Below are 57,671 nucleotides of genomic sequence, written 5' to 3' on the forward strand. Positions count from 1 at the left end.
TCCTGCACCATGCTTGCCGCGCAGGCATCCGGTTCGGAAGTCCTTACGATCGAGGGGCTTTCCGACGGTGCGGAGCTGCATCCGGTCCAGGCGGCGTTCAAGGAGCACCACGGCCTCCAATGCGGCTTCTGCACGCCAGGCATGATCATGGCCGCCACCGATATGATCCGGCGCCATCCCGAAGGCCTCGACGAGAAGACGGTGCGAGCGGAGCTCGAAGGCAACATCTGCCGCTGCACGGGCTACCACAACATCGTCAAAGCCATTCTTGCCGCATCGGAAGCGATGGCGGGCAGGGCGAAGGCTGCTTAGGGGAGTGAGGCAACAGGGCAATAAGGCGTTGGGAAGGAAGACATCGGGCGAAGGAAAAGGAACTGCTTTTTCATTCCCCCCTGTTGCCCCACTGCCCTATTGCCCTGAAATTCGGGAGGAATTTCATCATGGGTATCGAAGGCATCGGCGCGCGGGTGGCGCGCAAGGAAGACAAGCGTTTCATCACGGGTCTCGGCCGATATGTGGACGACATGGTCGTGCCGGGCATGAAACATGCCGCATTCGTCCGCAGTCCCCACGCCCACGCAAGGATCAGGTCCATCAATGTCGATGCGGCGGGCGGCATGCCGGGCGTGATCGGGGTGTTGACCGGTAAAGAGCTGCAGGGCGACGGCATCGGCAACCTCATCTGCGGCTGGATGGTCCATTCCAAGGACGGCAGCCCCATGAAGATGGGCGCCTGGTCGGCGCTGGCCACCGAGAAGGTGCGCTATGTCGGCGATGCCGTCGCAATCGTCGTGGCCGACACCAGGGGCCAGGCGCGCGACGCGGCCGAGGCGGTCGAGATAGACTACGAGGAACTTCCAGCCGTTACCGATGCCGTGAAGGCATTGGAAAAGGGCGCCCCTCAACTTCATCCGGAAGCCGAAGGCAACCTGATCTACGACTGGGAAATCGGCGATGGCGCGGCGACCGACAGCGCGCTTGCCGGCGCCGCCCATGTCACCCGCATGAAGATCGTCAACAACCGCCTCGTGCCCAACGCCATGGAGCCGCGCGCCGCCCTTGGCCATTACGACAAGGCGGAAGATCACTACACCTGCTGGACGACCAGCCAAAACCCGCATGTCGCCCGACTGGTGATGAGCGCGTTCTACAACGTGGCGCCCGAGAACAAGCTGCGGGTGATTGCGCCGGATGTCGGCGGCGGCTTCGGCTCAAAGATATTCATCTACCCCGAGGAGATCGTCTGCCTGTGGGCTTCCAAACGCACCGGCGTGCCGGTCAAATGGGTGGCCGACCGCACCGAGAGCTTCCTCACCGATGCGCATGGCCGCGACCATGTGACGGAAGTCCAGATGGCTTTCGACGCTGACAACAGGATCACCGGCCTGAAGGTCGACACGATCGCCAATTTTGGCGCCTACATGTCGCTCTTCTCCTCGTCGGTGCCGACCTATCTCTATGCCACGCTGCTGTCGGGCCAGTACGACATTCCGGCGATCCACGCCAATGTGCGCGCGGTCTACACCAACACGGCGCCTGTCGATGCCTATCGCGGCGCAGGACGGCCCGAGGCCACCTATGTGGTCGAGCGCGTGGTGGAAACGGCGGCGCGGGAGCTTGGCGTCTCGCCGGCCGAATTGCGCCGCAAGAATTTCATTCGGGAGTTTCCCCATCAGACGCCGGTGATCATGAACTACGACGCCGGCGACTACGACGCTTCCCTCGACGCGGCCATGCGCGAGGCCGACTATGACGGCTTCCCCGCCCGCCGGGCGGAGGCCGAGAAGCGGGGCAGGAAGCGCGGCATCGGCATGAGCTGCTATATCGAGGCCTGCGGCATCGCGCCGTCCGCCGCCGTCGGTTCCCTGGGCGCGGGCGTCGGCCTTTGGGAATCGGCCGAAGTGCGGGTGAATGCGGCCGGCACCATCGAGGTGCTTACGGGGTCGCACAGCCACGGTCAGGGCCACGAAACGACGTTCTCGCAGCTCGTGGCGGAACGTTTCGGCGTTCCCATCGAGCAGGTCTCCATCGTCCATGGCGATACCGACAAGGTGCAGATGGGCATGGGCACCTATGGCTCGCGCTCGGGCGCGGTCGGCATGTCGGCCATAGTCAAGGCGCTGGACAAGGTAGAGGCCAAGGCCAAGAAGATCGCCGCGCATCTGCTGGAAGCCGACGAGAGCGACATCGTGATCGAAAACGGTGAGGCCAAGGTGGCCGGCACCGACAGGACGGTGCCCTGGTTCCAGGTGGCGCTCGCTGCCTATACCGCGCACAATTTGCCGGAGGGCATGGAGCCGGGGCTGAAGGAAGGCGCGTTCTACGACCCGACCAACTTCACCTTCCCCGCGGGCTGCTATATCTGCGAGGTCGAGGTCGATCCGGAAACCGGCCATACCGACATCGTGCAATTCGTGGCGGCGGACGATTTCGGCAACGTCATCAATCCGATGATCGTCGAGGGGCAGGTGCATGGCGGGCTGGCGCAGGGCATCGGACAGGCGCTGCTGGAGGGCTGCCACTATGACCCGGCCACCGGCCAGCTCATCACGGCGTCCTATATGGATTACACCATGCCGCGCGCGGACGACCTGCCGTCCTTCCGCGTATCGACAACCAACACCCCGTGCCCCGGCAATCCGCTCGGGATCAAGGGTTGCGGCGAGGCCGGCGCGATCGGTTCGCCGCCAGCGCTTATCAACGCGATCACCGACGCTATTGGAAACAATGACCTGACCATGCCCGCCACGCCCCAGAAGGTGTGGGCGGCGATGCAGTGAGGAGACCATAAGATGTACAACGCGAGCTACCACCGTGCCTCCTCCGTCGATGAGGCGGTCAAGCTTTTGTCCGATGCGGAGGATGGCAAATTCGTCGCCGGCGGCCAGACGCTCATCCCCACCATGAAGGCACGGCTGGCCGCGCCCACCGACCTTGTCGACCTGCGCCATATTCCCGACCTGATGGGGATCAGCGTCTCCGGCGACAGCGTGAAGATCGGCGCAGGCACGACCCATGCCGAGGTTGCGTCCAATGCTGCTCTCGCCAAGGCCTGCCCGGCATTGTGCCATATGGCCGGCCATATCGGCGATCCGCATGTCCGCCACATGGGCACGCTTGGCGGCTCCATAGCCAACAACGATCCCGCGGCGGATTACCCGGCCGCGCTTCTGGCGCTGTCGGCGACCATCCACACCAGCAAGCGCGAGATTCCGGCCGACGATTTCTTCACCGGCCTGTTTGAGACGGCGCTGGAGGAAGACGAGATCATCACCGCGGTTTCATTCGCTCTGCCGGAAAAGGCCGGCTATGCGAAATTTCCCAACCCCGCCTCCCGCTACGCGCTAACCGGCGTGTTTGTGGCAAAGCGTCCCGACGGCGTCCGTGTCGCCGTCACCGGAGCGGGCGAGGAAGGCGTGTTCCGCGCCGGCGAACTGGAAACCGCGCTCGCAGCGTCTTTCGATGCCGCCGCGCTGGACGGCGTGAAAGTTTCGGCCGACGGGCTGATGTCGGACATCCATGCCTCGGCCGAATATCGCGCCAACCTGGTGGTCGTCATGGCCAAAAGGGCGGTCCAGGCAGCGCTTGCGTAGCGGCGCTCAGACGTTCAGCGCTTCCACCAATCGTGCCGCGCCCTGGCGGAAGGGATCGACAGCGGGGAGTCTCATCCGCGCCTCGACCTCCCGCAGGCATTGCACCGCCTCGTCCTCGCCGAGCGCCGCCGTGTTGACGGAGATGCCGGTCACTTTGACATCCGGATTGACGATCCGCGCGGTGGCAAGCGTGAGCTCGCGCAATTCCTCAAGGCTGGGCAGGCCGTAGTGCGGCAGGCCGCGCATATGGGTGCGGGTCGGCTCGTGGCATAGAACCAGCGCGTCGGGCTGCCCGCCGTGGATAAGGGCCAGCGTGACGCCGGAGAAGGAGGGGTGGAACAGGCTGCCCTGGCCTTCGATCAGGTCCCAGTGGTCGGGCTCGTTTTCGGGCGACAGCCATTCGATGCTGCCCGCCATGAAGTCGGCCACCACCGCGTCGAGCGGCACGCCCGATCCGGTGATCAGGATGCCGGTCTGGCCGGTGGCGCGGAACGTGGCTTTCATGCCGGCCTCGCGCATCGCCTTCTCCATGGCAAGGGCGGTGTACATCTTGCCGACCGAGCAGTCGGTGCCGACGGCAAGGCAGCGTTTGCCGGCACGGCGTTTCCCGTCGCCGATCGGGTAGTCGTGCTGGGGAACGCGCACGTCGAAGAGCTCCGTGCCGCTGCGCTTTGCCGCCGCCACCAGATCGGGCAGGGAGGTGAGCCTGTTGTGGAGGCCGGAGGCGATGTCCATACCTGCCTCGGCCGCTTCGACCAGCGTCGCCAGCCACTTCTGTGAAATGACGCCGCCCCGGTTGGCGGCGCCCACCACCAATGTCTGCGCGCCCCTGGCGCGTGCCTCGGCCACGCTGAAATCGGGCAGGCCGAGGTCAGCCTTGCAGCCTTCAAGCCGGAGCTGGCCAAGGCAATGTTCGGGCCGCCAGTCCTTGATGCCCTGCGCAACCTTCGCCGCAAGCGGATCGGGGGCGTCGCCGAGGAACAGGAGGTAGGGCGTTTTCAGCATGATCAGGCTCCGTGGAATGAGGGTTTTATTGCTGCGGGCAGCACGCGCCGCTGTCAAGAAGGGGGCTATTGGTCCAGTCGATTGGCACGGCTTTTCATGCGGACTCATTCAGCGCGATTGATTGAGCGGGCGCATAGGGTTAACGATTGCAGCGGCAAACCGGGGGAATGCGCTTGGAAGCGGTCAGAACGGCAATCAGAAGAGCCTTTGAAAAGGGCGATCCGGGCGACCGCGCCTTCAGGGAGAAGGTGTACCGGCAGGTCTTCGCCGCTTTCGAGCGGTCGCTGGCCGCGCATCGCGACCTCTCCGCCGAGGAGATGCGGCTGCGCCGCGACCGGCTGAAATCCGTCATCACCGAGGTAGAGAGCGAATTCGTGCCGGCCCGGGAGCCGCAGGCGCCCGCCGCCGCCCCGCCATACGCTCCCGAAGCGGCCTTCCCGCCGCCCCAAGAGGCGCAGGACGCATTTCCGCGCGTCGAGCGCGATGACCGGTTCATGGAGGCCGGCGAAACCGAGCCGGAACCGGCCTATGACGAGCGCATCCCCATGGCTGGGCCCGTCCCGCGCCGCCGTTCCTTTGCCATGCTGTTTCTCATCTCGACGCTGGCCGCCGCCATCGGCATCGGCGCATGGTGGACCATCGACAGCGGCATCCTGATGACCGAGGCCGAACGGGACACTTCCGTCCCCAACCCGCCAGCCGGCACGGAGGAGGAATCCTTTGATCCCGAAGCCTCTGCGCCGGCACGGACGGCCGTTGGTCCCGCCGAACCCACCGGCGACTGGGTCACGGTCTTCACGCCGAGCGACCCTACCACGGCGGCGGCTGCCGCCGGCGCGCAGGCCGAAGTGGTGGAGGGCGATGAGCCGGCGCTGCGGGTGAGCTCGCCCGGAGCGGACACGGCCATCCAGTTCGACGTGGGCCAAGGCATTCTGGAACGCTTGGCCGGCCGCCGCGCCGTCTTCAGCCTGACTGCATCGGCGGAGGAAGGCGAGGAAACGCAGATCTCCATCTCCTGCAGTTTCGGCGATCTCGGCGATTGCGGCCGCATCCGCTACGTGGTCGGCGCGGCGCCCGGCGAGTATCTGTTCGAAACCCGCTTTCCCGATCGGTCGCCGGGCACCGGCGGAACCATCGCCGTGGTGCCGGACATCGACGGCCTCGGACGCCGCCTCTACATCCACTCGATCAGGGTTTCGCCGGCTGGCTGAGCCGCTTCTCGTCCAGCATGTCCTCCAGCGTTTCCAGCCGGTCGGCTTCATGGGAGGGCTTGTCCCAGCGCAGCCGGGAGATGCGGGGAAAGCGCATCGCGACACCGGATTTGTGCCTCGTCGAGCGGTTCAGCCCCTCGAAGGCCACTTCCAGGACCAGTCCGTGGTCGCGGTCGGCACGGACCGAGCGGACCGGCCCGAAGCGTTCGATCGTGTTGTCGCGCACATATTTGTCGATCTGCTTCAACTCCTCGTCCGTGAAGCCGAAATAGGCCTTGCCGACCGGCACCAGGGATGGGTCGTCGAGGGGCCCGGTCCAGACGCCGAACGTATAGTCGGAGTAGAAGCTGGAGCGCTTTCCGTGGCCGCGCTGCGCATACATCAGCACCGCATCGACGGTGAACGGGTCGCGTTTCCACTTGAACCAAGGACCCTTTGGCCGGCCCGGCAGATAGGCGCTGTCCTTCCGTTTCAGCATCACCCCCTCGATCACCGGATGAGGCGGATTGCGGCGCTTTTCGTCCAACTCGTCCCAACTATCGAATGGAACTTCCGGCGACAGGTCGAAACGGTCGGAGGGCAGGCTGGCGACGAGCGCGGCCAGAGCGGCCCGGCGTTCGGGATAGGGGAGACTGCGCAGGTTCCGCGTACCCAGTGCCAGGAGGTCGTAGCAGCGCAGGAAAACCGGATACTGCGACAGCATTCTGGCCGAGACGGTCTTGCGGTTGAGCCTCTGCTGCAGGTCGGAAAAAGTGCCAGTGCGCTCGCGCGGATCGCCCACCAGCAACTCGCCGTCGATGGCAGCATCGAACTCCATGGCATCGGCCAGATCGGGAAAGGCGGAGGAAACGTCGTCGCCTGTGCGGGAGTAGAGTTTTCGAACGCCTGCCTCCGCGCTTGCCTGTACGCGGATGCCATCCCACTTCCATTCGGCCGCGTAGTCGGCCGGATCCAGGGCCCGGTCGGCTTCTGTAAAGGCGTGCGCCAGCATGACCGGGCGAAACGGCGCCCTAGCTGCGCTCTCCGGCTTCGGCGCCCGCGCCTCCAGCCAGGCGAACAGTTCCTCGTAGGGCGGCTTCAGCCCGTGCCACAACTCCTCGATCTCGCCCACGTCGACGCCGCCGAACTGCGCCAGCGCCTGCTTGGCAAGCCGCGCCGATACGCCGATGCGCAATCCGCCGGTGGCCAGCTTGATCACCGCGAAACGGCCGGAGGGATCGAGCCGGTCGAGGAGATCGGCCATCAGCGTCGGCGCATCGGAGCGGCTGGCTGCCCTGAGCCGCTCCACGACCTCGCGCAGGGGCGGGGCAGCATTTCCGGAAGGTTCGGCGGGCCAGATCAGCGAGATCGTTTCGGCAAGGTCTCCGACATAATCGTAGGAATAGGCGAACAGGAGCTCGTCGACGCGCTCGCTCACGAGCCCGCGAAGCATGGCTGGCTTGACGGCAGGAAAGTCCAGCCCGCCGGTGATCCCCGCCAGCCCGTAGCCGCGATCGGGATCCGGCGTATCGGCAAAATAGTCAGTCAAAAGCTTCAGCTTTCCGTTGCGCGATGGCGTGAGCACCAGGCGGTCCAGCAATTCCGCGAATGCCTGCATCACTCCGCCTCGTCTTCGTAGCCGGTCAGGTGCAGCGGCCGGGCGACGATGCCGTTGAGCTCGCACCAGCGCACCAGCGCCTCTTCCCGGCCGTGCGTCACCCAGACTTCCTCCGCGCCGGTGTCGATGATGGTGCGCGTCAGTTCGGTCCAGTCGGCATGGTCGGAAATGATCAGCGGCAGTTCCACGCCTCGTTGCCTGGCGCGCTGGCGAATGCGCATCCAACCCGAGGCGAACGCGGCCACCGGGTCGGCGAAGCGGCGCGACCAGCGGTCGGAAATCGCCGAAGGCGGGGCGATCACGATGGCGCCCGCCCGTGGCGCGGCAGCGGTATCGTCGGTGGTTGCCGGCTCGAGAGGTCCGAGGTCGAGCCCACGCGCTTGATAATACTCGCAAAGCCTCTGCACGGCCCCGTGGATCGGGATGGGAGCGGAATAGCCGCTCTCCCGAAGATGCGCGATCACCCGCTGCGCCTTGCCCAGCCCGTAAGCGCCGACGATGTGCGTGCGCTCGGGAAACTGGTCGCGCGATTTCAGAAGCCGCCCGATCTCGTCTGCCGCCGGCGGGTGGACGAAAACCGGCAGGGCGAAGGTTGCCTCCGTGACGAAGACATCGCACCGGATCGGCTCGAAGGGCAGGCACGTGGGATCTCGGCTGCGTTTGTAGTCGCCGGAAGCCACGATCCTCAGGCCGCCGTGCTCCACGCATATCTGGGCTGAGCCCAGCACATGGCCCGCCGGATGGAAGGTCACCTCGACTCCGTCGAGCCTGACGGTCTGGCCAAGCTGAGCTTCCTGCCGGCTGCCTGCAAATTCCGCGCCGTAGCGGATCTCCATGATGTCGAGCGTCTCGCGCGTCGCCATCACCGCACTATGGCCGGCGCGGGCGTGATCGGCATGGCCGTGGGTGATGAGAGCACGCGCCACGGGCCGCACCGGATCGATGAAGAAATCGCCCTTGGGGCAATAAAGGCCCTCTGGCCGGGAATGGAGCAGGTCGCGCGGGTTCATGCAGGGCAAAGATAGGCATTTTGCCGGGCGAAGAAAGCAGCTTGCCTAAATGTCCCTTTCCGCGCATAAGCCGCCGTCCTTCAACATTTGCCGCCACGCCTCCATGAACCCGCTCCGATTTTCGTCCGGCAGCCTGATTGCCGACCGCCGCGCCGACTATGCCGAAATGCTCCTGGCTGCGGGCGACATCCGGGCCGCCGCCGATCTGATGGCCGATGCGGTCGCGCTCGTGCCGGATTGGGTCGGAGGGCACTACCGGCTGGGCGAGATGCGCGCGGAGGCTGGCGACGTGGCCGGCGCCCACGATGCCTGGCGCGAATGTCTGCGGCTGGACGCTGCAGACCGGCTGGGCGCAAGCCTCAAGCTGGAGCTTCATGGAGCCGTCAGCGGACTGGACACCGCTCCGAGCGCTTTCGTGGAAACCTTGTTCGACCAGTACGCCGAGACCTTCGATGAGGCACTGGTGGAGAAGCTTGAATACCGCGTGCCCGAACTTCTGGAAAAGGCCGTGCAGGCAGCGGCCGCAGGACGGACCGGGTTTGCCCACGTCGTCGATCTTGGCTGCGGCACGGGGCTCATGGGCGAGCGCCTGCGGCGCATGGCAAGCTTCATCGAAGGCTTCGACCTGTCGGCTGAGATGCTCAGAAAGGCCGAGGGCAAGGGCCTCTACGACCGGCTCCGGCAGGCGGATCTGCAGACCCTGCAGTCGCTTCCGCGCCAAGCCGATCTGGTGACGGCAGCCGACGTCTTCATGTATCTGGGCGCTCTCGACCGCATATTCGCGATGGTCGCCGCGCATCTTTCCCCAGGGGCGTTGTTTGCCTTTTCGGTTGAAAAGCACGATGGTCCCGGCGATCTGCAGCTCCGCCCGTCCCGCCGCTATGCGCACGCACCGGCTTACATCGCCCGCGTAGCCGCGGCTGCGGGCTTCGATCTCGTGTCGCAGGAAGACGCCGTTATCCGGATGGATCGTGGGGAGCCCGTCGTGGGGCTGATTGTCGTTGCGCGCAAAGGTGTGGCGACGGACGGCGTGGCCGAAAGGGCACCCGGAACGGCGGCGGATCAAAGGCCGCCCGCGCACTGATCTGAGCCCGCCTATCTTTCGCGCACCGGGCAGAAATCGCCTTGGCGCGGAGCCTGTTCTGCTTTAGTTCTATCTTACCTTGACCCGCCAGTCTTCGATTTCGAGCGGCACTGCCGCGCCATTACTGCCAGCACCGTTCGGCGAATGGTTCGCTACGCGCGGCTGGACGCCGCGCGCGCACCAGATCGAGCTGCTCGCCAAAACCCAAGCGGGGAACTCGGCGCTCCTGATCGCGCCTACGGGAGCGGGAAAGACGCTGGCCGGATTCCTGCCGGCGCTGACGGATTTGGCTGCGCGACCAAGGCAAAAGCCGGGCATGGCGCGGCGCGGCGTCCACACGCTCTACATCTCGCCGCTCAAGGCGCTTGCCGTCGACATTGAGCGCAACCTGGCGAAGCCTGTCGGCGAGATGGCGCTTGATATAACCATGGAAACCCGCACCGGAGACACGCCCGCGCATAAGCGGCAGCGGCAAAAGCTCGCCCCACCCGACATTCTGCTGACCACGCCCGAGCAGCTTGCGCTTCTGATCGCCTCGCCGGATGCCGAACGCTTCTTTGCCGATCTCCGCTTCGTCGTGCTCGACGAGCTGCACTCGCTCGTGACCTCCAAGCGCGGCCATCTGCTGGCGCTGGGCCTGGCGCGGTTGCGGGCGTTCCGGCCCGGCCTGATCAATATCGGTCTGTCGGCCACGGTCGCCGAACCGGAGGCGCTCAGGCGCTGGCTTGTCGACCAGAAGACAGCCGGCGCCATGGCCGAAATCGTCAGCGTGACCGGCGGCGCCAAGCCGCAGATCACCATTCTTGAGACCGAAGAGCGGGTGCCGTGGGCGGGCCACTCCGCACGCTATGCAATTCCCGCCATCTATGACGCGATAAGGCGGCACCGTACGACGCTGCTCTTCGTCAATACCCGCAGCCAGGCCGAGCTTTTGTTCCGCGAGCTCTGGCATATCAACGAGGACAATCTGCCCATCGCGCTTCACCACGGTTCGCTCGATGTCGGGCAGCGGCGCAAGGTGGAAAAGGCGATGGAGACAAACAGCCTGCGCGCCATCGTCGCCACGTCGACGCTGGATCTGGGCATTGACTGGGGCGATGTCGACCTCGTCGTGCATGTCGGCGCGCCCAAGGGTGCGAGCCGGCTTGCGCAGCGCATCGGCCGCTCCAACCACCGCATGGACGAGCCGAGCCGGGCGATCCTGGTGCCGGCCAACCGCTTTGAGGTGATGGAGTGCCGGGTCGCGCTTGAGGCGAACTATCTCGGCGCGCAAGACACGCCCCCGCTGGCCGAAGGCGCGCTCGACGTCTTGTCCCAGCACGTGTGGGGCAGGGCGGCCGCCGGGCCCTTTGACGAGGACGAGTTCTTCGAGGAGGTGCGGAGCGCCGCGCCCTATGCCGGGCTCGACCGGCAGACATTCGCGCGCGTCGTCGAATTCGTGGCGACGGGCGGCTATGCGCTGAAGACCTATGAGCGCTATGCCCGCATCCGCAGGATGAAGGACGGGCGCTGGCGCATCTCCCACCCCCGCTTCGCTCAGCAATACCGGCTCAATGTGGGCACCATCGTGGAATCCCCGATGCTCAACGTGCGACTCACCCGGCTGCGCGGCAAGGGCGGCGGTGCGCGGGGCGGAATGGTGCTTGGCAAGGTGGAGGAGTATTTCCTCGAAACGCTGAGCCCCGGCGACACCTTCATGTTCTCGGGCCGCGTGCTGCGTTTCGAAGGCATCCGCGAAAACGAGTGCTATGTCACGACGGCAGCCGGACAGGACGCCATGGTGCCGTCCTATGCGGGCGGCAAATTCCCCCTGTCCACCTATCTGGCGCAGGAGGTGCGCGCCATGCTGGCCGATCCCGACCGCTGGCGCGCATTGCCCGAACAGGTGGCCGACTGGCTGCGCATCCAGGAGGAGAAGTCAGTCCTGCCGATGAAGGGCGATCTCTTGATCGAGACCTTCCCCCGCGCCAGCCGCTTCTACCTGGTCGCCTATCCTTTCGAGGGCAGGCTGGCGCACCAGACGCTGGGCATGTTGCTGACCCGCCGGCTGGAGCGGGCCGGCGCCCGCCCGCTCGGCTTCGTCGCCACCGACTACGCACTGGCCGTATGGAGCCTCAACGATATGGGTCACATGATCCGGACCGGCAGGCTGAGCCTTGATGCGCTCTTGGACGAGGACATGCTGGGGGACGACCTGGAAGCATGGCTGGCCGACAGCTGGCTCCTGAAGCGCACTTTCCGCAGTTGCGCACTGATCTCCGGCCTTGTGGAAAAACGCCATCCCGGCAAGGAAAAGAACGGGAGGCAGGTGACCGTCTCGGCCGACCTTATTTATGACGTCTTGCGCAGTCATGAGCCGGACCACATCCTGCTTCAGGCAACATGGCGGGATGCGGCCACGGGACTGCTCGACATAGCGCGCCTCGGCGAGATGCTGTCGCGCACCCGTGGCCGACTGGTACATAAGGACCTTGAGCGAATCTCCCCCTTGGCCGTGCCCGTGATGCTGGAGATCGGCAAGGAGCCGACGCCGGGCGACGCCAATGAGGCACTTCTGAGCGAGGCGGCGGGCAGCCTGACCGGAGACGATCTTATCGAGGAGGCGATGGGCCGCCGATGAATGCACCGGAGGTGACGGCACGTGACATGCTGGCGGTGGAGACTGTCCTGGCCGGCGAGAGGATCGTCTGCGATGCCTCGGGCGCATTGTATCTGCCGGCCGACCGCATGCTGATCGTCTCCGACCTCCACCTGGAGAAAGGATCTTCCTACGCGCGCCGCGGCAGTTTCCTCCCGCCCTACGATACCGTGGCCACGCTTGCCGCCCTCGACATCGTCATCCGCCGCTACGAGCCGGCCATCGTCGTCAGCCTGGGCGACAGTTTCCACGACAGTGGCGGCTCGGCGCGGATGCCGGAAGCGTTTCGCGCGGTGCTGGTGAAAATGATGAGTGGACGTCAGTGGTACTGGGTGTCCGGCAATCACGACCCCGAAAAGCCGGAAAACCTGCCCGGCGACTGCGTCGACGAGATGGCTTTCGGCCCGCTGACCCTGCGCCATGAGCCCCAAAGGGACGCGTTCTTGGGAGAGATCGCCGGCCACCTGCATCCGGGCGCCCGCATCGTGCGCCGCGGCCGTTCGGTGCGTCGCGCCTGCTTCGCCAGCGACGGCAGCCGGCTCGTGATGCCCGCTTTCGGCAGCCTGACGGGCACGCTGAACGTGCTCGACCGCGCCTTCGCCGGCCTGTTCCAGGCCGAAAGGCTGACCGCCTATATGCTCGGCAAGAACCGGGTCTATCCCATCGGTCGGCCGATGCTGCGGGCCTAGATCATTCCAAAACAGTGGGGACGGCTTCAGACCAGTGCTAATCCCGTCTGAAGATCAGGCGCCCCAGCCAGCCCGTCAGGATGGCGATCAGCACCGCGAAGATGCCATAGAGCAGGCTTTGCTGATGCGCGAAGTCGTAGATGCGCTGTTCCAGGCCGGCCTTGCGGATGGTCAGCGCCGCAGAGGTTTCCTGGACGAACATGCCATTGCGGAACAGGAAGGCGCGCGCCTTATGGGTGCCGACGGACACATTGGGCGCGAGCTTCAGGGTCGCGCGGAAAAGGTTCTGCGAAAGGAACTGCACGCCGCCTACCAGTTCCACATAAAGGCCCGCAGCTTCCTTGCGCTGGCGCAGCGCGGCGGTGAATTCCTGGATCGTACTTGGATCGCCCTCGGCGTTCAGCGGCTGCAGGTTGAGGTTCCTCGGTCTGAGCGCAAGGCGTCTGTAGTTTTCCATATCCGTTATGTCCTGCGGCGCCCGCGTCATGGCCACGGAATAGGAAGCCGGCACATCGGTGAAGACCACGGACTGGGTGTTGATCCACATGCCCAGCACACGTGTTTTCTTGCGCACCACGATCGGTTGCGGCGGGCCTTCCAGCACGACGACGATGTCATAGCGGCCCTGGCGGCTGATCAGCGGGTCGGTGTTGTCGAGCGCGCCGAAGATCGTCAGGTTCGCGCCGGCGAAATCGGAGGTTATCGAAACGCGGTCGGTCGAAAGGCCGATCTCGATGCTCTCGCCCTGCCCGGTCTGGGCAAGCGACGGGGACGATGCCAACAGCATGACGATGAAGACGGCCGCCGCGCGCTGCACCCTCATGTGTGCATGCCCCCAAGGGAATAGAGGCTCGCCGGCTCCACGAAGAGGTCGAAGGCCAGACGCAGCGCGACCGCCAGGACGAGAGCGGCCAAAAGCGCCCGCAACTGCTCGCCGCGCAATTTCTGGCCGACCCTGGCCCCATACTGCGCGCCGGCGACCCCGCCCACCATCAGCAGGAACGCCAGCACCACGTCCACGGTCTGGTTCGCGGTCGAATGCACGATTGTGGTGAAGGCGGCGACGAAGATGATCTGGAACAACGAAGTGCCGATGACGATATTGGTCGGCACCTTGAGCAGGTAGATGAGCGCCGGCACCATGATGAAGCCGCCGCCCACGCCCATGATGGACGCCAGGAAGCCGATGATCGCGCCCAGCGCCAGCACCGGGATCACGCTGACGAACAGCTTCGAAGTGCGGAACCGCATTTTCAGCGGCAGGCGGTGAATCCAGTTGTGTTGCCCCGGCTTCCTGAGCGAGGCCCTTTTCCCGCCGCGCGCGCGGCGGATGGCGCGTAGGCTTTCCACCATCATCAGCCCGCCCACCGAACCCAGGAAAGCCACGTAGAGCAGCGAGACGATGAGGTCGAGCTGACCGAGGCTGCGCAGATAGGCGAAGACGGTGACGCCGACGGAGGAACCGACGATGCCGCCGGCAAGCAGCACGAATCCGAGCTTCACATCCAGTGTGCCGCGCTTGAAGTGGACCAGCGCTCCCGAGAAGGATGAGGCGATCACCTGGTTCGCGCCGGTGGCCACCGCAATGGCCGGCGGAATATTGTAGAATATGAGCAGGGGTGTGATGAGAAAGCCGCCGCCGACGCCGAACATGCCCGACAAGAAACCGACCGCACCTCCCATGGCGAGAAGAATCACCATGTTGACGGACATTTCCGCGATCGGGAGATAGATGCCCACCCGCGACACCTGAGAATAGCTGCGAACCGAGCACGCAACACGACGTGCCGCATGCAGATTAGAATTTCATCGTTCTTGCGCCCTCAATGTGGCGAAGTCAAACCGCGCCGGGCGGAAAACTTTGAAATGTCGCGGAAAAACGCCACTTCGCCCGCGACCTGACGGCCCGTGATGCTACTGAACCGCCTCGTTGCTCTTGAGCAACGCGCGTACCAGGGGATCGTTGATCTCGCCGGTTTCCTCCAGCCCGTTGGCCTTCTGGAATGCCCGGATCGCGGTGCGCGTCTTGGCGCCCATCACCCCGTCCGGCGGGCCGGCGTCAAAGCCGAGCTTGCCGAGGATGAGCTGGATGTTGGTGACCGCCTTCTTCATGTCTACGCTGGAGGTGGTTTCGGTTCCCGTCCGCCATTCATCGCGCACGTCCACCGTGTTGGCCTCCGGATCAACCTCCTTGACCTTCCACAGCGTGGCCTTGCCTTGCGCCTTGGCCAGATCGGCGGGGGCCATGGACTTGGCGAGCTCGTCGCGCTTGGAGGCAGCATCCGCGTCGCCGGACCTGGCGGCAATGTCAAACCACTTATAGGCTTCGGTCAGGTCGCGCTGCATGCCGACGCCCTTGGCGGCGAGGATGCCGAGATTGTACTGGCTGTCGGCAACGCCGTGTTCGGCAGCTTCGATGAACCAGCGGGCGGCCGATTCGTTGTCCGGCGTTCCATCGGCGCCCATCGCGTAGAGAACGCCCAGATTGTGCATGGCGCTTGCGTTGCCCTGCTGCGCGGCGAGCTGGTACCACATTTTCGCCTTCTCGATGTCGCGCTCGACGCCCGCGCCTTTCTCGTGGATATTCCCGATCCGATATTGCGCGGGTGCCAGTCCCAGCTCTGCCGCCATTGTGTACCATTCCGCCGCCTTTGCGAGGTCGACATCGACGCCATTGCCCTCGCTGTAGCGGTTCGCGATCTCGAAGAGCGCTTCCGCGTCGCCCTGAGATGCCGCCTCGCGCAGCGGCAACGGTCCGATGCCGGCAGGAATGTCGGCCAGGTTCATAAAGTCCTCTTCGATTTCGGGTGCGGCTTCGGCCGCCTCGATTTCAGCTTCGATTTCAGGCCGTCCCACGGTTTCGGCCGGCATGGGAGCTGCCGGCTCCGGCTCGACGCTCGCCGTGTTCGAAACGGGGGCGGCGGACTCCCGCGCGCCGTCCTCGGCAAGCTCTTCCGCCGACTGCTCTACGAGGCGGACATTCTCCGCCTGCCGTTCCGGCGGCTGCACCGCGGCAGGAGCCGGCTCGCCGGCCGCATGGTCGAGGGGCGCTTGGGCCTGCGCAAGCAAGTCAGGCCCGTCGTCGGAAAGCAGTGTGCGTCCGGCATAAAGACCGCCCGCGATCACCGCCGCAGCGCCGAGCGTTAGCAGGAGCTGCTTCTTGCGCCGCCCAAGTATCCGACCGATTCCTAAGGGTCCCGATTTGCCGCTTCCATCGGAGCGGCGGTGCTTGTGTATCTCCGTTTCCGCGGCGGCTGCCTGCGCAGCACGCCGGGCCGCGGCGATAAAGTCTGCTTTGGCCGTGTCGGCCGAAGCTGTTTCCCTGGTGCCCTTTTCCTCGCGTACGCGGCGCATGATGGCGTTCAGGTCTGGCGCGCCCGATCCGGGCTCCAAGGGCTCGTTCACCCGGACCGGATCGACATCCCGCTCGATTTCAGCTTCGCCGGCGTCGCCTGCAAGCACCGGCTCGGTGCGGTCGTCCTCTTCCGTTGGGCGTGCCCGTCTGGCCGTTAGTGCGCGGGTCAACCCTCCTAGCATGGACCGCTTGGGCTCGACGATCTCGTCGGCCGGCCGATCCTCGCCCCGCAATGCGGCTTCAGCCGCCGCCGCGGCCGCTTGGGCGGGCGTGCGCCGTACTTCCGGACCTCGGGCAAGTTCCGGCTCGTCGGCCCCGAACCCCGGCGCAGGCGAAATGGAAGGGGGATCGCCCACGGTGATCTTGCCGATCGGACCGGTTCGAGCGGGTTCGCCCGGCACGCCGGCGCTTTCGATCGAGCCAAGCCGGTTAACGATTTTGAGGAGCGTGTCGTGGATCGCCTCGAACGTCTTGGCGTGGCGCTCCTCCGACCTGCGAGCCAGAGCTTCGAGTTCCTTGAGGTCTTCCCGCAGATGGCCGTCGGTGGCGGCGCCGGGATCAAGCCGGTCGATGGCCTCCCGCGCTGCTTCGCGCGCGGCCTCCAGGATGGCCGAATGATTGTCCGCAATGGCTTGCTCGATCGAGGCAAGGCGAGGCCCGATATCCTCCACTTCCGGCAACTCGGCGCCAGGCCGGGCCAGATGCGCCGAGAGTGCGGCGACCTGCATTTCGAGATTGCGGATGATTTCAGGATCGATGCCGGAGTCACGCGTGGCGCTGTCGTTCAGCCGGTTGGAAATCTCTTCGAGTCGCGATTCCAGCGCCTGTATCGCCGCGTTCCCGGTATCGTTTCGAGAACCGTTCTCCAGCCTTGCCGCAAGCTCGGAAAACCGGGATTCGATCATGTTCATCACGCCGGTTTCGCCGTCGGCGTCAGCCCGCTGGTCGAGCCGGGCCGCAAGATCCTCCAGCCGGCGTTCCAGATCGCTGAACAGGTTTTGACCATGCTGTATGGCATTTTCCTGCCGGCGTTCGATCATTTCCGAAAGGCTGGCGAACCTGTCTTCCAGTCCGCGGAAGAGCAGCTCGGTGTCGGGCTGCTGCGGTGTCGCGTCAAGGCGTTCGGCGATGTGCGCTATGTGCTTGGCGAGCCGGGCCACCGTCTGCTCGGGAACGTCGATGCGGCTCGCGACCTGGTCGACGCGCTCGGAAAGGGTGTTGAGCCGCTCAACCACCTGGTGGTCGCTGCGGTCGCTTGTCAATTCGTCGAGCTGGCTCGCCAGCGACCCGATGCGCGCCTCGATGCGCTCCAACGCCAGAGTGTCGACCTGCCGGTCCTGCGCGGCGGCGGAGGATGCGCTTATCGCGCGTGAAATTTCGTCCAGCCGTTCCTCGACCATCGCGTATAGATCAGACTGGCCGTGTTGGGGCTGCCGGGCGAACTGCTCCAGCGAAGCGGCCAGTCCGCGCACGCGCTCTTCGAGGGAACGCAGGGACAGGGATTCGGGTAGTCCGTTGACGGCCCGACTGATTTCTTCGAGCCGTTCGCCCAGCGCATCGATAGCTGGGTCGGGCTGATGCTGCAGCCCGGTGGCGATACGATCCTCAAAGGCGTCCCAGCGCCGGTCGAGTGACTTCACGCTCTCCTCGCGTGCCAACGAGGCAATGGCCGCCTTCACCTGTTCGAATTCAAGGCGCAGCAGCTTAGTGCCCTTGTCGTCGCTACGCTCGGCCAGGAGCGCGATGCTTCGCGAAAGGCGCTCCAGTTCGGCATTCAGCTCGGCGTCGACCGGCGATGCTGCCGTAGAGGCGGCCACATGCGCAAGCTCGCGGCGTAATTCGTCCAGCTGCCGGCGCACGCCCGTGTCCATCGTGCTTCGCATGTCCTCGCGCAGCGCCTTCAGCTCCGCCGCGATGTCTTCTATGGACGAGAACTGATCTTCCTGCCGGCGTGCGTTCTCCAGTTCACGGGTGAGGTGCTCAAGCGAGGCGCGGTCGCGGCCGTAGGCGGTCGCACGAGGTCGGCCAGCCGGGCCTGCCTGTTCCGGCATGTGCGCCGGTCGCTCCGGAAAGCGACCACCGCCGGACGGTAACCGCTCGGATTCGAGCGAGCGGCCCAGACGCGTTTCCAGATGGTCGAGCGTGCGGTTGATCTCTTCCAGCGAATTGCCCGGCCTGCGCTGGCGTCCCGCGTTGATGCTGTCCAGATATGACCGCTTGCCGTTCATAAAACGCCCGCCTCTCCGCAGCAGGCCAGCCTGCCGCATTTGGAACATCATGCGCGGGGATGCGGGTTCGCGTCTGCCCATTCAGGCTGGTTGCGAGGTCCACGTGGAATATCCCCTCGAACGAAACCTCACGACTGGTGCGAAGCAAACCACACGCGACGTCTCTGGAGCCGAACATTCCCCAAACGTGGTAAACATCTGGTTAACCATTGTTACTTTTGTCTCTCAAACGTGACCCGTCGCCCACAGGCTTCGAGCGCAGGCGCCTTGCAATTGACTCAGATGACGCACATATGGCCGCCCACGGCTCGGCGGTTTGACCCCGACCGTACCCTACCAGTCACAGCGATCTCGTTCGGCTCTCCTGGAGCACGCTCTGGCATAACCCCACAAAGGCTGAACGCCCGCCAGGGAAGGCAGTTATGGCATCTACTTTTGCATGGGCCGCAAACGCAGCGGCCGCGAAGCATATTTCCGATGAAGAATCCTATTATCGTATTGGCGAATTGGCTCGCGAGTTCGACGTCACCCTGCGCGCACTGCGCTTTTATGAGGACAAGGGCCTGATCCGGCCCAAGCGGCGCGGCACGACGCGGCTTTACTCCAGCAACGACAGGGCGCGATTGAGCCTCATCCTGCTGGGGCGCAAGATCGGCTTCCCCCTTAGCGACGTGAAACACATTCTGGACCTTTACGACCCGCGCGGCTCCAACGTTCATCAGCTCAAGACGGTGCTCGACAAGTCCGAAAGGCAGATGAAGCAGCTTGAACAGCAGTATTTCGCGATCGAGGAGGCGGTAAGCGAGTTGAGTGGGTTGATCCGGGATATCCAGAACCGGCTGGCACATCTCCAGGTCAACGACAACGACCACTCTACCGAGTACACGGGCGCCAACTAGGCAATACGACGGCATTCGCTGGCATTGGGGCGTCTCGTTTCACGGCGAGGCGCCCTTTTTTCGTCAGAAAAGTACGGCCGCGCGGTAAGAATGACGTTTACGCAAACGTCAAAGTTTGTTATCTGCGATCCAACATCCTCCGGCGGGATTCCTGCCGGCGTTTCCATGCGAGTTGGAGGAATTCATGCCCACCTATCGTGCGCCCGTGCGGGATACGCTTTTCGTAATTCGCGACGTTCTGGGATATGAGCGTTACAACAACCTCGCCGGTTTCGCGAACGCTTCGCCGGATGTCCTTGAGGCCATACTGGCCGAAGGGGCGAAGCTGGCCGAGAACGTCATGCAGCCGCTGAACCGCATCGGTGACGTTCAGGGCTGCACCCGCCAGAACGACGGCACGGTCACCACGCCCGAGGGTTTCGCGGAAGCCTACCGCCAGTATTGCGAAGGGGGCTGGATGGGCCTTTCGGCGCCCGAGGAGTTCGGCGGCCAGGGCCTTCCCTACCTCGTCCATTCGGCGGTCGGCGAATATCTGTCCTCCGCAAATATGGCGCTGATGATGTATCCGGGGCTCACCCAGGGCGCGATTGCCGCGATCCTCGCCCACGGCACGGATGAGCAGAAGCAGAAATGGCTGCCCCGGATGATCGAGGGGACATGGACCGGCACCATGAACCTCACTGAGCCCCATTGCGGCACGGACCTCGGCCTTCTGCGCTCCAAGGCGGTGCCCAATGGCGACGGCAGCTACAAGATCTCCGGGCAGAAGATTTTCATCTCGGCCGGCGACCACGACATGGCCGAAAACATCGTCCATCTCGTCCTGGCCCGTATCGAGGGCGCGCCGGAGGGCACCAAGGGCATCTCGCTGTTCATCGTGCCCAAGCGCAAGGTGGATGAGGCGGGGGTGCCGGTCGAAAGCAACGGCGTTTCTTGCGGCTCGCTCGAAGAGAAGATGGGCATCCACGGCAATGCCACCTGCGTCATGAACTACGATGAAGCCGAGGGCTATCTGCTGGGCGCGGAGAATGGCGGCCTGAAAGCCATGTTCACCATGATGAACGAAGCGCGCCTTGGCGTCGGCCTCCAGGGACTGGCCGTTGGCGAGGCCGCCTACCAGAACGCCGCCGACTATGCCCGCGAGCGCCTTCAGGGCCGCTCTCTTACCGGCCCGAAGGCGCCCGACAAAAAGGCCGACCCCATCATCGTGCATCCGGATATCCGCCGCAAGCTGATGACCATGCGTGCCGTCAACGAGGCGGGCCGTGCACTGCTTTTGTGGACGGCGCTACAGTCGGACATCGCCCACCGCAGCGAAGACGAGGCCGCGCGCCAGGAGGCCGAAGACCATCTGGCGCTGATGACGCCCGTCATCAAGGGTGTTCTCACCGACAACGGTTTCGAACACGCGGTCATGGCGCAACAGGTGTTCGGCGGCCATGGTTATATCGAAGAACACGGCATGAGCCAGTTCGTGCGCGATGCGCGGATTGCGATGATTTATGAGGGCGCCAACGGTATCCAGGCGCTCGATCTGGTGGGCCGGAAGCTCGCGCTGAACGGCGGCCGCGCGATCCAGACCTTCTTCAAGACGGTCGGCGAATTCTGCGAGGAAAACCGCTCCGACGAAAACATGGCGCCCTATACCAAGGGTCTCAAGAAAGGCCTCAACGACCTCCAGGCGGCCACCATGTGGCTGATGCAGAACGCCATGCGCGAGCCGGACAATGCCGGCGCGGCGTCATATGACTATATGCACCTGTTTGGCCTAGTGGCGCTCGGCTATATGTGGGCACGCACGGTCAAGGTCGCCCAGGCACAGCTTGCCGAGGGAACCGGCGACAGGGAAATGCTGGAACAGAAGCTGGTCGTTGGGCGCTTCTTCATGGACCGCCTGATGCCGGAGACCGCCGCCCATCTGGCCCGCATCTCGTCCGGCGCCGGCTCAATGATGGCGCTGCCGGCGGAGGCGTTTTAGTGCGGGTTTCGCCGCGTTCGTTCTGCCTTGAACAAAAATCTGTTATAGGCGGAGGAAAGGGAGGAAGCGTTCATGAGCAGTGATCCGCAGTCCATACTGGGTGTCCCTCAACCGGCCTGGGCCGGCGAGGATGTCGCCATGCTCTACGACATGGCGAACCGGTTCCTTTCGGAGGAGATCGCTCCGCGATATGAGGAATTCGAGAAGGCGGAGTGCTTCGACCGTGAAAGCTGGCGGAAGGCCGGCAGGAATGGCCTGCTATGCGCTTCCATTCCGGAGGAATATGGCGGTTCGGGCGGCACATATGCCCACGAAAGCGCGATCGCGGAGGCCATCGGCCATGTCGGCGTGGACGGTTTCGGCATCGCGCTGCACAACGCCATCGTCGCCCCATACATCCTCCACTACGGTTCGGAGGAACAGAAGAGGAAATGGCTGCCGAGGATGGCGACCGGCGAATTGATCGGCGCCATCGCGATGACCGAACCGGGTGCCGGTTCCGACCTCCAGGGCGTGAAGACGCGGGCGGAAAAGGACGGCAACCAGTATCGCATCAACGGGTCCAAAACCTTCATCACCAATGGACAGCTCGCCAATCTCATCATTGTCGTGGCCAAGACCGACCCCGCCATGGGCGCGAAGGGCACTTCGCTCTTCATCGTCGAGACGGACGAGGTGGAAGGTTTCGAGCGCGGGCGCAACCTCGACAAGGTCGGCCTCAAGTCGAACGACACCTCGGAACTGTTCTTCAACGATGTGCGCATACCGACGAGCAACCTGCTGGGCGAGGACGAGGGGCAGGGTTTCGTGCAGCTCATGCAGCAATTGCCACAGGAGCGGCTGTTGATCGGCGCCCAGGCCATCTCCATGATCGAGCGCGCGCTTGCCGTTACCATCGAGTACGTAAAGGAGCGATCGGCGTTCGGGCGGAAGGTGATCGATTTCCAGAACACTCAGTTCAAGCTGGCCGAACTCAAAACCGAGGCAACGATAGCCCGAGTCTTCTACAATGACAGCGTCGCCAGGCATCTCGAGGGTCGCCTCGACACCACGACCGCCTCCATGGCCAAGTATTGGCTGACGGATCTGCAATGCAAGGCGGTCGACGAATGCCTGCAGCTCTTCGGCGGCTACGGCTACATGAACGAATACCCGATCGCCCGCATGTATCGCGACGCCCGCGTGCAGCGCATCTATGGCGGCACCAACGAGATCATGAAGCTTTTGATTGCCAGGAGCCTCTAGAAATGGCTGCGCGGCGCTATCCCCTTCCCAAACGTTTCCAGGCGGCCTTGTCGGAGGACGCCTACGCAAGCCTGCGCGCGCTCAACACCCGCTACGGGCTCGGCAACAACTATCTTCTCACGATCATGCTTGAGCGGCTTGATGACTTCGCCGATCCGGAGAAGCTCGACACCGTTTTCAAGAAGTTCATCGCTCAATACGGCGCCCCGGCGGCAGGCATGTCCCGCGACGCTTAGACAAGGAGACGTCCCAATGGCTGATGCATATGTGTATGATGCCGTGCGCACGCCGCGCGGCCGCGGCAAGAAGGATGGTTCGCTGCATGAGGTGCCGGCGGTGCGACTTGGCGCCAAGGTGCTGGAGGCCATGCGCGACCGCAACGGGCTCGACACCGCCAAGGTCGACGACATCATTTTCGGCTGCGTCGACCCGGTCGGCGAAGCGGGCTCGGTGATCCCACGCTCGGCCGCCTTCGAGGCACGCTATGACAACGCGGCACCCGGCATGCAGATCTCCCGCTTTTGCGCCTCCGGCCTCGACGCGATCAATCTCGGCGCAGCCAAGATCGCCGGCGGCTTGGACGAGATTGTGATTGCCGGCGGCGTCGAGTCCATGTCGCGCGTCGGCATGGGCATGTCCGGCGGCGCTTGGTTCATGGATCCTTCCGTGGGCTTGCCGTCCTACTTCATGCCGCAGGGCGTTTCCGCAGACCTGATCGCCACCAAATACGGCTTTTCCCGCGACGATGTGGACGCTTATGCGGTGGAAAGCCAGAAGCGCGCCAAAAAGGCATGGGACAAGGGTTATTTCAAGAAGTCCGTCATCCCTATCAAGGATCAGAACGGCCTGACGATCCTGGACCATGACGAGCACATGCGCCCGACTACCGACATGCAGTCGCTGGCCTCGCTCAACCCGTCCTTCGTCATGCCCGGCGAGATGGGCGGCTTCGATGCGGTGGCCGTCCAGCGCTATCCCGAGATCGAGGGCGTGAACCACGTCCACCATGCCGGCAATTCCTCCGGCATCGTGGATGGGGCAGCGGCGGTGCTGCTGGGTTCCAGGAAAGCCGGCAAGACGCTCGACATGAAGCCGCGCGCCAAGATCCGCGCCTTCACCAATATCGGCTCCGAACCGGCGATCATGCTCACCGGCCCCGTCGACGTGACGGAGAAGCTTTTGAAGAAGGCGAACATGAAGCTGTCGGATATCGACCTGTTCGAGCTCAACGAGGCCTTCGCCAGCGTTGTGCTGCGCTACATGCAGGCTTTCGACATCGACCACGACAAGCTCAACGTCAATGGCGGCGCCATCGCCATGGGCCACCCGCTTGGCGCCACCGGCGCGATGATCTTCGGCACGGTGCTGGACGAGTTGGAGCGGCGCGACCTGAACACCGCACTCGTGACCCTGTGCATCGGCGCCGGCATGGGCACGGCAACCATCATCGAGCGCGTGTAAAGACTGGCGAAGGAAGAGATTATGGCTGATTACAAGAACTTCACCGTCGAAACCGACGCCGACGGCATCGCGCTCGTCACCTGGAACATGCCCGACCGCTCCATGAACGTCTTCACCGAAGAGGTGATGGACGAGCTCGAGAAGATCGTCGAGGAGGTGGCGGGCGATGAGGCGATCAAGGGCGCGGTGATCACCTCGGGCAAGGAGACCTTTTCCGGCGGCGCCGACCTGACCATGCTGCAGAAGATGCTCGGCCTGTTCGAGACGGAGAAGAAGAAGGATCGCGACAAGGCGATCAGGCTTCTGTTCGACGGCGCCGGCCGCATGAGCTGGCTGTGGCGCAAGCTTGAGACCTCCGGCAAACCGTGGGTTTCGGCCATCAACGGCACCTGCATGGGCGGCGCGTTCGAGCTGTCGCTGGCCTGTCATGGCCGCGTGGCCGCCGATAGCGACAAGGTCAAGATGGCGCTGCCCGAGGTCAAGGTCGGCATCTTCCCCGGCGCGGGCGGCACTCAGCGCGTGCCCCGGCTCACCAATACGCAGGATGCCCTGCAGATGCTGACGACCGGCCAGAACCTTTCGCCCAAGAAGGCGAAGTCCATGGGGCTGGTCCACGAGGTCGTCCCGCCGAAGAAGCTGGTGGAAGCGGCGAAGAAGATGATCAAGGACGGGCTCAAGCCGGTCCAGCCCTGGGACGAGAAGGGCTTCAAGCTGCCGGGCGGTCCCGTCTATTCGGCCGCGGGCGCCAATCTGTGGCCGCCGGCGATCGCCATCCTGCGCCGCGAGACCTACGGCAACTACCCCGCCGCGACCGCGATCCTGAAGTGCGTCTATGAGGGGCTTCTGGTGCCCTTCGACACCGCGCTCACCATCGAGCAGCGCTATTTCACCCAGATCATGCAGACGACCGAAGCGAAGATGATGATCCGCTCGCTGTTCGTCTCCCTGCAGGAGCTCAACAAGGGCGCGCGGCGGCCCGTGGACGTGCCGGCCAGGAAGCTGAAGAAAGTCGGCGTCCTGGGGGCAGGCTTCATGGGCGCCGGCATCGCCTTCGTCACCGCAAAAGCCGGCATACCTGTGGTGCTCGTCGACCGTGACCAGGAAGCCGCCGACAAGGGCAAGGCCCACTCGGCGAAGCTGATGGACGCCCTCATCAAGAAGGGTCGGGCGAGCGAGGCCGACAAGGAGAAGCTGCTGTCGCTGATCACGGCCACGCCCGACTATCAGGAGCTGGAGGGCGCCGGCCTCGTCATTGAGGCGGTCTTCGAGGATTCTTCCATCAAGAAGGAAGCGACGGAGAAGGCCGAGGCCGTGCTGAAATCCTCGGCGATCTTCGCTTCCAACACGTCGACCATTCCCATCACGAGCCTGGCGAAGAATTCAAAGCGGCCGAAGAACTTCATCGGCATCCACTTCTTCTCGCCGGTCGACAAGATGATGCTGGTCGAGATCATCATGGGCAAGCGAACCGGCGATAAGGCGCTTGCCGTGGCGATGGATTATGTCCGGGCAATCCGGAAGACGCCCATCGTCGTCAACGACACGCGCGGCTTCTACGTCAATCGCTGTGTCCTGCGCTACATGCAGGAAGCTTTCTCGATGCTGATCGAGGGCGTTCCGCCGGCGATGATCGAGAATGGCGCAAAGATGGCCGGCATGCCGGTCGGTCCGCTGGCGCTCACGGACGAGACGGCCATTGATCTCGCCCAGAAGATCATGAAGCAGACCATCCGCGATCTTGGCGAAAAGGCCGTGGACCCGCGGCACATGGAATTGATCGATACCATGGTCGACAAGCACGGCCGCCATGGCCGCAAGAACCGCAAGGGCTTCTACGACTATCCGGAAAAGCCTGCCAAGAAGCATCTATGGCCGGGGCTGAAGGAGCTTTACCGGCAGAAGCCGGCCGAGGCCGTGGACATCGAGGAGGTCAAGCAGCGCCTGCTCGTTACCATTGCGCTCGAGGCTGCCCGGGTGATGGAGGAGGGCATCGTCACCGACCCCCGCGAGGCCGATGTCGGTTCCATCCTCGCCTTCGGTTTTGCGCCCTACACGGGCGGGGCGCTGTCCTATATCGACGGCATGGGCGCTGCCCGTTTCGTCGGGATCGCCAAGCGCCTGCAGAAGAAGTACGGCAAGGGCTTTAAGCCGCCGAAACTGCTGGTCGACATGGCCGAAAGCGGCGAGACCTTCTACCAGCGCTTTGCGCCGGAGAGCGCGGGCGAGGTGAGGAAGAAGGCGGCATAGCATTGCAGCGGTGATTTACCGCCGCGCCCTCCGCACTCCTGCCCCGTAGGGCAGAGGGCGAGGCGCGGCGGAAATCGCAACCACCGAAGGGATACAGCCATGTATGTCTGGATCCGCCTCCTGCGGGTCGCGGCAACCCGCGGTCGCCGTGGGCCGTATCGCATGGGGGACGAGGGGCGGCTGTCCTTTCGCTGCCTTCCCACCGACATCGACACGAACGTTCATCTCAACAATGCCCGCTATATGATGCTGGCCGATATGGGCCGCATCGACATCTTCTTGCGCAGCGGGTTGGTGCGCGCGGCGCGCGAGCGCGGCTGGGCCCCGCTTCTGGGCGGTCTCCAGGTGGCCTATGTGCGCGAGATCGGCCTTTGGAAACGTTTTGACGTGGTCTCGACCATTGAGACATGGGAAGGGACCCAAGTGCTGGGCCAGCACCGCTTCGTGCTGGAGGACGGTCGCACGGCGGCCATCATCATGACGACCGGCGGCATCTACGATTTCCGCGCCCGGCGTTTCGTTCCGATCGATGAAGTGGTGCGAACCATTGGCCACGAAACCCCGCCGCGGCCGCCAAATGCCGAGGAGCGGAGTTTCATGGCGTCCCATGAGGGGCTGCGATCCCGCGCCAAATCGCCGGCCTGAAACTCATCCGCCCTTTCCGCGCATGGCCGCTAAGACTACCTTTGGACGATCGTCCGCAAACCGGGAGCCGCTTCCATGTCCGCAAGTATCGACTACTACCTCACATCCGCATCGCCCTTCGTCTATCTGGGCCACCAGCCGCTGCGTGCGGTGGCGCAGAAACATGACGCCACGCTGAACGTGAAGCCGGTCAACCTGATGCGCGTCTGGGACGTCTCGGGCGCGGTTCCGCCAGCGAAGCGTCCGCCGGTGCGCCAGCGCTTGCGGCTCGTGGAATTGCAGCGCATCGCCGACTATCGCGGCATGCCGATCAATCCGCGCCCGAAGCACTGGCCGGTGGATCCGGCCCTTGCCGACCACACGATCATTGCCCTGGTGGAGGCCGGCCATGACCCGCTGAGTTACATGGAGCGCGTCTTTGCGGCTCTCTGGGCCAATGAGGAGGATATTGCCGACGAGGAGGTGCTAACGAAATATCTGGAGGCGGAGGGCTTCGACGCCCGCGCCATCCTGGCAAGGGCGCACGAGCCGAACGCAGCGCAGATCCGTGAGCGCAATACTAACGAGGCCATCGAGGCCGACGTCGTCGGCGTTCCGGCTTACGTGTTGAATGGCGAGGCGTTCTGGGGGCAGGATCGCGTCGAGTATCTCGATCACGCGCTGGCGACCGGAAGGCAGCCGTTCACCGCCTGACATGTCAGTTCGATGGACAAGGAATTGGTAAGGCGTTAGAACCAATCTGAAGGCATTTTTTCCTGTGCCAGTTCGATACGTCCGGGGGAGGCGCACGTGCTATCGCACGAAAAGGTATGGGCCGCTATCGATGCGCTCGCTGCGCGCTATTCGCTGTCCGTTTCGGGCCTGGCGCGCAGGGCTGGACTCGACTCGACCGCCTTCAACAAATCCAAGCGCTGCTCCGTCGACGGGCGCCCCCGCTGGCCCTCGACCGAATCGCTTGCCAAGGTGATGGAGGCGACGGGGGCGACGCTGGACGATTTTTTTCAGCTGATGAAAAGCGACGACGCCGTTTCGGTCAACTATGGACCGCCGCCCACCACCGTGCCGCTGCTGGGATTCGCCCAGGCCGGTGCCGGCGGCTTTTTCGACGATGCCGGATTTCCTGCGGGTGAGGGATGGGAACATGTGGAATTGCCTGGCGCCCATCGTGAGGGCGCCTATGCGCTGCAGGTGCAGGGGGATTCCATGTTGCCGCTCTACCGCGACGGCGATACGCTGATCGTAGAGCCCGGCGCTGCCGTCCGGCGCGGCGACAGGGTGGTGCTCAAGGCTGCTTCCGGTGAGGTGATGGCGAAGGTGCTCCTGCGCAAGACCCCGACACAGATCGAGCTCCTGTCGCTGAATGCTGAGCATCCCAACCGCGTGTTCGCACCGGACGAGGTGGAATGGATGGCGCGCATCGTATGGGCAAGCCAGTAGGAAACGGGGCTGTTCTTTTTCTGGCGACCGCTCTGGCGGCGGCTCCAATGGGCGCGGCCGAGGCGCAGGACGTCCGCGTCATCGCGCCCGGGATCGTGGCCCCGCCTCCGGTCGCGTCCGAAGCGCTTGAGCGCGTGGGACCGCGGGAGCCGCTGAGCGATCTGGTGGCCGGCGCGGGCATGCAATCGGAAAAGCCCGATCGCTTATTCAAGCCGGTGGCCCTTGCGGCTGGCCGTATGTCCGTGGCGGGTCGTGAGATCGCACTCGCATCCATCGAGATCATTGATGCGGAAAGGGTCTGTGATGCCGGGCATGGGGGAACCTGGCCTTGCGGTCGGCACGCGCGGACCGCGTTCCGCCTGTGGCTGCGCGGTCGGGCTCTTGCCTGCCACCCGGCAGACGAAGAAGCAGGCAAGGGGAATGCGGAAATGGACGTCGCCCGCTGCACGGTCGGCGGAGAGGATGCGGCCGCATGGCTGGTGGCCCGGGGCTGGGCGCTCGCCGCTCCCGGCGGACCCTATGAGGAGCTCGAAGAAGAAGCGCGCGCGGCCCGCCGGGGCATTTTCGGTGGCGGGCCCTGATATTCAGCCGCCGAGTTCGCCCTTCAGCGCCTTGTCGATGAGTGCGCGCGTTTCGCCGATCCCGTAAAGCGCGACGAAGGAGCCGAAGCGGGGTCCGCGCTCCTGACCAAGCAGCACCTGGTAAATCATCTGGAAGAACGCCACCGAAACGCCGGGGCCGCCGCTGGGACTCTTCTTCTTGTGGTCCTGATAGCGCTCGATCCCGCGCGCCACGTCGAGTGCCGCGTTCTGGATCGTTTCGCCGTCGGCATCCGCCGGCAGTTCGCGGAGCTTTGCCGAAAGCTCCTCGAGCGCCTGGCGCTCCTCCGCGTCGGGCTTGCGGAACTTCTTCGCCGGCTTCACGAAGTCGTCGAAGTAGCGAATGGCGTAGCCGGTCAGCCGGTCGAGTTCCGGATGCGTTTCGGCTGTCACGCCCGGCGCATAACGCGAGATGAAGCCCCATAGGACGGCCTTGTCATGCGCATTCGAGGCGCTGACGAGGTTGAGCAGCAGCGCGAAGGGCACCGGCAGGTCGATATCCGGCGGATTGCCGTCATGGATATGCCAGACGGGATTATTGAGCCGGGCCGTCCAATCCTGTGTCCGATAGCCGGAAAGGAAGGAGTAATATTCGTCGACCGCCTTCGGGATGACGTCGAAATAGAGCTTCTTGGCCGTCTTCGGCTTCTGGAACATGTAGAGCGACAGGCTTTCCGTGGGTGCATAGGCCAGCCACTCATCGATGGTGATGCCATTGCCCTTGGACTTGGAGATCTTCTCGCCATTCTCGTCCAGGAACAGCTCGTAGTTAAAGCCGTCCGGCGGCGTGCCGCCCAGGACGCGGCAGATCTTGCTCGACGTCTTCACATTGTCGATATGGTCCTTGCCGGACATCTCGTAGTCGACGCCGAGAACGGCCCAGCGCAGCGCCCAGTCCGGCTTCCACTGTGCCTTGCAGCCGCCCTTCAGAACGCTTGTTTCGTAGCGCTTGCCGGTGCCTGGATCGGTCCACACGACGGTGGCGCGGTCGGCGTGAACCTCCTCGATGGGCACCTGCATCACGACGCCCGTTTCCGGGTGCAGCGGCAGGATCGGCGAATAGGTCTTGCGCCGCTCCTCGCGCAACGTTGGCAGCATGATCGCCATCACCGCGTCATACTGATCGAGCATCCGCACCAGCCCCTCGTCGAAGCGGCCCGAGGTGTAGTAGTCGAGCGCGGAGGCGAACTCGTAGTCGAAGCCGAAAGTGTCGAGGAAGGCGCGCAGCCGCGCATTGTTATGGTGGCCGAAGCTTTCATGCGTTCCGAATGGATCCGGCACACGCGTCAACGGCTTCCCGAGATGGCCACGCAGCATCTCCGGGTTGGGCACGTTGTCCGGCACCTTGCGCATGCCGTCCATATCGTCGGAGAAGCACAAGATCGTCGTCTTCACCTGGTCCTCGGTGAGGACGCGGAAGGCGTGGCGGACCATGGACGTGCGGGCCACCTCGCCGAACGTGCCGATATGCGGCAGGCCCGAAGGACCATAGCCCGTCTCAAACAGCACCGTTTCAGGATAGTCGCGCCCTTCGTAGCGTTTGACGATCCGGCGCGCCTCTTCGAACGGCCAAGCTTTGCTCTCGGCAGCAGCCGCGAGCATTTCGGGCGTAAGATCAAGCGCGGTCGTCGTCGTCATTTCCGCATTCCATGGATTGGAGGGATGTTTTTAAGGGCCAAGCTGTTAAGGCTGACGCGACCATGCGTCAATCCGAACCGCGTTTTTCGTTGCAGCGCGGCGTGCGGCTTCTTATCCATGGGTTCTGACATTGCCTTCCGCGGCACCCCGCCGGGACCACTTTAAGGAGAGATTCCATGACCGCCGAACCATCAGCCCACGAGGCTCTCATCTACCTGATGGTCGTCATGTCGGCGGCCGACCGCGACATGACCGACGCCGAGCTTGGCCGCATCGGCGAGGTGCTCCGCACGCTGCCCGTCTTCAGGGGGTTCGACGAGAACCGCGTCATTGAGGTTGCGAGACAATGCCAGCGGATCTTGCAGAAGGATGACGGGCTGGAGACGATCCTGAAGCTGGTCCGCGAGACCGTGCCGACGTCGCTCCACGACACTGCCTATGCGCTGGCCGTCGAGGTTGCGGCGGCGGACCTGCATGTTGAGCCCGAGGAGAGGCGTATGCTCCAGATCGTGCGCAGCCGCCTCCATCTGGAGCCGTTGGTGGCCGCGGCAATCGAGCGTGCTGCCCAGGCCCGCCACCGCCGCCTCGTTCAGTGACGCCTCATTCAAGCGGTTGTGACTGGCAAAGCCGGCTTTTCCGCCCGATATAATGGGCATGAGCGAAGTCATGTTCTCCGAAGCGGCAATCAGGCTGGGTGCTTTCGCGACGATTTTCATTGCGATGGCCGTCTACGAGCTGTGGTCGCCGCGGCTGGAGCGGGATGAAATGGCCGGCGCTTGGAAGGCACGGCGCTGGTTTACCAACATTTCTCTGGTCCTGATCTCCTCGGTGATGCTGCGCGTCATCTTTCCCGCCGCCGCCGTCGGCGCGGCGCTATGGGCCGAAACGCAGGGCCTGGGATTGTTTCCCGCGTTGGGCATATCGCCGCTCTTGGCCGGCATTCTTTCCTTCGTGATCCTCGATTTTGCGGTTTGGCTGGAGCACGTGGCTAGCCACAAGATCCCGCTCCTGTGGCGTATTCATCGGATGCACCACGCCGACAACGGCTTCGACGTGACCACCGGGCTGCGATTTCACCCGCTGGAGATCGTGCTGTCGATGGTCTGGAAAGCCGCCGTCGTGGTTGCGCTCGGAGCGCCCGTCCTGGCAGTGCTGGCCTTCGAAATCGTCCTCAACGGCACATCCATGTTCACCCATTCAAACGTCCGGCTGCCTGCCCGCATCGACCGCGTCATGCGGCGTGTCCTGGTCACGCCGGACATGCATCGCGTCCACCACTCCTGCATCGGCACCGAGACCGATTCCAACTACGGCTTCAATCTATCTGTGTGGGATCGGCTGTTCCGAACCTATATCGCCCAGCCGAGACTCGGCCATGAAGGCATGAAGATCGGCCTCGATGACTACAGGGGTAGATCGACTGCCGCCCTGTTATGGGCGCTGGCGCTACCGTTTCGGCCGCTGCGGCCGCGCCGTGCGCGGCAAGGCTCAGTAGAAGCCAGCCGGGAAGTAACGTAGGTAAAGTTCGTCAAAGGTGCCAGACAGCTCGATCTCCTGGAGCGCATAGTCGAGCGCGTCGGCCAGGTCGGAGCGCTCTTCGTCGACGGCGATAGCCAGCCCCTGGCCGAAATATTCCGGCGCCAGATACGGACCGCCGATGAATCTGCAGCAACCGGCAGCCTCCTCACCGGCCAGCCAGAAGCCCAGCCGCATGCCGTCTCCGAAGACCGCATCGATCTTTCCCGCTTTGAGGTCCGACAAGAGCCATGAGGCACGTGAATAGGTGACCGGTTGGGCTGACGGGAACAGGTCACGCAGCATTTCCTCATGCGCCGACCCATCCAGCACGCCCACCCGCCGCTCTTCGACGGTGATGTGGACAGGCTCCTCGATCGGACTGTCGCGTGCGGCGAGGAAGCGGGCAGGAAACTGCAGATAAGGACGCGAAAACGCGTAGACCATGCGCCTCTCGCTCGTGATCGCCAGTCCTGCGATGATGGCTTCTCCCTGGCGGTTGGCCAGCGCCGTCTCCAGTTCGTTCCAGGGCAGTGCCTGTATCTGGCAGCGCTCCGCTATGGCAAGGGCCTCGCAGATCGCACGGGACAGGTCGACGTTGAAGCCGGTTAACCGGCCCTCGTCATCGAGAAAGTTGAATGGGAAGAAATCGGTTGTGGTCAGAAACCGCAGGCGCGGCAAGCTGCTCAAATCCGGCTTCGCCAACCGCTTCTTGGCTTCCCAAATATGAGGGATAGCAATATCGGCTTCGACATTGGCCGGAAGCGCCAGGGCCAACAATACCAACAGTATTCCCGAAAGCCATCGCATCTACTGTCCCTCGCTAACGCACCGGTCTATATGGCTTTTGCGTGCTGTTGTGAACGGCAAGCCATATGCAAGCCGCCGATATCGCTGGTCGTAATATACGTATTGGCGTCCGTAAGGGTTGTGCACGCCATCTTTCCGGGGAGCGCCCGGATACGGTGCGGATCTCCCAACGGGAGCGGAGGACAAAGTGCAAATAGCGTGGAATTTGGCTTGGTGCCTTTGCTACATAAGGGCGCATCACTGGGATAAGACACCGCACCCGCCGCGCCGCCCTTTCAGCCGAGGAAATCCGCACCCGATCCCGTGATCTTCCCGTCCTCTTCTCCGATCGTATCGAGGTCGCGGCCCGAATAGGGCAGCGACAGGAGAATGCGGCGGATCACCGCAAGACGCGCCCTGCGTTTGTCGTTGGCCCGCACGACCGTCCATGGGGCATGGGGCGAATGGGTACGCTCCAGCATGAGATCGCGCACCCGTGTATAGTCGTCCCACTTTTCCATGCCAGCGATGTCCATCGGAGAGAACTTCCAGTGCTTTCGACGGCTGTGCCGCCGGTCGTGGAAGCGCTTGAGCTGCGTCTCCTGGCCGATGTTGAGCCATATCTTGAACAGGTGGATACCGTCATTGACGATGGCGCGTTCGAAATTGGGCGTCTCTTCCAGAAACCGCTCGTGCTGGGCGGGCGTGCAGAATCCCATTACCGGCTCCACGCCGGCGCGATTGTACCAGGAGCGGTCGAAGGTGACGAATTCACCGGCTGTCGGGAAATGCGCGACATAGCGCTGGAAATACCATTGGCCGCGCTCAGTTTCCGTAGGTTTCGTCAGCGCCACGTTCCGCGCGGTACGCGGGTTCATGTATTTGCGGATCCTGGATATGGTTCCACCCTTGCCGGCCGCGTCGCGACCTTCGAAAACGATCATCACGCGTTCGCCCGTCTCCTGCAGCCATGCCTGCAGCTTCACCAGCTCAATCTGCAGCGCCTTGAGCTGCCGCTCATACTCCTTGCGCTTCATCCTTTCATCATAAGGGTAGCCGCCGGCGGTCAGGATGTTATCGGCGATCCAGTCAGGCAATTCCGGCTCATTAATGTCGAAGACACGCGTCTTACCATCGATCTTTAGCTTGATCTCGTTCGCGGACTTGTCCAAGGGGCTGTTCATAGAAGCGTTTCCTCGCGGCGGTATCTGCTTTGGCAATGCGCTGGCGCAATGAAATCTGCGGCATGCTATTGACGGCTTCAAGCAAGGTCCAGCCGATATTGATCGAAGCAGACTGTCGTCGGGCAGGGATGGAAAGCGGGTATGGCTGAACGGGGTGCATCGCTGCAAAGCTGGCTGCGGACGGGCGCAGCGCGTCTTTCCAGGCACTGGCCTGTGCTCGCCGCCGCGCTTGTCCTGTTTCTCTTCATCGACCTCTCACGCAACGGCAACGGACTTTTGGCCTTCGGCGCCTCGCTGGTGGTCGTCATCGTCGCCCTTGCCGCGGGCGGAGCGGCAGCGACCGAGCAGCGGGGCCGGGAAGGCACGGCTGTGGCCACCAGTATCGACACCCTCCCCGCCATTCATCTGGCGGCCGCCGTTCCGGACCCGCTCTTTATCATCGATGGCCAAGGAGCCTTCGTCTATGCCAACCAGGCGGCCGGAAAGGCCTTCGGTACGACCGCCGCCGGCAGTTCGGTGCAGCTCAAGTTCCGCCAGCCCGAGATGCACGCCTTCATCGACCGTGTGCTTCGGGGCGGGGAGGGGGCCCTGTCGACCGACTATGTCGAACGGGTGCCGGTCGAGCGAGCGTACCGTGTCTCGGCCACCGCAATCGGCGAGGGCAGCGGGCTCCATGTGCTGCTGTTCAAGGACCAGAGCGAAGCGCGCCGCATCGACCGCATGCGCGCCGACTTCATAGCCAATGCCAGCCATGAGCTTCGCACGCCCCTGGCCTCGGTCTCCGGTTTCATCGAAACGCTGCGCGGCCCGGCCCGCGACGATGCGCGGGCGCGGGAGAACTTCCTGCAGATCATGCAGGACCAGACAGGGCGGATGGCGCGCCTGATCGACGACCTGCTTTCCCTGTCGCGGCTCGAGATAAAGCCGTACGCCAAGCCTGAAACCCGGGTCGACCTGCGCGTGCTCCTGGAAGGTGTCGCGGACAGCCTGACCCACCTTGCCTCGGAATCGGGCGTCGAGATCGTGCTGGACCTCCCTGACCGGCCGCTGGAGGTCGCGGCCCACCGCGATGAACTGGTCCAGGTGTTCCAGAACCTGATGGAGAACGCCTGCAAATACGGCAGCGACGGCGGCAAGGTGCTGGTCACGGCCGACCCGGAGGCTCCCAACGGCGAGACCACGGTCACCGTGACGGACTTCGGTCCGGGCATTCCCGAAGAGCATATCCCCCGCATCACCGAACGATTTTACCGGGTTGACGTGGAGACCAGCCGCGCCCAGAAAGGTACCGGTCTCGGCTTGGCCATCGTCAAGCACATCCTGACCCGGCACGATGCGCGCCTGTCGGTCAGGTCGAAGGTGGGGGACGGCTCCGCCTTCACCGTCCACTTCCCGCCGGAATGAGTGCGCCGCGGCCGTGCGCTACAAGTAGCCGACAAATGAAGTTTGCGGACGCCCGGCGGTTTCTTTTTCCCGTCATGTAGTTAGCTTAGGTCTTCGGGATATATTGATTCAGTGGCCATCTGGCGCCTCAAGTCTTCTGCGGCGCGATGTGTAGGTTCAATGGCGCATCGCCTCCTTCATCCCCTTGGAAGGCAGAATGGCGCTGTAGAGATCGGGATGTAAAAGAGCATGAACAACCAGCACATCATGCGCACCTTCGACGAGGAGCTGCGCTTTCTGACGAACCAGATCGGTTCGATGGGCGGCTATGCGGAGCGCATGGTGGAGCAGGCCGTTGCCGCACTTGTCGGCGCCGATCTCGGCCTTGCCCGCAAGGTAGTGGAAGACGATGTCTTTCTCGATGAGAAGGAGCGCGAAATCGGAGAAAAGGCCGTCATCATCATCGCCAGGCGCCAGCCTATGGCGGCAGATCTGCGCGAGATCGTTGGCGCGATCCGCATTTCAGGGGATTTGGAGCGCATCGGCGATCTGGGCAAGAACATCGCCAAGCGCGCGGTCGCGATTACCGAGGCGCGTCAGCCCACGCGCCTGTTCCGCGGCCTATCGGCCCTGTCGGACCTGGCCCTGACGCAGCTCAAGGAAGTGCTCGACGCCTACGCGTCGCGCTCGGCGGAAAAGATCGGGTTCGTGCGCGATCGGGACGAAGAGATCGACGCCATGTACACTTCGCTCTTCCGGGAGCTTCTGGCCTACATGATGGAGGACCCGCGCAACATCACCGCCTGCACGCATCTCATCTTCTGCGCCAAGAACATCGAGCGCATCGGCGATCACGCGACGAACATCGCCGAAACCGTGCACCACATCATCACGGGTACGCAACTGCCGTCGGAACGGCCGAAGGAAGACAGCAGCCATCGTGTGGTGGCGCCGAGCGGAGACGGTTCGAAGGACTAATCTCTTCTTCGACAAAAAAGAGGCGGCCGAAGCCGCCTCAGGTTCCAGGGAGGAGAGGTTACCGGCTGCGCCGGCGTTCGCTTGCCGGTTGGTAGGCCAGCTTCGAGTGGTAGTTGCAATAGGGGCCGGAATCGCCCGATTTGTTGCCGCAGAACGAGAAATCCTCCGACAGTGGATCCCCGTTCGGCCACTTGCACGTGTGCTCGTTGAGCTCCACGAGTCGCAGGTTGCGCGACATGGGCACAACGACATTCTCCACCGGCCGCACCCGCTGGTAGGCAACGGCGTCTTCTTCGAACTGCACCTGCAGCGCGTTGGCGCCGATGGTTGCCGTCATAGTGCGCGACGTGCGCTGACGGCGCGATGTTGCACCGCTGCCGGTTCCCGTGCCGGAGGTGGCGGCCGTCGCCTTCTTCTGGCGTGCGGGCGCGCCAGAAGCCCGCCCTCGGCTCGATAGCTTGAGGCGATGAACCTTGCCGATCACGGCATTGCGGCTGACACCGCCGAGCTGCGCGGCGATCTGGCTTGCGCTCAGCCCTTCGGCCCAGAGCTTCTTCAAGAGTTCGACGCGTTCATCTGTCCAGTTCATCGGGACACGCTCCTGTCCAAGCGTGCGGAATCCCTACCGGTTTCCCCCCGATAAAACCAAGGGGACACCATATCTGCATGGGTGTGATGGTCCGCCGCACGAAATGTAGTCGTTACAGATCCAAGCTACCTTATCGGTTGACTCCGTGACAAGAGTCTGGCTGGCGTCGCGAATCTCTTTTTTCGGTTTTCCCCAGCTTGCGCGAAAAACCGAGAGGCTGCGGGGGAGGCCGCCGTCGCTGCCGAACGGCCGTCCGCGTTGACTTCCAGCGGGAAAACACGGATATAGAGCCCGCATGCCGCCCTTGGGGCGGCTTTTTGGTTTCATCGGCGGCCCGCCTTTCGAAAAGCTGCGGCGAGCCTCGGCATTCGGAGTAATGTGTCCATGAGCACTGCAGCGCTCTACGATACCTTCGCGCGGCTTCCCCTTGCTTTCGAAAAGGGCGAGGGCACCTGGCTGATAGCCCATGACGGCACGCGTTATCTGGACTTCGCGGCCGGTATCGCCGTGAACTCGCTTGGCCATGCGCATCCCCATCTCGTGGCCGCGCTGGTCGGGCAGGCGGGCAAGCTGTGGCATACTTCCAATCTCTATGAGATTCCGGGACAGCAGCGGCTGGGTGAGCGGCTCGCCGAGAACACCTTCGCCGACAAGGTCTTCTTCACCAATTCAGGCGCCGAGGCGCTGGAAGCGGCCATCAAGACGGCGCGCCGCCACCATTTCGTCAACGGTGAGGAAAACCGCTACCGCATCATCACCTTCGAAGGCGCCTTCCATGGCCGCACGCTGGCGACCATCGCCGCCGGGGGCAGAAGAAATATCTGGAGGGCTTCGGTCCGAAGGTCGAGGGCTTCGACCAAGTGCCCTTCGGTGACCTGAAGGCAGTCAGGAAAGCCATCACCGAAGAGACGGCGGCGATCCTGGTCGAGCCGATCCAGGGAGAAGGCGGAATCCGCGTCCTGCCGGGCGAAACGCTGCGTGCGCTGCGGCAGCTTTGCGACGAGCACGGTCTGCTGCTGGTCCTTGACGAGGTCCAGAGCGGCGTCGGGCGCACGGGCAGGCTGTTCGCTCACGAGTGGACGGGTATCACGCCCGACATCATGGCCGTCGCCAAAGGCATCGGCGGCGGCTTTCCCATGGGCGCATGCCTGGCGACGGAAGACGCGGCCAGGGGCATGACAGCCGGCGTCCACGGCACGACCTTCGGCGGCAATCCGCTCGCCATGGCCGTCGGCAACGCGGTTCTGGATATCCTGCTCGACGAGGGCTTTCTGGAAGGCGTCGCCCGCAAGGGACTGCTCCTGAAGCAGGGCCTTGCCGGCATTGCCGATACCTTCCCCGAAATCGTCGACGAAATCCGCGGCGAAGGCCTGATGCTGGGCATCAGGTGCAGAAAGCCGAACGCACTTGTCCAGCAGGCGCTGCGCGACAAGAAGATGCTGGTCGCGCCGGCTGGCGAAAACGTCCTTCGGCTGCTGCCGCCGCTCACTGTGTCCGAAGAGGAGATCCAGGATGCCCTGGAGCGGGTGCACACGGCATTCGAGGGTATCGCGACCGCCACCGGCGACTAGTGCACTCGCAGGAAAACCGGAACAGGCTTTCGGGAAGCAAGGTGCTCGATTGAGGAATCCGCAGCCTGCCTCGTGCGACCGCAAGGGGCGCACGGCGCTGTAGGGGAAGGGGACGACCATCATGACCACGCCAAGGCATTTCATCGACATCGCCGGCATTGCCGAGGACCAGCTGCGCGCCATGCTGGACGATGCACGCGGCCGCAAGGAAAGGTTCAAGGCCGGCGAACGCGACAAGCCCCTGGCAGGCAAGGCGCTGGCCATGATCTTCGACAAGCCTTCGACGCGCACCCGCGTCTCCTTCGATGTCGGGATGCGCCAGCTCGGCGGCGAGACGATCATGCTGACGGGAGCCGAGATGCAGCTCGGCCGCAGCGAGACGATTGCCGATACGGCAAGGGTGCTGTCGCGCTATGTCGACGCCATCATGATCCGCACCACGTCGCACGATCGGCTGCTTGAACTGGCGGAAAATGCCACCATACCCGTAATCAATGGTCTTACGGACGACACACACCCCTGTCAGATCATGGCGGACATACTTACATATGAGGAGCATCGCGGTCCGGTGAAGGATCGGCTGTTCGCCTGGACCGGCGACGGCAACAATGTCCTTCATTCGCTGATCGAAGCTTCCGCGCGGTTCGGCTTCCGCCTCAATATAGCGGTGCCGGCGGGCAGCGAACCTTCGACGCGTGTCGTCGATTGGGCGCGAGCCAACGGCGGCCGCGTGGAACTGACCGGATCGGCCGAGGAAGCCGTGAAGGGTGCCGACTGCGTGGTGACCGATACCTGGGTCTCCATGGGGCAGGAGCATCGCGCCCGCGGTCATAACGTGTTTCAGCCCTATCAGGTGAATGAAAAGCTGATGGAGCTCGCCGCGGCCGACGCCCTCTTCATGCATTGCCTTCCCGCCCATCGCGGCGAGGAGGTAACGGACGAGGTCATCGACGGACCGCATTCCGTGGTGTTCGACGAGGCGGAAAACCGCCTCCATGCGCAGAAAGCGATACTTGCCTGGTGTCTAGAGAAGTGACTGAACAGAATATCAGACTTGGCGAATTCGGCTTTGCCGGAGACGACCATGTGGTGCCTTTCGACGTGGACGCGCTCGACGTGCGCGGCCGCGCGGTGCAGGTCGGCCCGATGCTCGACCAGATCCTGGGCCGCCACGACTATCCCGATCCGGTCGCCCACCTGCTGGCCGAGATGATCGTGCTCACCGTTCTCCTGGGCAGCTCGCTGAAATTCGAGGGCAAGTTCATCGTTCAGACACGCTCGGACGGACCGGTCGACATGCTGGTCGCCGACCTGACGACGCCAGGCTCGGTCCGCGCCTATGCGCGCTACGACGAAGACCGGCTGCGCGAGGCAATCGAGCGCGGGGAGATTTCGCCCGAACAGCTTCTGGGCTCCGGGGTCCTGGCACTGACCATCGATCAGGGCGCGCACATGCAGCGCTATCAGGGCATCGTCCAACTCGACGGCTCGACGCTCGAGGATGTCGCCCGCGCATATTTTCGTCAATCGGAGCAAATCCCGACCGAAGTCCGGCTGGGCGTGGCGCGCATCATCGTGCCGGGTGAGAGCGGTGGCGCAGAACGATGGCGTGCCGGCGGCCTGCTGCTGCAGTTTCTGCCGTCGGCGCCCGAGCGCAGCCGAATGGCCGACCTGCCGGGCGGTGACGGTGACCAGGCTGACGACGGCAACGGCCATCCGGAGGACAATGCCTGGCAGGAGGCCTTGGCGTTGCTGTCGACGGTGGAAGCGGACGAGCTTGTCGACCCTTCGGTCGGCGCTGAGCGGCTGCTTTACCGCCTGTTCCACGAGCAGGGCGCGCGCGTTTATGAGGGCGTCGATATCATCGACGACTGCTCATGCTCGCGCGAGAAGATCCGCGCGATTCTGGATGGGTTCACGGCCGAGGAAATCGAAGAGAGCACCGAGGACGGGGAAATTCGCGTCACCTGCGAATTCTGCGCCAAGGAATACGCGTTCGATTCCGAGGATTTCCGGTAGACCCGGACGCCCGGCCGGCGGTGTTCAGTTCACCGTTGCATCGGCTCCCGGCAGATCGAGCGAAAAGGCCGGAATGTCGACCTCGAACAGAGCGCCGCTCGCCGACCGCATCGTATACCGCCCGGTCATGATGCCGGATGTCGTCGGCAGCGGGCAGACCGACGTATAGCGGTAGCTCTCGTCGGGGCCGAGTTCCGGCTGCTCGCCGACGACACCGGCGCCACGCACCTCCTGTGCTCGTCCCAAGCCGTCGGTGATGTGCCAGTAGCGTGACAGAAGCTGCACCTTTTCGTCCGAATGGTTGGCGATGGTGACCTGATAGGCCCACACGAACCTGCCTTCGTCCGGGTCCGAATGATCCGGCAGGAAGGAGGGTTCCACCTGCACCTCGATGTCATGTGTCACTGCGCGATACATGGATCTTCCGCTGACGATATTGTGACACGTGATATGTGTCGTCGCACGGTATAGATCAACGCGTGACAATCGTGGGAAGGATCACCATTGCTTGATGGATGGGCCCGGCGGAAGCTCGATCCGCTGCTGAACCGCATAGCGGCCGGTGTCGCGCGCGGCGGTATCGGCGCCGATGCCGTCACGCTGGCAGGCTGCGGGATCGGGCTCGCCGCTGCGGCGCTGGTGGCCGTCGGCTGGTTCGGCATCGCTTTCGTCCTCATCGTTCTAAGCCGGCTGGCCGACGGTGTGGACGGCGCGGTCGCGCGCATCAATGGGCCGACCGATCTTGGCGGGTTTCTCGACATCGTGCTCGACTTCCTCTTTTACGGCGCCGTGCCGCTGGGCTTCGTATTGTTCGATCCCGCTGCCAATGGCGTCGCCGGCGCCGTTCTGCTTTTTGCTTTCTATGTCAACGGCGCGAGCTTCCTCACCTTCGCGGTGATGGCGGAAAAGCGTCGGCTGGTCAGCACGGCGCGCGGCAGCAAATCTCTGTTCTTCACCACAGGCATAGCCGAGGCAGGCGAGACGCTGGCCGTCTTCCTGCTCGCCTGCCTCTTTCCCGCATGGTTCCCCGTCCTAGCCTACGCTTTCGCGTCGATAACGCTTTACACGGCGCTGTCGCGCATCGTGCTGGCCGGACGGGAACTGAGGTAGCGGCCCCCGCTACGCTGCCTCCAGCGCCTGCTCAATGTCCTTGAGCAGATCTTCCACGTCCTCCAGCCCAAGCGACAGGCGCAGCGTGCCTTCACCGATTCCGGCCTCCGCGCGCGCCTCATCCGTGAGATTTTTGTGCGTTGTGGTCGTGGGATGCGTGACGAGGCTCTTGGCGTCGCCCAGATTGTTGGAGATGCCGATGATCGAGAGCGCGTTCTCGAAGGCGAAGGACGACGATTTTCCGCCCTTCAGATCGAAGCAGACCAGCGTGGAGCCGCCCGTCATCTGCCGCGCGACGATATCCGCCTGGGGATGATCCTTGCGCCCGGGATAGATGACGCGTCCGATCTTGGGATGTTCGGCCAGATAGTCGGCCACGCGAGCAGCGCTCTGGCTCTGTTGACGCACGCGGAGCGGCAGCGTTTCGAGCCCCTTCAGAAGCGTCCAGGCATTGAATGGGGAAAGGCTGGGCCCGGTATGCCGGAAATAGTCGTGCAGGTTCTGGTCGATCCACTCCTTGTCCGACAGCACGACACCGCCCAGACACCGGCCCTGGCCGTCGATATGCTTGGTCGCGGAGTAGACCACCACATGCGCTCCGAGCTCCAGCGGCTTCTGCAGGAGCGGGGTGGCGAACACGTTGTCGACCACGAGACGGGCGCCGGCGCCGTCGGCCAGCCGACCGATGCCAGCGATGTCGCAGACCTCCAGCGTCGGATTGGTGGGACTTTCCAGAAAAAACAGCTTGGTGTTGGGTCGGATGGCCTCTTCCCAGGCGGCGAGCGATTTGCCGTCGACGAGGGTGGTTTCGATGCCGTAGCGCGGCATCAGCGTCTCCACCACCCAGCGGCATGAACCGAAAAGGGCGCGTGCCGCCACCACATGGTCGCCCGCCTTGAGTGAACACAGAAGCGCGGCCGAAACCGCCGCCATCCCCGATGCCGTGGCTCGGGCATCCTCCGCCCCTTCCAGCGCGCACATGCGCTTTTCGAACATGTCGACGGTGGGATTGGCGTAGCGCGAATAGATGAAGCCCGGCTCCTCGCCCTTGAAACGGGCTTCGGCGGCTTCGGCGCTGTCGTAGAGGAAGCCCTGCGTCAAATAGAGAGCCTCGGACGTCTCGCCGAACTGCGAGCGCAGCGTGCCCGCATGGACAAGGGCGGTTTGCGGTTTCCAGTCTTTGCCAAAATTGCTTGTCATCGTCTTCGCTCAAAAATAAAACCGGCCGCGGGAAGCCGCTTGCCGGTTCGAGCGCCCTGGTGACAGGTCGTTGCCGCGGCCTTTTAGCGACTTGTTTAACGTGGCTGCAAGCCGACCGGCCAAATCACCACGGGATAAATTGTCTTTAGACGGCGGCGCGCCTTGCGTCAATTGCGGCTGGCGTTAAAGCTCGCGCACCAGCTTCCGGAGGCAAGTCGTGAACCCAGCAGGCATATTGCCAGATTCTGAGATCGCAGCGCTCTTCGACAGCGGCGCGCTGGCTGCGCCGCACCCGCTCGATCCGGATCAGGTGCAACCGGCCAGCCTTGATCTGCGCCTGGGGGATGTCGCGTACCGCGTGCGTGCGAGCTTTCTGCCCGGGCCGCAGAGCCTCGTTTCCGAAAAGTTGGACCGACTGAAGCTTCACGAGATACCGCTGGGCGGGGGGGCGGTGCTGGAGACCGGCTGCGTCTATATAGTGCCGCTAATGGAGCGGCTTTCCCTGCCAGCCGATATTTCCGCGTCCGCCAACCCTAAAAGTTCGACCGGCCGGCTCGACATATTCACCCGCGTGATGACCGACTTCGGGCCAGAGTTCGACAAGATCGTGCCAGGATACAAGGGGCCGCTCTATCTGGAAGTGAGCCCCCGCACCTTCCCGATCATCCTGCGCACCGGCTCACGGCTTTCGCAGATACGCTTCCGTCGGGGCAAGACCCTGCTCACGGAAGCCGAGCTTGTGGCGCTGCATGAGATGGAGACGCTGGTGGCTGCGCAGACGCCGAATATCTCCGGCGGCGGGATAGCGCTCTCCATCGATCTGACGGGCGGTGCCGACCGCCTTGTCGGCTATCGCGCCAAGCACCACACCAGCCTGGTCGACGTGGATCGGAAGGCGGCCCACACGGTGACCGATTTCTGGGAACCGCTCTACAATCACGGCAAGGCCGAGTTGGTTCTGGACCCGGACGAGTTCTATATCCTGGTTTCGCGCGAGGCGGTTCACGTGCCGCCGGCCTATGCCGCCGAGATGACGCCGTTCGATCCCCTGGTGGGAGAATTCCGCGTCCATTACGCCGGCTTCTTCGACCCCGGGTTCGGCCATTCGGGAGCGGGCGGCACGGGCAGCCGTGCCGTGCTGGAAGTGCGCAGCCACGAGGTGCCCTTCATTCTCGAACACGGGCAGATCGTCGGACGGCTGGTCTACGAGCGTATGGGCGCGCGGCCCCGGGCCCTATACGGCACGGACCTAAAGTCGAACTACCAGGGGCAGGCGCTGAAATTGTCGAAGCATTTCATCGCCTGACATCACCCGCGTTCTCGCGTTTCAACGCCCGCACATCGTCGCGCAGCGCGCGAATTTCCGCCAGAATGACCTCTTGTTCCTGCTGCATCGCGCTTCGCTCGGCGGTGGCAGCGGCGTCGTGCTCGGCCTGCATGGCCGAAACGATGATGCCGATGAACAGGTTCAGCACGGTGAAGGTCGTCGACACGATGAAGGGGATGAAGAACAGCCACGCCCAGGGGAACATCTCCATGACCGGGCGCACGATCCCCATCGACCAGCTTTCCAGCGTCATGATCTGAAACAACGAATAGGCCGAGCGGCCGATTGAGCCGAACCAGTCGGGGAAATGTGCGCCGAAGAGCTTCGTGGCCATCACGGAGAACACGTAGAACACCAGCGCCAGCAACAGCATGATCGAGCCCATGCCCGGCAGCGCCGCAATGAGCCCGCCCACCACGCGCCTCAGCGAGGGCACCATCGAGACCAGCCTGAGCACACGCAGGATACGCAGCGCCCGCAGCACCGAGAGGTTGGCTGACGCGGGGACAAGGGCGATGCTGACCACGAGAAGGTCGAAAATCCGCCAGGGATCGCGAAAGAAGCGCCCGCGATAGACGATAAGCTTGGCCCCGAGTTCCAGCACGAATACGCTGAGAATCAGCCTGTCGAGTGTCAGCAGCAGCGGACCGGCCACCTCCATGGCCCGCTCCGATGTCTCGAGACCGAGGGTGATGGCGTTGATGACGATCAGCACGGTGATCGTCAGCTCGAAACGCCGGGATTCCAGGAAGTTCTTGAGGGCGTTCACTATGGTAACAACCGGTTGATGAGGGCCGGCGAACAGGTGGTATGGAAAACGCGCCGCGTCAAGGCGGCAGGCGGGCCCAAAGCATAATCCGCCTTGACAGGAAGGGCCATCATCACGAATTAATGGCCCGCCTGAAGGCATCGGTCGCTAGCGGCCGGTGCAGCGGGCGGGCGTAGTTCAGTGGTAGAACGTCAGCTTCCCAAGCTGAATGTCGTCGGTTCGATCCCGATCGCCCGCTCCAGCTTCCACTTGCGAAGACTGCTGCATCGGGGCGAGAATCCGCATCGGTCGCCGGGATCGCAACCTGCGCCATTGTGCGGCTGTGTCTTGCCGGTCAGCGCTGCGTCATGCGCGCCAGCTTGCCGTCTTCCAGAGAGCGCAGATAGTCGATGAGTTCCGCGCCCGGCAGCGGCTTGCTGAGCAGGTATCCCTGCACCTCGTCGCAGCCCGCGCCACGCAGGATCTGCAGTTGCTCGGCGGTTTCCACGCCTTCGGCCACCGTGGTCATGCCGAGGCTGGAAGCCATGGTGATGATGGAGGCGACGATCGCATTGTGATCCTGGTTGACGCCTATTTCCTCGACGAAGACCTTGTCGATCTTGATCTGGTCGACCGTGAACTTCTTAAGATAGCTGAGCGAGGAGTAGCCCGTTCCGAAATCGTCCAGCGAAATCTTCATACCCATCCTGCGCAAAACCTGCAGGTCCGCCCGCACCTCGTCATTGTCGTCGAGCAGAAGCGTTTCCGTGATCTCGAGGTGAAGCCGGTTCGACGGCAGCCCGGATTGGTGCAACGCGTCCTGCACCGTCTCAACGATGTTGCTGCGCTCGAACTGGACCGGCGATAGGTTGACGGCAACGCAAACGCCGTCGCCGAGATCCGCGGCGAAAGCGCATGCCTTATTGAGCACCCATTCGCCTAATCCGAGGATGATCCCGGTCTCTTCCGCAACCTTGACGATCTCCTGCGGCGTTGCCGAACTGACGGTCTCGTCCTTCCAACGCAGCAGCGCCTCTACGCATGTTACATTGCCGGAGTTGATATTGGTGATCGGCTGAAAGGCCAGCTCGAACTGGTTGTCGAAGGGCGCGGCCAGAAGCAGGCTTTCGATCTCCGATTTATGCTCCATCCTTGCCGACATCTCTTCGTTGTAGAAGGCATAGGCGCCGCCACCCGCGCGCTTTGCCTCATACAGGGCCAGATCGGCGTTGCGCAGCAGCACATCGACGTCAGTCATGTCGCCGCCGCTTAGCGCTATGCCGACGCTGCCGCCGGTGAGCACTTCGCGCCCGTCGATGGTGTAGACCTCCAGCAGGGCGCTGACGAGACGTCCGGCCAGGGCCGCCGCCTGGTCGGGGTGGGTGAGGTTCCCGTGAACCACTACAAACTCGTCGCCGCCCACCCGCGAGACCATGTCGGCCCCGCGGCAGGCGAACCGCAGCCGCCGGGCCGCTTCGCACAGGAGCTTGTCGCCGAACGGGTGCCCGTGGGAGTCGTTGACCTTCTTGAAGTTATCGAGGTCGATGCACATGATGGAGGTGAGCCGGCTCCGCCGTCCGTCGGCGTGCAGCGTCTCGACGAGGCGTTCGCGCAGCAACACGCGGTTGGGCAGGTCCGTCAGCGCGTCATGCCGCGCCATATGGGAAACCTTCAGCTGCGCCGTATGGCTCTCGGTCACGTCCTCGAAAGTGGAGATCCAGCCGCCATCGTCCATCGGCTTGTGCGAAACCATCACGATGCACCCGCCGGCTATCGTCTCTATGAGAGGGTTCTGCTCCTGCCGGCTGAAAAGCCGCCTAGCGTCGCGGGATGAGCAGGTGCCGGCCGCTTCCATGCGTTGGGCCAGGGTCTCCAGCCTGGTGCCGCGTTGGACGTCGTCAAAGGACAGCCGGAACAGGTCCGCCATCCGGCGGTTGGAGACGATGAGATGGCCGTGTGGATCGAACATGGCCAGCCCGTGGGTCATGTTGTCCAGGGCCGTCTCGAACAGCTTGTTTTGTTCGCCAAGCCGGATATTGGAGGTCACGAGCTGTGCGCTTGTGCGCTGCAGATCCTCATTCGAGGCAGCGAGCGACTTGCGGGTGGCCTCCAGCAGGCGGGTTTGCCAGCTGTTGAGCACGAAAAGCCCGAAACCGCTCAGCACCAGCAGTATCGTGACGGCGGTGAACTGCCAGTGCAGGACGTAAAGCTGCCGCTGGTCGTGTGCCACCGCCTGTCCGCCGTAGCTGTTCGCCTCGGAAACGAGACCGACCAGATCGGATTCCAGCCGCCCGGTCAGTGCAAGGGCCTTCTCGATGTCGCCGCCCTCAGTGATCAGCGCGTCCACGCTCTCCATCGTCCCGGAAGCTTCCTCGATTACCTCTTGGCGGTCAGGGCTCTCGAGCGCGAATGTGCGGAAGTCGCCGGATGAGAAAAGGCTGAGCCGGTTGAGGAATATCTCGTATCGCAGACGCGCCTTCCGGATGGATGCGGCGGCCTCTTCCGATCCCTCGTTCACGAGAGCCTCAAGGAGCGCCTTCCTGAACCGAAGGAACTCGTTCACGCCCTGACCGGCGCTGAAGGCCACATTATACTGTGACACCTCCTCGAACAGGGCCTGACGCTTGTGGACGAGAAACGAAATGTAAATCGCCGCCACAAGCAGGATCGCCATGCTGGCGGCCAGCATGTAGCGGATCAGACGGACTGCCGTTTCCTGCCTCGACGCGGCTTTGATCCCTTGGGTGCCGGGGTACACGGACTTACATCACCTTTATACGCGAGAGCTGCCAGACCGATCTGGAATAGTATTTCTGGGCACTAAGATCCGGGTTGCTGTCGTAGGGATAGATGATGAACAGCGGTCCTTTGTCTCGGATGGGCATGTCTGCTCCATCCCGCTTCATCGCCAGGATCGCGCCGAATTCGGCGAAATCGGAGATGGGTATGGTCGTGCGGTAATCGTTGAGCGCGATGGCCTCGATTTCTGTTCCCGTCGCGCCGACATGCTCCATTAGCCTGGCGAGCGGTACGCCCTCGAACGTGGCGGCGCCGGTGTACCAGGGCGTGTTGGTGACGATCTCAACGGTGCCGAGCGCTTCGAGCATCTCGCGGTCGAAATGGGCTTCGCCATCCACATTGGTGTTCTCGATTTCCCCTTCGATGACGAGGATGGGATCGCCGGTTGGCATCGCCAGCGTTTGGCTCCAAGCGACCGGCTGCAACCCGTAGGTGACCAAGATGCCTATGCATACGACCAACGGCAACGATCTTGCGCGAAAACTGAATATGGCGGACATCATCTTCTTCTACCTGAGCTTGTAGGGCATCCACAAATTTTCACAGACTCTAGCACATATAGGGCTAAGAGCATGTTAACATTGCACTTCCAGGGAACATGCGGCCGCAGTGGCCAAACAGAAATATTGGCGCAGGCACTAAAAAAAGCTGATACAAGCGACTTCATTCGCTAAAGCTTCGCTAACAAGGCATGGATACTGACCGTGACAAAGCCAGTTGAGACCTACAAAGAATTCACGTTCGAGGCCGCACATGAGCTACCGCCTTATTCAGGGCTGCACGGCCATTCGTTCAAGGTGCGTATCGCCCTCACAGGAGAGCCGGATCCCAAGTTTGGCTGGTCCGCCAACCTGTACGAGGTCGAGCGCAAGATAGAAGAGATCCACAAGACGCTGGATCACGGCTATCTGAACCAGGTAGAGGGTCTTTCCGTCCCTTCCTTGGAAAATATCGCGGCGTGGATCTGGCACAAGCTGCATGCTGACCTGCCGGCCATGAGCGAGGTTGCTGTCTCCCGGGGTCCCGACGGCCAGGCTGAAGGCTGCGTCTACCGCGGCTGAGCGATGCTCGTATTCCGTCTGCCCTGTTGATGCCGCCACATTCCGCGCATATGTGCAGGAAAGTTATTTGAAACGGGGTATGCCGTGTCCGCTCTGACCAGATTCCTGGGCGACAGCCCATTGCGCGTGTTGATAAAGCTCCTGATCGTCTCGTTCATCGTGGGCTTCATCATGAGCGTGTTCAACTGGTCTCCGCTGGATGTCTATTATTCGCTGCGCGACACGGTTCTGGGCATCTGGAACATGGGCTTCGAAGCGCTGGGAAGGCTCGGCGGATACATCCTGCTGGGCGCCTTCATCGTCGTACCGGGCTTCATCATCCTGAGGCTGCTGAGCTACCGACGCTAGGGGCGTTCCAACCGGCTGGCTTAGCGGAAACCCCAGTTGGGCCTCTTGCCTCGGCGGATGCCGCCAGGGCATTGAAAGCTTCCGCCAAATCCGGAACCGACCCTGCCCGTGGACCACGCTGCCAAGGAACACATACAACCACCGTTCGAGGTGACCAACAGGCGCGTTCTGACCATTGCCGTGCCCATGACGCTCGCCTATCTCACCACGCCCCTTCTGGGCCTGGTCGATACGGCGGTGGTCGGGCAATTGGGGGATGCGGCCATGCTCGGCGGCCTGGCGGCGGGCGCGATCGTGTTCGACGTTGTCTTCAACACTTTCAACTCGCTGCGTTCGGGTACGACGGCACTGGTGGCTCAGGCCTTCGGACGCGGCGGCGCACGGGAAGAGCAGGCGGTTCTGTTGCGTTCGTTGGCGCTTGCCGTGGGGCTGGGTATCGCGATCATCCTCATGGGACCGCTGATTTCGGCCGCCGGCGTGTGGTTCATCGATCCGCAGGCGGGTGTCGCCGAGGCCATGCGGACCTATATCGCGATCCGCATTCTGGCAGCGCCGCTGACGCTGATGAACTACGCCATACTCGGCTACGTCTTGGGACGGGGCGAGGGCGCGACGGGCCTTCTCCTGCAGATCTTGCTTAACGGTGCGAACATCGCTCTGTCCCTTTATTTCGGGCTGGCGCTTGGCTGGGGTCTGGAGGGCGTCGCATGGGGCACGGTCGGGGGCGAACTGCTGGCTGTGCTCGGCGGGGGCGCCGTCCTGCTGCATCGCTTTGCCGGACAGCCGCGTCCCCGGCGTGCGCATGTGTTCGACATCGATGCGATGCTGCGCATGATCGCGCTCAACGGCGACATAATGATCCGTTCCTTCACGCTTTTGGCCGCCTACGCGCTGTTCACGCGGCAGGGCGCGCAACTCGGCACCGTGACGCTCGCGGCCAACGCCGTACTGATGAACTTCTTCTTCATAGCGGGTTACTTTCTCGACGGCTTCGCAACCGCCGCAGAGCAGTTGGTGGGGCGTGCCGTGGGCGCGCGCCATTTGCCTGCCTTCCGCAGGACGGTGTTCCTGAGCACCCTTTGGGGGCTTGTTCTGGCGCTGGGCGGCACCGCGGTCTTCTACTTCTTTGGCGAGGCGCTGATCGCGCTCATCACCACAGCGCCCGATGTGCGCGCCGTCGCATTGCAATATCTCCCATGGGCCGCGCTGATCACCGTCAGCGGCGTGCTCGCCTTCCAGATGGACGGCGTGTTCATCGGCGCGACCTGGTCCCGCGACATGCGAAACATGATGCTGCTGTCGCTTGCCGTGTGCGTCGTCGCGCTGCTCGTGCTCGGCGCGGCTTATGGCAATCACGGGCTATGGGCCTCGATGCATATCTGGCTGATCGTGCGCGGCACGAGCCTTCTGGCGGTCCTGCCCTATCGGGCGCGCCAGACATTCGTCTGAAGGGTGGTGAAGGAGCAGCTAGCCCCCCAGCGGACGCTCCGCCCAGCGATCGACATGAGTGTCACGCAGTTGCCGAATGGACGACAACCCGGCCGAATGGGCGAAGCTATCCATCTCCGTGACGATACGCGCAGGCAGGCCGGGTCCGGCATAGATCATGCCGGTATAAAGCTGTACGAGATCAGCGCCGGCCCGTATCTTCTCCATCGCGCTTGCCGCGCTATCGATGCCGCCGACGCCGATGATCGGCAGTGCCGGGCCCACAAGCTTGCGCATCCTGGCAAGCGCGATGGTTGATCTGTGGAACAGGGGCTTGCCCGAGAGCCCGCCAGCTTCACCGCGCGCCGGACCCTTGAGCCCGGCTCGCGAAAGCGTGGTGTTCGAGACGACGAGACCATCGACGCGGTATCTCGCCACCTCTTCGGCAACGTCGACGAAGCCTTCGTCGGGCAGGTCCGGCGCGATTTTCAGGAACACGGGTATCCGGCGGCCGAGCCGGTCAGCCTCGCTGTCGCGCGCCTCCGTCACCCGGTCCAAAAGCTCAGCCAGGCTTTTGCGGTGCTGGAGATCCCGCAGCCCCTTGGTATTGGGGGAGGAGATGTTGACGGTCAGATAGGAGGACAGTCCGGCAAAGGCGCGGACACCTTCCTCATAGGCAGCGATCCGGTCGTCGCTGTCGCGGTTGGTGCCGATATTGATGCCGACGATGCCGGGCCTTGTGCCTCGCTCGCGAAGCCGCGCGACGACGCGCTCCAGCCCTTCATTGTTGAAGCCCAGGCGGTTGATGACGGCCTCGTCCTCCGGCAGCCGGAAGATGCGCGGCTTTTCGTTGCCGGCCTGGGGGCGCGGCGTGACCGTGCCGCATTCGGCGAAGCCGAAACCGAGGCGCAAAAGCGCGTCCGGCACTTCGGCGTTCTTGTCGAACCCGGCCGCCATGCCTACCGGGTTCGGAAAATCCAGACCAGCCACGTTGACCGCTAGCCGAGGGGTGGGCAATACGGGCGGGCAGGGCAGGAAGCCTGATTTCAGCGCGGCAATCGAAAGCGTGTGCGCCCGCTCCGGATCGAGCGCGAAGAGAACAGACCTGCCGACGCGCCCAATCGATCCCTTCATGGCGAAAGATCGGGAAATTCGTGCCCTTCGGCCCCGAGCGGCAGCGGCCGGACCCACAGCACCGCGTCGAGGCGAAGGGGTGCGTATAGATGTGGAAACAGCGCCCCGCCCCGCGACGGCTCGTAGCGAAGCTGCTTGCCGAGCTTTTCCGGATCGACCGCAACCAGGACGAGATCATCCTGTCCGCTGAAGTGCTTTTTCGCGGTCTCCACGACCTGTCCGGCGGTGGAGAAATGGATGAAGCCGTCGGCAATGTCGACCGGCGCGCCGGTGAATACACCGTCGAGCTCCGCCTGGAGCCAGAGCGGGCGGGGACAGATCTTGAAAATTGCGCTTTCCATGGGGGCGCTATAGTCGGGAAGCACGCCGGAGGAAAGTGTCGTCTGCGCTGGCGGATCGTTTTACACCACCCAATTTGCGGCGCATTTTTCGCGTAACGGAAAAGAGGTATTTGGGAGCGACATCGATGCAGAACCTGTTTGCCGTGATCCTCGCGCTCGGAGCGCTAATCTTCTCCGGCGAAGTTCGCGCCCAGGCCGCGCAACGTTTCCAACTGGAGCAGACGGAGAGCGGATATCTGCGGATGGATACGCAGACCGGCGCGATCTCCATCTGCAAGGACCGTTCCGGCCAGATCGTCTGTACACTGGCCGCCGACGAACACGCGGCCTACGAAAACGAGCTGGAAGCTCTGCGCGAGCGCGTGGCGGATCTGGAGGCGCGCGTCGCCGCGCTGGAAGGGGCGAGCGCCAGGGGTGAAAGTTCCGAACTGCCCACCGACGAGGAATTTGAGCAGACGCTGGGCCTGATGGAGCGCTTCTTCCGCCGTTTCATGGACATCGTGAAGGGCCTCGAGGAAGAAACGCAGCCCGGCCAACACTCCCCGGAACCGGGCAGAACCTGAGTTCGTTCTTCGCACCTACCGCAGGGCGGGGCTCAATCCTGTCGTTTTCCGCAGTTTTTCATGCGGATGTCGGGCGATCCAAATGACTGAAAAAAAGCTATAGAACGTGCTGCGGCAGATCGACCGGGCGCCTCGTCGACAGGTCGAGGACCAAGGCGATGACCTCGGCGCTTGCAATGGGCTCAAGGCCAGGCATGCGCAGCATTTCGTGGCGCAATGTTACGGTTTTGCCCGATGCGCGGGTGGCGGCCGAGTAGAGGACGAGTGCCTCGCCTGCCCGCGCGAGGCCGTGACGGGTGATCTTCATTTCCACGGCGACACGGCCAAAGCCATGGGCATCGAGCCACTCGACGCCGATACCGGCCAAGCCCCAGGCAAAGGGCGCGGCATCGGAGAGGCGCGCCACATAGCCCTGCTCGGCCATCGGTCCGTCGGCCGAGCACTCGGCGGGTAGAACCATGCTGCGATGGCTCACCGCGCCGCCCATGGCCAAGACCTGTGAGGGCGGGATTGCGGTGAACCTGTCGGCGGTTGCCGTGCGCGGTACGGCGGCGGCCGCCTCGGATGCCGAAATTTTGTGGCGTGCATCGGTCGCCGGACCGTCGTCGAGACAGGTTGCCGATATGCGGCCGGTTTCGCCATTGAGAAGGAAATGAGCCAGCCGCCCGGCGAGCGGCCCGTCAACGATCATGGCCGAGTGCACGACCGTCGTCGCGCCTGCATGCAGTTCGGCGTGGTAGCGGATATGGCGGTCGCGCGGCAACTCGGGCGTTCCCCGCGCCTTCCCGTCCAGCAGCAGGAAAATCCGCGCCGCCTCGTCGAACCGCTTGAGGTAGAACTGCACATTCATGTGCGCGTTCTCATCGCACTCCCAGGTGTTGACGAAGGACCGGTGTGTTTCGAGGGTGCCCTGCACCTTGCTGCTGCCCCATGGATTGAATCAGGCGGCGAAGATGCCAGCTTGCCGACAGGAAATCCATAGTAGCCGCGAAAGGCTCATCCCGCTGAAGCATGATCTTTTCCGAGATCCCGTGTCCGCTTCTCGAGATCGTGCGCCTAGCCGGATATGCGTGCGAGCCGCAAGACGGCCGAGGCCGCGAAGAAGGAGCAAGCGATCGTGTAACTGTTGCGGGCGAAAAAAGCGTATACGTCGCGCAGAACTACCTGGAAAACCGCCCGGCCCGACGCCCCCACCGGCCTGGAAGACGGCTCGAGACAGGTCCACACCTCAGTGCGCCGGGGATTTTGCCAGGGCAGGATGATCGCCTTGATGATGAGGATTTCGGACATCGCCATGGTCAGTATGGCCCCGGCGTAAAGGGCGAGCGCCGGATCGAACGAGAAGGAGAGCATGATGAGCCCGATGGCCAGCGCACCGAACATGACGGCGCGTCCGATACACACAAAGGCTGTTTTGCGAATGATCTCCATAGCCGATCTCACGGGCTGATGCCTGGCCGAAACGCCGATACGCAGTCCAGGTTCCCGAAGGGCGCAACCTCGGCCTTTTGCGACCAAAGGTGCATTCAGCTTGAAATGTTCCGCGTTCCCCGCATAATCGTCGACTGGCAGGCTGCGTCATAAAAACGAAAAGTTCGCGCGGCTGGACCGGGGGAGGTTTGATGCCAATGGGCTATCGATTCGTGATCGCCGACGATCATCCGCTTTTTCGCGGCGCGCTCCAACAGGCCATTGCAGGCTTCCGCGCGGACTGCGAGGTGCTCGAGGCAGGCGATTTCGATAGCGTGAAGAAGCTGGTGGCCGAGGATCCTGACATCGATCTCGTGCTGCTCGACCTGGCCATGCCGGGGGCGAGCGGGCTTTCGGGCCTGGTGGCCCTGCGCGGTCTCAATCCCGCCATGCCGATCGTCGTCGTCTCGGCCTATGACAATCCACAGACGATCCGCCGTGCGTTGGAACTCGGCGCTTCCGGCTTCATTTCCAAATCCGCGAAGCTGGACGAGATACGCAAGGCCGTGCAATCCGTGTTGGAAGGTGCCATTCACACGCCCGAGGAAATCGACCTCGGGGAGGAGGCGGACCCGGAGGTTTCCGATCTGATCGCGCGCATACAGACGCTGACGCCGCAGCAGACGCGGGTTCTTGCGATGCTCGCCGAAGGTCTGCTCAACAAGCAGATCGCCTACGAGCTCAACGTGTCCGAAGCGACCGTGAAGGCGCATGTTTCGGCGGTGCTGCAAAAGCTGGACGTCGACAGCCGCACCCAGGCCGTCATCCTGCTTTCGCGGATGGGTACCGATCCCCTGTCAGAGGGCGTTTGAAGACCTCATTCCGCAGCGGTCTGCATCTGGCGGTACCGCATTAAAAGCGCGCGTAGGGCTGCCGGCTTCAGCGGCTTGTGCAATATCGGCATCTCAAGGGCCAGCGCCTCGGCCCGCACATCACTTGTGCGGTCGGCGGTGATGAGCACGGCGGGTATATCGGCGTCCCAGGCCTCACGCAGCCGTCTGACCGCCTCCAGTCCGGTCTCGCGGTCGAGATGATAGTCGGCGAGAATGAGGTCTGGTCTGGCGCCCCGCGGTCGCCCCGCTGCGAGGTATGCTGTGCCCGTAAAGGTGCGTACCCGGCAGCCCCAGCTCTGCAGCAGCATGCGCATGCCATCGAGTATCCGCTGGTCATTGTCGATGCACAGGACATCCAGGCCGGTCAAGAGAACATTGGCGCGAGGCTGCAGCGCCGGCTGTTCCGCGCCAGCGTCCACTTCCGCCGCGGACACGGGCAGGACAACGGAGAAGCGCGTTCCTTTCGCGCGCTCTGACTGGATCTGGATCTCCAGCCTAAGCACCCGGGCAATGCGGTCGACGATGGAAAGCCCGAGCCCGAGCCCCTGAGCCTCGCGCATGCCTTCGTCGAGCCGCGTGAACTCGCGAAACACCGTATTGAGCTCGTCGCCGGCAATGCCTATGCCTGTGTCCAAAACCTGTATCTCGACCAGCTCGCCGCGCCTGCGGACGCCGACCAGGACCTTGCCGCTGCGGGTATACTTCACGGCGTTGGAGACGAGGTTCTGGACCAGCCTCCGAAACAGGTTGCGGTCTGTCATCACCGCCACGGAGGACGGCACGACCCGCAGCTCGAGTCCCTTTTCGGCCGCCAGCGGCTGGAAGTCTGTCTCTACCTGCCGCAGCAGCCCGCCAAGCCTGAACACGCTCTCTGAGGGCCTCAAGGCGCCGGTGTCGAGCCGCGAGATATCGAGAACCGCCCCGAGGATCGTTTCCACCGAATCGAGCGAGGATTCGATATTGTCCACCAGACTGCGCAGATCGGCCCGCTCGGCTCTCTCGCGCAGCGGCGCACAGTAAAGTCGCGCCGCGTTGAGCGGCTGCAGGATGTCGTGGCCTGCGCCGGCGAGGAAGCGTGTCTTGCCGAGATTGGCTTCCTCGGCCAGCATCTGCGCCTGAGCCAGTTCCTCGTTGACCCGGACAAGCTCGGCCGTGCGGCTGGCCACCCGTTGCTCCAGCGTTTCATTGGCGCGCTTCAGGGCCATGTCGGCCTCCACGCGCGAGGTGATGTCGGTGTAGGTGGCCACGATGCCGCCGTCGGGCATGGCGTTGGACCGTATCTCCATGATGCGGCCGCTGCGCTGCAGGCGGATTTCCCAGGGCAGCCTGTGGGTGGTGAGCTGATCGAGAAGCATCGTCTCGCCGTTGCGGTCGAGTTCTCCCCGCTCGATAAGGAACCCCACGATCTGTGCCAGCGAGACACCGACCTGACCCATCGAATCCGGCAGGCCGAACAGCGTGCGGAACTGCCGGTTCCAGCAGGTCAGCCGGAAATCCATGTCGAAGACGGTAATGCCTTCCTCCATCTGGTCGAGGGCCGTCTGAAGCAGGTCTCGATTGTGCTGCAGCGCGATGGAGGCATCGTCCAGCAGCCGCATTGCATCGCGAGGCGAGCTGTCGTTCCGCTGGAAGAGCAGCGAAAGGATGAGCCGCGCCGACGAAGAACCGACGGCGCTTGCCAGCAGTTGCTCGGAGAACCGGATGACGGGCATGCTCGCCTGCTCGTTGCCTTTGAGTTTGGCGCCCTGCTGGCTTTGGAAGGTCAGGAACGACCTTTCCGTTCGCTCCACGCCCAGGTAGCGTGAGATGGTATCCTTGAGATCGTTGACCGTGACGGCGGTGCGAAAACGCCGGAAGCTCGGCATCGGCCCGGTATCGCGCGGAACGAAAATCGCCGCCTGTATCCGCTCCAGCGGGCTGGCCATCCGTGAAAGGGAGCCGAGCACGAAGAAGAGGGAGTTGAGCGCCAGGCTCCACAAGACCCCGTGGTTCAGCGGCTCGGCGACGGTCCCGAACAGGCTTTGAGGCCTAAGCGCGGCGATGCCGAAAGGGCCGCTGGCTATGATCTCCGTGCCTGCCGGTGCGAGCGACGGAAAAAGCAGCGTGTAGCCCCAAATGACGAAACCGGCGCTCATCCCCAAAAGCGCGCCGCGGCTGTTGGCGCCGCGCCAGATCAGCCCGCCGAAGAACGAGGGCGCGAACTGGGCGATCGCCGCGAAGGAGATCAGTCCGATGGCGGCAAGGCGGGTATTGTGAGTGGTCTCCCGGTAATAGAGAAACGCTGCGAACAGGATGATGAAGATGGAGGCGCGACGGATATTGAGGATAAGCGACGACCAGTCCTCGTTTTCGCGGTGGCTGTTGCGTAGCAGCCGGCGCACGAAAAGCGGGATGACGAGGTCGTTGGAGATCATGATCGACAGCGCCACGCTCGCCACGATCACCATCGCCGTAGCCGCGGACAGACCGCCGATAAAGGCGACCAGCCCCAGCACATCATGCCCAGCGAGAAGCGGCAGTGACAGCACATAAAGATCCGCGTTGGTCTGATCGCCGACCAGGCTCAGCCCGGCGAAGGCAATGGGAACGACGAATAGGTTGATCAGCACGAGATAAAGCGGAAACAGCCAGCTCGCCGTGCGCAGCTCGCCTTCGCTCTTGTTCTCGACGATGGTCACGTAGAACTGACGCGGCAGCATGAGGATGGCGCAAGCGCTGAGCG

50 protein-coding genes, 1 tRNA gene, 1 pseudogene and 1 riboswitch (2 of these 53 only partly in view) are annotated in these 57,671 nt (G+C 63.6%); of the genes and pseudogenes, 32 read left to right on the top strand and 20 right to left on the bottom strand.

Features of this window, described 5'->3' with window-relative positions; translation table 11 throughout:
- From NTH_RS12445 to NTH_RS12455, 3 genes are all read left to right on the top strand, one after another.
- Positions 1-312 carry the 3' portion of a (2Fe-2S)-binding protein gene (locus NTH_RS12445; protein ID WP_338530309.1) on the top strand. Its footprint begins 174 nt before the window's first position, so the window shows 312 of its 486 coding nt (coding positions 175-486); the start codon falls outside the window, past its left edge; it ends in the stop codon at positions 310-312.
- Between the two features lie 128 nt (positions 313-440).
- Entirely contained in the window at positions 441-2,780 is a 2,340-nt protein-coding gene (locus tag NTH_RS12450) for a xanthine dehydrogenase family protein molybdopterin-binding subunit (protein ID WP_338530310.1), read from the top strand.
- A gap of 12 nt (positions 2,781-2,792) precedes the next feature.
- Positions 2,793-3,593 carry an FAD binding domain-containing protein gene (locus NTH_RS12455; RefSeq protein ID WP_338530311.1) on the top strand — a complete coding sequence of 267 codons (801 nt, stop codon included), beginning with the start codon at positions 2,793-2,795 and terminating at the stop codon, positions 3,591-3,593.
- A gap of 6 nt (positions 3,594-3,599) precedes the next feature.
- On the opposite strand, the gene dgcN is transcribed toward NTH_RS12455, so the two are convergent.
- Positions 3,600-4,598 (bottom strand): N-acetyltransferase DgcN, encoded by a 999-nt coding sequence (gene dgcN / locus NTH_RS12460; protein WP_338530312.1) that lies wholly within the window; start codon positions 4,596-4,598, stop codon positions 3,600-3,602.
- A 173-nt stretch (positions 4,599-4,771) separates the two neighbouring features.
- Between dgcN and NTH_RS12465 the strand changes: the two genes are divergently transcribed.
- On the top strand, positions 4,772-5,809 hold the full coding sequence (locus NTH_RS12465; protein WP_338530313.1) for a hypothetical protein: 1,038 nt from the start codon (positions 4,772-4,774) through the stop codon (positions 5,807-5,809).
- Here the strand turns inward: NTH_RS12465 and NTH_RS12470 are convergent.
- Positions 5,787-7,406 carry a cisplatin damage response ATP-dependent DNA ligase gene (locus NTH_RS12470; protein ID WP_338530314.1) on the bottom strand — a complete coding sequence of 540 codons (1,620 nt, stop codon included), beginning with the start codon at positions 7,404-7,406 and terminating at the stop codon, positions 5,787-5,789. The genes NTH_RS12465 and NTH_RS12470 overlap by 23 nt on opposite strands.
- The gene (locus tag NTH_RS12475; protein WP_338530315.1) at positions 7,406-8,416 is read right to left on the bottom strand and encodes a ligase-associated DNA damage response exonuclease; all 1,011 of its coding nucleotides are present in this window, start codon (positions 8,414-8,416) and stop codon (positions 7,406-7,408) included. The genes NTH_RS12470 and NTH_RS12475 overlap by 1 nt, the downstream gene beginning before the upstream one ends.
- A gap of 49 nt (positions 8,417-8,465) precedes the next feature.
- Between NTH_RS12475 and NTH_RS12480 the strand changes: the two genes are divergently transcribed.
- The 3 genes from NTH_RS12480 to pdeM all read left to right on the top strand — a co-directional run bounded on the left by NTH_RS12480 (position 8,466) and on the right by pdeM (position 12,827).
- A complete protein-coding gene (locus NTH_RS12480; protein WP_338530316.1) occupies positions 8,466-9,500 on the top strand; it encodes a methyltransferase domain-containing protein in 1,035 nt (344 codons plus the stop codon).
- Positions 9,501-9,579: 79 nt separating this feature from the next.
- A complete protein-coding gene (locus NTH_RS12485; RefSeq protein ID WP_338530317.1) occupies positions 9,580-12,120 on the top strand; it encodes a ligase-associated DNA damage response DEXH box helicase in 2,541 nt (846 codons plus the stop codon).
- Entirely contained in the window at positions 12,117-12,827 is a 711-nt protein-coding gene (gene pdeM / locus NTH_RS12490) for a ligase-associated DNA damage response endonuclease PdeM (protein ID WP_422392392.1), read from the top strand. The genes NTH_RS12485 and pdeM overlap by 4 nt, the downstream gene beginning before the upstream one ends.
- 37 nt (positions 12,828-12,864) lie before the next feature.
- Here pdeM and NTH_RS12495 read toward each other — a convergent pair whose 3' ends face one another.
- The 3 genes from NTH_RS12495 to NTH_RS12505 form a co-directional block, all read right to left on the bottom strand.
- Positions 12,865-13,650, bottom strand: a complete 786-nt coding sequence (locus NTH_RS12495; protein WP_338530318.1) for a TIGR02186 family protein — start codon at positions 13,648-13,650, stop codon at positions 12,865-12,867.
- Complete coding sequence (locus tag NTH_RS12500; protein WP_338530319.1) at positions 13,647-14,567, bottom strand: sulfite exporter TauE/SafE family protein; 921 nt, start codon at positions 14,565-14,567, stop codon at positions 13,647-13,649. Before NTH_RS12500 ends, NTH_RS12495 begins: the two co-directional genes overlap by 4 nt.
- Before the next feature lie 174 nt (positions 14,568-14,741).
- Complete coding sequence (locus NTH_RS12505; RefSeq protein ID WP_338530320.1) at positions 14,742-18,410, bottom strand: peptidoglycan-binding protein; 3,669 nt, start codon at positions 18,408-18,410, stop codon at positions 14,742-14,744.
- A 422-nt stretch (positions 18,411-18,832) separates the two neighbouring features.
- Here NTH_RS12505 and NTH_RS12510 point away from each other — a divergent pair, with 422 nt between their 5' ends.
- The 10 genes from NTH_RS12510 (at position 18,833) to NTH_RS12555 (ending at position 28,903) form a co-directional block, all read left to right on the top strand.
- Positions 18,833-19,309 carry a MerR family transcriptional regulator gene (locus NTH_RS12510; protein WP_338530321.1) on the top strand — a complete coding sequence of 159 codons (477 nt, stop codon included), beginning with the start codon at positions 18,833-18,835 and terminating at the stop codon, positions 19,307-19,309.
- 184 nt (positions 19,310-19,493) lie between these two features.
- The gene (locus tag NTH_RS12515; protein WP_338530322.1) at positions 19,494-21,287 is read left to right on the top strand and encodes an acyl-CoA dehydrogenase C-terminal domain-containing protein; all 1,794 of its coding nucleotides are present in this window, start codon (positions 19,494-19,496) and stop codon (positions 21,285-21,287) included.
- A 138-nt stretch (positions 21,288-21,425) separates the two neighbouring features.
- Positions 21,426-22,532: an acyl-CoA dehydrogenase family protein gene (locus NTH_RS12520; RefSeq protein WP_422392438.1), complete on the top strand. Its 1,107-nt coding sequence runs from the start codon at positions 21,426-21,428 to the stop codon at positions 22,530-22,532.
- A gap of 2 nt (positions 22,533-22,534) precedes the next feature.
- Positions 22,535-22,768 (top strand): hypothetical protein, encoded by a 234-nt coding sequence (locus tag NTH_RS12525; RefSeq protein ID WP_338530324.1) that lies wholly within the window; start codon positions 22,535-22,537, stop codon positions 22,766-22,768.
- Positions 22,769-22,784: 16 nt separating this feature from the next.
- On the top strand, positions 22,785-23,993 hold the full coding sequence (locus tag NTH_RS12530; RefSeq protein ID WP_338530325.1) for an acetyl-CoA C-acetyltransferase: 1,209 nt from the start codon (positions 22,785-22,787) through the stop codon (positions 23,991-23,993).
- 21 nt (positions 23,994-24,014) lie between these two features.
- Positions 24,015-26,240: a 3-hydroxyacyl-CoA dehydrogenase NAD-binding domain-containing protein gene (locus tag NTH_RS12535; RefSeq protein ID WP_338530326.1), complete on the top strand. Its 2,226-nt coding sequence runs from the start codon at positions 24,015-24,017 to the stop codon at positions 26,238-26,240.
- Positions 26,241-26,339: 99 nt separating this feature from the next.
- Positions 26,340-26,885, top strand: coding sequence for a thioesterase family protein (locus NTH_RS12540; protein ID WP_338530327.1), 546 nt, complete (start codon positions 26,340-26,342; stop codon positions 26,883-26,885).
- A 75-nt stretch (positions 26,886-26,960) separates the two neighbouring features.
- Positions 26,961-27,578, top strand: coding sequence for a 2-hydroxychromene-2-carboxylate isomerase (locus tag NTH_RS12545; RefSeq protein ID WP_338530328.1), 618 nt, complete (start codon positions 26,961-26,963; stop codon positions 27,576-27,578).
- Positions 27,579-27,674: 96 nt separating this feature from the next.
- Positions 27,675-28,322: a S24 family peptidase gene (locus tag NTH_RS12550; protein WP_338530329.1), complete on the top strand. Its 648-nt coding sequence runs from the start codon at positions 27,675-27,677 to the stop codon at positions 28,320-28,322.
- A gap of 47 nt (positions 28,323-28,369) precedes the next feature.
- On the top strand, positions 28,370-28,903 hold the full coding sequence (locus NTH_RS12555; protein ID WP_338530330.1) for a thermonuclease family protein: 534 nt from the start codon (positions 28,370-28,372) through the stop codon (positions 28,901-28,903).
- Between the two features lie 3 nt (positions 28,904-28,906).
- Here NTH_RS12555 and NTH_RS12560 read toward each other — a convergent pair whose 3' ends face one another.
- A complete protein-coding gene (locus tag NTH_RS12560; RefSeq protein WP_338530331.1) occupies positions 28,907-30,559 on the bottom strand; it encodes a lysine--tRNA ligase in 1,653 nt (550 codons plus the stop codon).
- Positions 30,560-30,735: 176 nt separating this feature from the next.
- Here NTH_RS12560 and NTH_RS12565 point away from each other — a divergent pair, with 176 nt between their 5' ends.
- Both NTH_RS12565 and NTH_RS12570 read left to right on the top strand, forming a co-directional pair.
- The gene (locus tag NTH_RS12565) at positions 30,736-31,155 is read left to right on the top strand and encodes a tellurite resistance TerB family protein (protein WP_338530332.1); all 420 of its coding nucleotides are present in this window, start codon (positions 30,736-30,738) and stop codon (positions 31,153-31,155) included.
- A 58-nt stretch (positions 31,156-31,213) separates the two neighbouring features.
- Positions 31,214-32,077 (top strand): sterol desaturase family protein, encoded by an 864-nt coding sequence (locus tag NTH_RS12570; RefSeq protein ID WP_338530333.1) that lies wholly within the window; start codon positions 31,214-31,216, stop codon positions 32,075-32,077.
- Here NTH_RS12570 and NTH_RS12575 read toward each other — a convergent pair.
- The gene (locus NTH_RS12575) at positions 32,048-32,884 is read right to left on the bottom strand and encodes a transporter substrate-binding domain-containing protein (protein ID WP_338530334.1); all 837 of its coding nucleotides are present in this window, start codon (positions 32,882-32,884) and stop codon (positions 32,048-32,050) included. The two genes, NTH_RS12570 and NTH_RS12575, sit on opposite strands and share 30 nt — an antisense overlap.
- Positions 32,885-33,159: 275 nt before the next feature.
- Positions 33,160-34,047 (bottom strand): polyphosphate kinase 2, encoded by an 888-nt coding sequence (ppk2, locus tag NTH_RS12580; RefSeq protein WP_338530335.1) that lies wholly within the window; start codon positions 34,045-34,047, stop codon positions 33,160-33,162.
- A gap of 141 nt (positions 34,048-34,188) precedes the next feature.
- On the opposite strand from ppk2, the gene NTH_RS12585 reads away from it, so the two are divergent.
- Together NTH_RS12585 and phoU are read left to right on the top strand one after the other, a co-directional pair.
- On the top strand, positions 34,189-35,451 hold the full coding sequence (locus tag NTH_RS12585; RefSeq protein WP_338530336.1) for an ATP-binding protein: 1,263 nt from the start codon (positions 34,189-34,191) through the stop codon (positions 35,449-35,451).
- Positions 35,452-35,679: 228 nt separating this feature from the next.
- The gene (phoU, locus tag NTH_RS12590; protein WP_338530337.1) at positions 35,680-36,408 is read left to right on the top strand and encodes a phosphate signaling complex protein PhoU; all 729 of its coding nucleotides are present in this window, start codon (positions 35,680-35,682) and stop codon (positions 36,406-36,408) included.
- Between the two features lie 58 nt (positions 36,409-36,466).
- On the opposite strand, the gene NTH_RS12595 is transcribed toward phoU, so the two are convergent.
- Positions 36,467-36,997: a GcrA family cell cycle regulator gene (locus NTH_RS12595; RefSeq protein WP_338530338.1), complete on the bottom strand. Its 531-nt coding sequence runs from the start codon at positions 36,995-36,997 to the stop codon at positions 36,467-36,469.
- A 384-nt stretch (positions 36,998-37,381) separates the two neighbouring features.
- Between NTH_RS12595 and NTH_RS12600 the strand changes: the two are divergent.
- The 3 genes and pseudogenes from NTH_RS12600 (at position 37,382) to NTH_RS12610 (ending at position 40,587) form a co-directional block, all read left to right on the top strand.
- Positions 37,382-38,568, top strand: a pseudogene (locus tag NTH_RS12600) (aspartate aminotransferase family protein).
- Between the two features lie 121 nt (positions 38,569-38,689).
- Positions 38,690-39,604, top strand: a complete 915-nt coding sequence (gene argF / locus NTH_RS12605; protein WP_338530339.1) for an ornithine carbamoyltransferase — start codon at positions 38,690-38,692, stop codon at positions 39,602-39,604.
- On the top strand, positions 39,601-40,587 hold the full coding sequence (locus NTH_RS12610) for an Hsp33 family molecular chaperone (protein WP_338530340.1): 987 nt from the start codon (positions 39,601-39,603) through the stop codon (positions 40,585-40,587). The genes argF and NTH_RS12610 overlap by 4 nt, the downstream gene beginning before the upstream one ends.
- A 24-nt stretch (positions 40,588-40,611) precedes the next feature.
- On the opposite strand, the gene apaG is transcribed toward NTH_RS12610, so the two are convergent.
- Positions 40,612-41,004, bottom strand: coding sequence for a Co2+/Mg2+ efflux protein ApaG (gene apaG, locus NTH_RS12615; protein ID WP_338530341.1), 393 nt, complete (start codon positions 41,002-41,004; stop codon positions 40,612-40,614).
- Positions 41,005-41,091: 87 nt separating this feature from the next.
- Here apaG and NTH_RS12620 point away from each other — a divergent pair, with 87 nt between their 5' ends.
- A complete protein-coding gene (locus NTH_RS12620; RefSeq protein ID WP_338530342.1) occupies positions 41,092-41,697 on the top strand; it encodes a CDP-alcohol phosphatidyltransferase family protein in 606 nt (201 codons plus the stop codon).
- 9 nt (positions 41,698-41,706) lie between these two features.
- Here NTH_RS12620 and NTH_RS12625 read toward each other — a convergent pair whose 3' ends face one another.
- The gene (locus NTH_RS12625; RefSeq protein ID WP_338530343.1) at positions 41,707-42,897 is read right to left on the bottom strand and encodes an O-succinylhomoserine sulfhydrylase; all 1,191 of its coding nucleotides are present in this window, start codon (positions 42,895-42,897) and stop codon (positions 41,707-41,709) included.
- A 63-nt stretch (positions 42,898-42,960) separates the two neighbouring features.
- Positions 42,961-43,038: riboswitch (SAM riboswitch) on the bottom strand.
- A 76-nt stretch (positions 43,039-43,114) separates the two neighbouring features.
- Between NTH_RS12625 and NTH_RS12630 the strand changes: the two genes are divergently transcribed.
- Entirely contained in the window at positions 43,115-44,203 is a 1,089-nt protein-coding gene (locus tag NTH_RS12630; RefSeq protein ID WP_338530344.1) for a 2'-deoxycytidine 5'-triphosphate deaminase, read from the top strand.
- On the opposite strand, the gene NTH_RS12635 is transcribed toward NTH_RS12630, so the two are convergent.
- Complete coding sequence (locus tag NTH_RS12635) at positions 44,193-44,993, bottom strand: ion transporter (RefSeq protein WP_338530345.1); 801 nt, start codon at positions 44,991-44,993, stop codon at positions 44,193-44,195. The two genes, NTH_RS12630 and NTH_RS12635, sit on opposite strands and share 11 nt — an antisense overlap.
- Before the next feature lie 166 nt (positions 44,994-45,159).
- Between NTH_RS12635 and NTH_RS12640 the strand changes: the two genes are divergently transcribed.
- A tRNA-Gly gene (locus NTH_RS12640) sits at positions 45,160-45,234 on the top strand.
- A gap of 93 nt (positions 45,235-45,327) precedes the next feature.
- Here the strand turns inward: NTH_RS12640 and NTH_RS12645 are convergent.
- Together NTH_RS12645 and NTH_RS12650 are read right to left on the bottom strand one after the other, a co-directional pair.
- Positions 45,328-47,661: a putative bifunctional diguanylate cyclase/phosphodiesterase gene (locus NTH_RS12645; protein ID WP_338530346.1), complete on the bottom strand. Its 2,334-nt coding sequence runs from the start codon at positions 47,659-47,661 to the stop codon at positions 45,328-45,330.
- A gap of 73 nt (positions 47,662-47,734) precedes the next feature.
- The gene (locus NTH_RS12650) at positions 47,735-48,163 is read right to left on the bottom strand and encodes a molybdopterin-dependent oxidoreductase (RefSeq protein WP_338530347.1); all 429 of its coding nucleotides are present in this window, start codon (positions 48,161-48,163) and stop codon (positions 47,735-47,737) included.
- A gap of 312 nt (positions 48,164-48,475) precedes the next feature.
- Here NTH_RS12650 and NTH_RS12655 point away from each other — a divergent pair, with 312 nt between their 5' ends.
- The 3 genes from NTH_RS12655 (at position 48,476) to NTH_RS12665 (ending at position 50,629) form a co-directional block, all read left to right on the top strand.
- On the top strand, positions 48,476-48,832 hold the full coding sequence (locus NTH_RS12655; RefSeq protein ID WP_338530348.1) for a 6-pyruvoyl trahydropterin synthase family protein: 357 nt from the start codon (positions 48,476-48,478) through the stop codon (positions 48,830-48,832).
- A gap of 84 nt (positions 48,833-48,916) precedes the next feature.
- Complete coding sequence (locus NTH_RS12660; RefSeq protein WP_338530349.1) at positions 48,917-49,180, top strand: DUF6460 domain-containing protein; 264 nt, start codon at positions 48,917-48,919, stop codon at positions 49,178-49,180.
- A gap of 108 nt (positions 49,181-49,288) precedes the next feature.
- The gene (locus tag NTH_RS12665; protein WP_422392393.1) at positions 49,289-50,629 is read left to right on the top strand and encodes an MATE family efflux transporter; all 1,341 of its coding nucleotides are present in this window, start codon (positions 49,289-49,291) and stop codon (positions 50,627-50,629) included.
- An 18-nt stretch (positions 50,630-50,647) separates the two neighbouring features.
- Here NTH_RS12665 and NTH_RS12670 read toward each other — a convergent pair whose 3' ends face one another.
- Together NTH_RS12670 and NTH_RS12675 are read right to left on the bottom strand one after the other, a co-directional pair.
- Positions 50,648-51,742, bottom strand: a complete 1,095-nt coding sequence (locus NTH_RS12670) for a quinone-dependent dihydroorotate dehydrogenase (RefSeq protein WP_338530350.1) — start codon at positions 51,740-51,742, stop codon at positions 50,648-50,650.
- Complete coding sequence (locus NTH_RS12675) at positions 51,739-52,083, bottom strand: DUF952 domain-containing protein (protein ID WP_338530351.1); 345 nt, start codon at positions 52,081-52,083, stop codon at positions 51,739-51,741. The genes NTH_RS12670 and NTH_RS12675 overlap by 4 nt, the downstream gene beginning before the upstream one ends.
- Before the next feature lie 35 nt (positions 52,084-52,118).
- Here NTH_RS12675 and NTH_RS12680 point away from each other — a divergent pair, with 35 nt between their 5' ends.
- Positions 52,119-52,646, top strand: coding sequence for a hypothetical protein (locus NTH_RS12680; protein ID WP_338530352.1), 528 nt, complete (start codon positions 52,119-52,121; stop codon positions 52,644-52,646).
- Between the two features lie 97 nt (positions 52,647-52,743).
- On the opposite strand, the gene NTH_RS12685 is transcribed toward NTH_RS12680, so the two are convergent.
- Together NTH_RS12685 and NTH_RS12690 are read right to left on the bottom strand one after the other, a co-directional pair.
- Entirely contained in the window at positions 52,744-53,562 is an 819-nt protein-coding gene (locus NTH_RS12685; RefSeq protein ID WP_338530353.1) for a thioesterase family protein, read from the bottom strand.
- 140 nt (positions 53,563-53,702) lie between these two features.
- Complete coding sequence (locus NTH_RS12690) at positions 53,703-54,077, bottom strand: hypothetical protein (protein WP_338530354.1); 375 nt, start codon at positions 54,075-54,077, stop codon at positions 53,703-53,705.
- A 191-nt stretch (positions 54,078-54,268) separates the two neighbouring features.
- On the opposite strand from NTH_RS12690, the gene NTH_RS12695 reads away from it, so the two are divergent.
- Positions 54,269-54,928, top strand: a complete 660-nt coding sequence (locus tag NTH_RS12695) for a response regulator transcription factor (RefSeq protein ID WP_338530355.1) — start codon at positions 54,269-54,271, stop codon at positions 54,926-54,928.
- Between the two features lie 5 nt (positions 54,929-54,933).
- Here the strand turns inward: NTH_RS12695 and NTH_RS12700 are convergent, their stop codons facing one another.
- A protein-coding gene (locus NTH_RS12700; RefSeq protein ID WP_338530356.1) for a PAS domain-containing hybrid sensor histidine kinase/response regulator crosses the window boundary here: on the bottom strand, positions 54,934-57,671 show its 3' portion. Its footprint extends 757 nt past the window's final position; the window shows 2,738 of its 3,495 coding nt (coding positions 758-3,495); the start codon falls outside the window, past its right edge; its stop codon occupies positions 54,934-54,936.

Source organism: Nitratireductor thuwali (assembly GCF_036621415.1).
Lineage (GTDB): Bacteria > Pseudomonadota > Alphaproteobacteria > Rhizobiales > Rhizobiaceae > Chelativorans > Chelativorans thuwali.

Coding starts and splice junctions, on each gene's coding strand:
- NTH_RS12645 (WP_338530346.1), bottom strand. CDS start 47,661: ATGCTGGCCGCCAGCATGGCGATCCTGCTTGTGGCGGCGATTTACATT.
- NTH_RS12450 (WP_338530310.1), top strand. CDS start 441: ATGGGTATCGAAGGCATCGGCGCGCGGGTGGCGCGCAAGGAAGACAAG.
- pdeM (WP_422392392.1), top strand. CDS start 12,117: ATGAATGCACCGGAGGTGACGGCACGTGACATGCTGGCGGTGGAGACT.
- NTH_RS12480 (WP_338530316.1), top strand. CDS start 8,466: ATGTCCCTTTCCGCGCATAAGCCGCCGTCCTTCAACATTTGCCGCCAC.
- NTH_RS12540 (WP_338530327.1), top strand. CDS start 26,340: ATGTATGTCTGGATCCGCCTCCTGCGGGTCGCGGCAACCCGCGGTCGC.
- NTH_RS12695 (WP_338530355.1), top strand. CDS start 54,269: ATGCCAATGGGCTATCGATTCGTGATCGCCGACGATCATCCGCTTTTT.
- argF (WP_338530339.1), top strand. CDS start 38,690: ATGACCACGCCAAGGCATTTCATCGACATCGCCGGCATTGCCGAGGAC.
- NTH_RS12595 (WP_338530338.1), bottom strand. CDS start 36,997: ATGAACTGGACAGATGAACGCGTCGAACTCTTGAAGAAGCTCTGGGCC.
- phoU (WP_338530337.1), top strand. CDS start 35,680: ATGAACAACCAGCACATCATGCGCACCTTCGACGAGGAGCTGCGCTTT.
- NTH_RS12515 (WP_338530322.1), top strand. CDS start 19,494: ATGCCCACCTATCGTGCGCCCGTGCGGGATACGCTTTTCGTAATTCGC.
- NTH_RS12545 (WP_338530328.1), top strand. CDS start 26,961: ATGTCCGCAAGTATCGACTACTACCTCACATCCGCATCGCCCTTCGTC.
- NTH_RS12555 (WP_338530330.1), top strand. CDS start 28,370: ATGGGCGCGGCCGAGGCGCAGGACGTCCGCGTCATCGCGCCCGGGATC.
- apaG (WP_338530341.1), bottom strand. CDS start 41,004: ATGTATCGCGCAGTGACACATGACATCGAGGTGCAGGTGGAACCCTCC.
- ppk2 (WP_338530335.1), bottom strand. CDS start 34,047: ATGAACAGCCCCTTGGACAAGTCCGCGAACGAGATCAAGCTAAAGATC.
- NTH_RS12520 (WP_422392438.1), top strand. CDS start 21,426: ATGCTCTACGACATGGCGAACCGGTTCCTTTCGGAGGAGATCGCTCCG.
- NTH_RS12565 (WP_338530332.1), top strand. CDS start 30,736: ATGACCGCCGAACCATCAGCCCACGAGGCTCTCATCTACCTGATGGTC.
- NTH_RS12475 (WP_338530315.1), bottom strand. CDS start 8,416: ATGAACCCGCGCGACCTGCTCCATTCCCGGCCAGAGGGCCTTTATTGC.
- NTH_RS12525 (WP_338530324.1), top strand. CDS start 22,535: ATGGCTGCGCGGCGCTATCCCCTTCCCAAACGTTTCCAGGCGGCCTTG.
- dgcN (WP_338530312.1), bottom strand. CDS start 4,598: ATGCTGAAAACGCCCTACCTCCTGTTCCTCGGCGACGCCCCCGATCCG.
- NTH_RS12585 (WP_338530336.1), top strand. CDS start 34,189: ATGGCTGAACGGGGTGCATCGCTGCAAAGCTGGCTGCGGACGGGCGCA.
- NTH_RS12495 (WP_338530318.1), bottom strand. CDS start 13,650: ATGAGGGTGCAGCGCGCGGCGGCCGTCTTCATCGTCATGCTGTTGGCA.
- NTH_RS12510 (WP_338530321.1), top strand. CDS start 18,833: ATGGCATCTACTTTTGCATGGGCCGCAAACGCAGCGGCCGCGAAGCAT.
- NTH_RS12505 (WP_338530320.1), bottom strand. CDS start 18,410: ATGAACGGCAAGCGGTCATATCTGGACAGCATCAACGCGGGACGCCAG.
- NTH_RS12670 (WP_338530350.1), bottom strand. CDS start 51,742: ATGAAGGGATCGATTGGGCGCGTCGGCAGGTCTGTTCTCTTCGCGCTC.
- NTH_RS12530 (WP_338530325.1), top strand. CDS start 22,785: ATGGCTGATGCATATGTGTATGATGCCGTGCGCACGCCGCGCGGCCGC.
- NTH_RS12570 (WP_338530333.1), top strand. CDS start 31,214: ATGAGCGAAGTCATGTTCTCCGAAGCGGCAATCAGGCTGGGTGCTTTC.
- NTH_RS12675 (WP_338530351.1), bottom strand. CDS start 52,083: ATGGAAAGCGCAATTTTCAAGATCTGTCCCCGCCCGCTCTGGCTCCAG.
- NTH_RS12625 (WP_338530343.1), bottom strand. CDS start 42,897: ATGACAAGCAATTTTGGCAAAGACTGGAAACCGCAAACCGCCCTTGTC.
- NTH_RS12690 (WP_338530354.1), bottom strand. CDS start 54,077: ATGGAGATCATTCGCAAAACAGCCTTTGTGTGTATCGGACGCGCCGTC.
- NTH_RS12560 (WP_338530331.1), bottom strand. CDS start 30,559: ATGACGACGACGACCGCGCTTGATCTTACGCCCGAAATGCTCGCGGCT.
- NTH_RS12535 (WP_338530326.1), top strand. CDS start 24,015: ATGGCTGATTACAAGAACTTCACCGTCGAAACCGACGCCGACGGCATC.
- NTH_RS12455 (WP_338530311.1), top strand. CDS start 2,793: ATGTACAACGCGAGCTACCACCGTGCCTCCTCCGTCGATGAGGCGGTC.
- NTH_RS12470 (WP_338530314.1), bottom strand. CDS start 7,406: ATGCAGGCATTCGCGGAATTGCTGGACCGCCTGGTGCTCACGCCATCG.
- NTH_RS12650 (WP_338530347.1), bottom strand. CDS start 48,163: ATGCCAACCGGCGATCCCATCCTCGTCATCGAAGGGGAAATCGAGAAC.
- NTH_RS12575 (WP_338530334.1), bottom strand. CDS start 32,884: ATGCGATGGCTTTCGGGAATACTGTTGGTATTGTTGGCCCTGGCGCTT.